The following is a 41,977-nucleotide window of genomic DNA, read 5'->3' as shown; positions in this document are numbered from 1 at the left end:
GGGGGGGGGGGGGCAGCTTTCCCTCGTCGAAGACCCGGGGGCATCCAGGCGCTGCGCCCGTCAGCTCCATGATCAATCGAGCTTGAATCAGATGCGCCACATGGCGGGCGAATGACCCCGCCAATTCGGAACCAACCCTGAGTTGGTGCGTTGACGCACGTTATGAATTCTGATTGGGGAGATCGACATGGCTCTGTCCTCGGCCTTGAGCATGGTGCGCCATGACGATCTCATCCGGGCGTCGCAGGCGGCGGGCCGTGCGTTCTCGCCGATCGACGATGGTCAGGACGAAGGGGTGGTCGCGTCGTCCCGGTTCCTCGCCCTCTCGGCCGTATCCCTGGCGGGATTCATCGCCAGCTTCGGAATTTTCTTCGTCTTCATCTGAGGCAGACTGTCACACCGCATCGGCGCCGAGCGGCGCCGTCTTGGGCAGCCGTTCCGCAATGGCGGCGACCATCGATTCTTCCTCGCTCTCCTGCGGTTCACCCCAGAATTCGGCCACGCTCGGACCGTTCTCGACCAGCGGGTCGCGCAGAAAGTTCCTGATCTCGTAAGGCCATACCCGTCGCCCCATCCGCGTGTACCAGCGCATGGCGTGGCGCAGCCCGGCATCGCGATGGAACAGGACGCGCGCGAGCGCACGCGGGCGAGCCTGGACCGCCACCTCGATGAACTTGAACCACAGCAGCACCCGCCACGGCGCCATGTGACGGGTTGCCAGCACCTGCTGCTTGTAGTCCCAGCGGCGGCGGTCGGTCTGGATCACGCGCCGATCGGCGGCGAGGCTGAAATACGGCGTCCAGCGATGGGGCGTCACGTAGAGCATCTGGATCTGGTCGGGATCGTAGGACAGGAGCTGGCGCAGGCCGCGCCAGTAATCCCGGTCCGTCTCCTCCTCGAACCCGACGACCCAGGTCGCCATGGAGAGGATGCCGTGGCGGCGCAGCAGACGGATCGCCTCGCGGTCCGTGGTGGTGGCGCCGCCCTTCCGGATGCGCGCGAGCGTCGCCTCGTCGGTGCTCTCCAACCCGAGGAGGAAGCGCGTCCAGCCGGCACGCTTGTAGAGATGCAGGATGTCGGCGTCGCGCACGATGTCGTCGGCGCGGGTCGAGCCCACCAGGATGAGGTCCACATCCTCCGCGATCAGCGTTTCGAGGAAGACCTGCCACGCCTTCTTCGACACTGTGGGGTTCTCGTCCGCGAAGTTGATGACCCGCACCCCGTGGTCGCGATGGAGCCGGGCCAGTTCCCTGGCGAACGTCACCGGGTCGCGGTGGCGCCAGCGGGTCCAGAAGCCGCGCTGACCGCAATAATTGCAGAGATGCGGACAGCCGCGTGAGAACTGCACGACGACGGCGCGCAGGCCGCCCCAATAACTGTAGCGAGCATGGTCGATGAGTTCCCAGCCGACGCGGTAGGCGTCGAGGTCGCGGATCACCGGCGCGGCCTGTGTGGCATGGGGGCCGTCGCCGCTGCGAAAGGCGATACCGGGCACGCAGGCCAGGGGCGTTCGGCCCGAGAGGGCGGCCATCAGCCGGCGCGCCGTCTCCTCGCCCTCCCCGCGCACGATGGCGGTGACGTAGGGCTCGTCCTTCAGGATCTCGCGCCAGTGGTAGGTTGGGAACACCCCGCCATAGACGATGGTGAGCCCCGGCCGGGCGCTCGCCAGTCGTGATGCGATGTCGGCGATGACCGGATGGCCCGAGGTCGAGCCGGAATGCCCGAACAGGACGGCATCGGGACGGAAGACCAGAACCTTCGCCACGATGGCGTCCGGGTCCATCGGGCCGAACTCGCCGTCGATCAGGCGAACCTCGTGTCCGTCGTCGATGAGCGGGCCGCCGATGGCGAGAAGCCCCAGGGGTGGGAGATGGTCGTCGGGGATGCGGCTGCCGATGGCCGGGTGGGGCACGTTGACGAGGACGATGCGCATGGCTTTCCCTCTCCGCTGTCTCGATGCTCTCAAGCGGCCACGGAGCCGGTATCCAGCCCGCCGAAGCGGCGGTCGCGGCACCGGTATGCGGCGAGCGCCTCGTCGAGGTCGCCGGCGTCGAAATCCGGCCAGTGGCGGTGCGTGAAGTGGAGTTCGGCGTAGGCGCTCTCCCAGAGCAGGAAATCGGAGAGCCGCTGCTCGCCGCTGGTGCGGATCACGAGATCGACCTCGGGGACGCAGGTATCGCCGGTCACCAGGGCCGAGAAGGCGGCGCGCGTGATGCCGGGATCGCTGGAAAGCGCGGCGGCCAGGATGGCGTCGCGGGCGGAATAATCGACGGCGATCCGCAGATGCAGGGCCTTCCCGGCGAAGGTCGCGGCCTCCGCGCGGCCGATGGCGGCGGCGAGGCCATCCGGCAGACGGTCGCGTCGGCCGATCACGCTGAGCCGCACACCGTTCTCCACCAATCGGGAGACCTCGTTGCGGAGGTAGAGCCGGAGCAGCCCCATCAGGGCGGAGACCTCCGCTTCCGGGCGTCGCCAGTTGTCGCAGGAGAAGGCGTAAAGGGTGAGGGTACCGATTCCGCGCTTGGGCGCTGCCTCGACGATCCGGCGGATCGCCTCGACACCCTCCCTGTGGCCGAGTGCGCGGGGCAGGCCGCGCGACGAGGCCCAGCGCCCGTTGCCGTCCATGATGATCCCGACATGCAGTCCAGGTGTCTGTTCACTTTGCATCACAAAGCTCCTTGGCAAAAAAAGACGGATTTCGGGTGTCAGGCCGGTCGAACGACGAGGGGAAGGCTCGCGGTTTCGGCTGCCTTGGCGGCGTCCCGGACCACTTGTTCCAGGACGGCGAGGTAATCGAGGAAGCGCGTGCGCCCGGCCTGCGTCAGGTGGCAGGTGGTGAGCGGCCGCGTGCCGCCCTGGCCCGTGCCATGACCTTTGCGGATCTCCACAAGGCCGGCCTCCTGCAGCACCTGGAGGTGGCGGCTGAGATTGCCGTCGGTGAGGCCGCAGAGCTGCTTCAGGTCGCCGAAGGCGAGGCCCTTCGGGGCCGCCATCAGCGAGGTGAGGAGGCCGAGCCGGGCCTTCTCGTGAATGACCCGGTCGAGGCCGTCATAAGCGAAGGGGGCCTCAGGCATCGGTCTCCTCCCGGGCACGGTAGAGGATCGCGGCCATGAGGAACTGGCCGATGGCGAAGGGCAGGCCCATGGTCCAGGGCGAGAGGGCGTGGTCGGCGCTTCCCAGCATCAGGACGGCGAGGCCCGCCACCATGTACCAGGCGCCCGGCAGCGCGACGCCCTTCGGCAGGGACCGCACCGAGGCGAAGAGCCCGAGGCTCACCAGCATCTGCCACAGGCCGGGCAGCATCCAGAGGTTCTCCGGAGAGACCCGGACCAGGACCAGGGCGAGCAGGGCGCCCGCCGCGCCCGCAGGCAGGAATTGCTCAACCGCGTTCACGATCGCCGTGTCGGTGAGCCCCGCATGGTCTCGCCGCGAACGGGCTCGCATCTCGGCGCCGATGAGGCCGGCGGAGGCCAGGGCGGCGGCGATCCAGCCGCCGAGGAACAGCAGCGGCTCCCCGGTCGGGTCGTCGAGCCAGACATGCTGTGCCAGGGCGGTGCCGAGAGCGAGGACGCCCGTGGCCGCGATGGCGGAGGGCCCGAACCCGCAGAAGGCGTCGCCGCGGGCGAGCTGCGCGCGGATCGCCACGATATCGGCCAGGGCCTTGTCGAGATCGGACATCCGACGCTCCCGAATCAACTTTGTATCGCAAAGTAAGCCGATCCGGTGTCCGCCCGCAAGTGCCTTCCGGCACGCACGGTCATCGGCTGCGGGTCTCCTTCAGTCCTGCGCCAGCCGCTCGGTCAGGGACGGCGACAGGCCGATGCTCTCGAGGGACGGTGCCGGCTGGCCCGGCGGCAAGCCGCAGATCGCGGCGGCGAGGACCGCGCGGGTGCCCACCTCCACCGAACACAGGACGGGCACCGGCACCTGCGGCTGGATGCGTTCGGCGAGGCCGGCGAGCGCTGCCCCGCCGAGGATCACCACATCCGCCCCGTCCCGGAGGGCGCAGGTCGTGCAGGCGGCGGCCAGATCCGCCAGGGCCGCCTCGGGGTCCCGGGCGATGCGGTCTCCGGTGGGAGCGATGGTGCGGATGGCGGCGAGTTTGTCGGACAGGCCGATCGCCGCCACGAATTCCTCCAGCATCGGCCCCCACAGGGCGCCCCCGGTGACGATGGCAAAGCGCCCTCCCCGCGCGGTGGCGGCAAGGCACGAGGCTTCCGCCATCCCCACCACCGGGAGGGGGGAGATCTCGCGGAGCGCCCCGAGCCCCGGATCGCCGAAACAGGCGAGATAGACCGCGTCGCAGCCCTCCGCATGCTCGGCCAGCGCGTCGAGGGCGGCATGGGCCGCGATCGCGGAAGCCGCACGGCTGGCGATGTAGCGCGCGCCGAAGCGCCCGGTGACCGGCACGAACTCGGCGGAGTCGCCCGCCACCCGCCGTGCGTGCCCGGCCACGAGCTCGGTGACGGAGGCGGTCGTGTTGGGGTTGATGAGGAGGATGCGCAACGGGAATCGATCTCCGGTCAGGCCTTGGCCGCGACCGCCGTCTTACGCATCAGGACGACATAGATCGAGAAGCCCAGGGCCACGCCGATGAACCAGCTGAAATTCGCCAGGCTTCCCAGTGCCGGGATGACGGCGCAGAGCACCGGCACCAGCGCGGAGGGGATGACGCTGAAGATGGCGGCGCGGTTGTAGCCGCCATCGTACCAATACGTGCCCGTCGGGCTCATCGTGTAGAGGTCGTCCACGACCACGTGCTGCTTCCGCACCACGAAGAAGTCGGCGATCAGGATGCCGAAGAGCGGGCCGATGAACGCGCCGAGGATGTCGAGCGTGTAATGGATCACGGCCGGGTTGTTGTAGAGGTTCCACGGGGTGATGAAGATCGAGGCCACGGCGGCGATCATGCCGCCCATGCGCCAGCTGATGTGCTGCGGCGCCACGTTCGAGAAATCGAAGGCCGGCGAGACGAAGTTGGCCACGATGTTGATGCCGATCGTCGCCGTCATGAAGGTGAAGGCGCCGAGCACCACGGCGTAGGTGTTGTCGATTTTGCTCACCGTCTCCACCGGATCGATGATGAGGTGGCCGAAGACCGGGAGCGTCGACGAGGTGGTGATGACGGTGAGCAGCGAGAAGCCGATGAAGTTCACCGGCAGGCCCCAGAAATTGCCGGCCTTCACCGCGGGGAACGAACGTCCGTAGCGTGAGAAGTCGCCGAAATTCAGCATCGGCCCGGAGAAATACGAGACGACCAGGGCGACCGCGTTGATCATCACCGGCAGGGCGTCCCAGCCCTGGTACTTCACCTCGCCCAGGGTGAGGCCGACATTCGAGACGCCGGCCCTGGCCACGAGGTAGACCGCCAGTGAGATCATCACCACGTAGACGGCGGGGCCGGCCCAATCGATGAACTTGCGGATCGCCTCCATGCCGCGCCAGAACACCAGGGCCTGGATCACCCACAGGACCATGAAGGCCGCCCAGCCGAGGCTCGACAGGCCGGCGAAGCCGAACCGGGTCACGTCGGCATAGGGCTTCAACTCCGGGTAGAAGCGCAAGGCGACGATCATGAAGGCGCTGGAGGCGAGGTAAGTCTGGATGCCGTACCAGGCGACCGCGATGAGCCCCCGGATGATGGCCGGGATGTTGGCGCCCTTCACGCCGAAGGAAGCCCGGCAGATCACCGGATAGGGCGTGCCCGTGACCTGGCTCGGCTTGGCCACGAGGTTGCAGAAGAACTGCACGATGAGGATGCCGACGAGGAGCGAGACCAGTACCTGCCAGCTCACCAGTCCGAGGGAGAACAGGCTGCCCGCCGTGATGTAGCCGCCGACACTGTGGACGTCCGACATCCAGAAGGCGAAGAAGTTATAGGTGCCCCAGGTCTGCTTCCTGAGAGGAGCCAGATCCTCGTTGGTGAGACGGTCGTCGTAACCGGGTTTGATCACCACATCCGCATGGGATCCCGGAACGGCGCCTCCGGACGCGGCCGGTTCGGCGATCGACGCGCTGTGTGACATGGGCCCGGTCCTCCTTCATCGAGAGGGCCAAAGTCCCTGTCCGAGGAGCTTCGGCCCAAGCAGGGCATGTGCCAGCGCAGGGGGCACGCACACCCTCGGCCGGTATCCCATCGGGTGCGGTATGCACCGGATAAGCGAAGGTGCTTGGCCCGTGGTCGATTGACAAGACACCTCAAGGCTCTAAGTGTCCCGCAACGCGTGTGCGCGGCTGGTCTAGTGTTCGAGCGATCCTTTTCGAACGGACCTCGAAGCCTGGCTCACGACGATCTTCTCCGCGCGGACCGGTATGAGTTTCCGCGCGCAACGGTTCACATCAGCATATGTCTTTTGCCGACCTCGGATTGAGCGACAAGGTCCTCCAGGCCGTCACGGCCGCGGGCTACACGGACCCGACGCCGATCCAGGCTCAAGCCATCCCGCACGTTCTGGCACGCCGCGACGTCCTCGGCATCGCCCAGACCGGGACCGGCAAGACCGCCGCCTTCACCCTTCCGATGCTCACCCTGCTGGAGAACGGCCGGGCGCGGGCCCGCATGCCGCGCACCCTGATCCTGGAGCCGACCCGCGAACTCGCGGCCCAGGTGGTGGAGAATTTCGACCGCTACGGCCTGAACCACAAGCTCAACGTGGCCCTGATCATCGGCGGCGTCTCCTTCGCCGAGCAGGATGCCAAGCTGATGCGGGGCGCCGACGTGCTGATCGCGACGCCTGGCCGCCTGCTCGACCATTTCGAGCGCGGCAAGCTCCTGCTCACCGGCGTCGAACTCCTGGTCATCGACGAGGCCGACCGGATGCTCGATATGGGCTTCATCCCCGATATCGAGCGCATCGTGAAGATGGTGCCCTTCACCCGTCAGACCCTGTTCTTCTCCGCCACCATGCCGCCGGAGATCGAGCGGCTGGCCGACGTGTTCCTGCACAATCCGCAGCGGATCGAGGTGGCCCGCCCCGCCTCCACCGCGACGACGATCGTGCAGAAGCTCGTGGCCGTGGGATCGGAAGGTCACGAGAAGCGCGACCTCCTGCGCCGGCTCATCCGCGGTGAGGCCGAACTCAACAACGGCATCATCTTCTGCAACCGCAAGCGCGACGTCGCGCTGCTGCAAAAGTCGCTGGCGAGCCACGGCTTCAACGTCGCGGCCCTGCACGGCGACATGGACCAGCGCGCCCGCACGATCGCCCTCGACGGCTTCCGCTCCGGAGAGGTTCCGCTGCTGGTGGCCAGCGACGTGGCGGCCCGTGGCCTCGACATCCCGGCGGTGAGCCACGTCTTCAATTTCGACGTGCCGCATCATCCGGAGGATTACGTCCACCGCATCGGGCGAACCGGCCGCGCCGGCCGCGCCGGCCATGCCTTCACCCTGGTGACGCGTTCCGACGAGCGCTCGGTGACCGCCATCGAGAGCCTGATCGGCCAGCCGATCCCCTGGGCCGAAGGTGATCTCGGCACCGCGGCCGAGCCGTCGGCGGAGGTCGAAGAGGGGGAGACCCGGACCCGCCATCGTGGACGCGGCGGGGATGCCGCACGGCGCTCGCGCGGTGGCGACGGCGGCCGCTCCGAGGCGGCCAAGCCCGAGGGGAGGCGCTCGTCGTCCCGCGAGCGCCCGCCCGCCCGGCATTCCGAGCCGGCACGGGCCGAGGCCGCCGTCGCCGAGCCCGTGGCCCACGAGGAGGCGGCGGAGACGCAGCGTGAGGCCCCGCGTCGGCGCGAGCCGTCGCGTCCCGCGCAGGACCATCGTGGCGCGGAGCAGCGCAAGCCCGCGTCTGACCGTGGCCGCGACGAACGCCGTCCCGCACCCCGCCGCCGGGACGACGAAGACGGAGACACGCCGCTGGGACTGGGCGAGCACGTACCCGCCTTCCTCCTGCGTCCGGCCGTGATCAAGAAGGCGAAGTAACGCGCGGATCCACAATCTGTTCCCGCTCCTTTAACGGCGTATCCATCATCCACCCGCTACCTTGCGCTCCCCGGCGATGGATGCCGGATCAAGGGGCGCGCGGGTTGATGAGTCACGGAAGCTACGGTGACAGGGAGAGAACCTTCGCTCTGGCCGACCGCGCCAACGTCCTGATGCGTGACTACGGCTCCTCGGCGACGCCCCAGGCCTATGCCGTCTGGTACACCTACGTGTCGGGCGCGCAGCCGCTGATGAACGATGCGATCAAGACGTTGACCACCGAGAACGGCAGCCTGTCGGATGCCGATATCGATTCCCTCTACGAGACCTATCTCGACAGCCGCCGCCTCGTCGCCGCCACCGAGCGGATGAACGCGAACATGCTGGCCGAGATCGAGGGCATCATGGAAGTGATGGACCTCTCCCTCGGATCGACGGCGCAGTACGGGGCCTCGCTGCAGGCGCTGTCGCACGACCTCGACATGTCCGACCAGAACCGCGCCCGCGTCCGGGAGATCATCACGACCCTGGTCTCGACCACCCGGGAAATCACCGCCAGCAACCGGACCCTCGAAGCGCGCATGCGGGAAAGCCGCAGCGAGATCGAGACCTTGCGCGAGACCCTGGAAGCGACGCGGCTGGAGAGTCTCACCGATCCCCTCACCGGACTGTCCAACCGCAAGCATTTCGAGGAGAGCCTGCGCAAGATGGTCGACGGCGCCGCCAGCCAGGCGGTTCCGTCCAGCCTGATCGTCATCGACGTCGATTTCTTCAAGCGTTTCAATGACGTCTACGGCCACCTCACGGGCGATCAGGTGCTGCGTCTCGTGGCCATCGTCATGCGCGAGCATCTCAAGGCCCGCGTCACCCTCGCCCGTTTCGGCGGGGAGGAGTTCGGGATCCTCCTGCCCGAGACCCACCGTGCTGCGGCCGTCGCCATCGGCGAGAAGGTTCGTGCGAGCGTGATGGGTCGCGAATTGGTGAAGCGGACCACCGGAGAGTCCCTCGGCAAGGTGACGATCTCCCTCGGTGTCGCCACGTCGCGCCCGGGCGACACCTCCGTGTCGCTCCTCGAGCGCGCCGACCAGTGCATGTTCATGGCCAAGCGCGAGGGCCGCAACCGGACCGTGGACGATTCCCGCGTCGCGTTGGAGGCGCTCACGGCCGTGGCGTGAGCGCCTCGATCAGTCCGAGGCCGCTCCGGCGTCAGGCGGAGGCGCGGAGCGCTTCGGGATTGGCCGGCGTGATCGCGACGGATTCACCGCAGCCGCAGGACGAGGTCTGGTTCGGGTTGTTGAACACGAACTGCGACGACAGCTTCGTCGTCTTGAAATCCATCTCCGTGCCGAGGAGGAACAGGAGCGCCTTCGGGTCGACGAACACCGTCACCCCGCGATCCTCCACCATGTCCTCACCGGGGTTGCGCCCTTCGGCATATTCCATCGTGTAGGACATGCCGGCGCAGCCGCCGTTCTTCACGCCGACCCTCAGGCCGGCAATGGGCTTCTCCGCATCGGCGATGATCGCTTTGATCCGGTCCGCCGCCGCGTCGGTCAGGGACAGGACCTTGAAACTCTTGAGCATGGGTCTCTCCGGCAGCCGGGTTCAAGGCCCGGGCGGTTGAGGATGATGGTACGTCGTTAAGATAAGGATGGCGGAGGCTGCGGTCCACTGTCGTGCGTTGCGCCGAGCCCCGCCTGGCTATGAAATTCTTCGCGCGGCGAGACGAAGGGGGCGATGGCGGACGCAGTGCGCAGGAGCATGACCCCGGAAGAGTTCTTCGATTGGCAGCTCGGCCAGGACGAGCTTTACGAACTCGTCGACGGACATCCGGTGCCCCGCCACCGAATGATGACCGGAGCGAGCAAGCAGCACGACCGAGCGACGGTGAATATCATCGTCCGTCTCGGAAATCAGCTGCGCGCCACGCCATGTCGTCCGATGACGGCCGACATCGCCATCCGGACCAGCATCAAGGGACTGCGCCGTCCCGACGTCATGGTCGAGTGCGCGCCGCTGATTCCCGACACCTATGAAGTTCGGGAGCCGAAGCTGGTGGTGGAGGTTGCTTCCCCTCCACCACGTCGATCGAGCAGACGCGCAAGGTGGAGGAGTACAAGCGCCATCCGACGCTGGCCTACATCCTCCTCGTCGAGACGTTGAAGCCGCAGGCCTTGCTCTACCTGCGAGCCGGTGACGCCTGGGAGATCGAGACCTTCGAAGGCCTTGATGCCGTCGTCACCCTGCCGGCAATCGGTGCCGAACTGGCCATGGCGGACATCTACGACGGACTGACCTTCCCGGTGCGCAGGGATCTCGCGGCCGAAGAACCGAACGCTTAGGTCAATGCGGCTACCACATGTCGAGGGCGACGCGGGCCTCGTCCGACATCCGGCTCTGGTCCCACGGCGGATCGAACACCATCGTGACGCTGCAGGACTGGATGCCCGGCACGGCGGCCACCGCCGTCTCGACCCAGCCCGGCATCTCGCCGGCCACGGGACAGCCCGGCGCCGTCAGCGTCATGTCGATGGCGACCGTGCGGTCGTCGGCGATGTCGACCTTGTAGATCAGGCCGAGCTCATAGATGTCGGCCGGGATCTCGGGATCGTAGACGCTCTTCAGCGCCGCGACGATGGCGTCGGTCAGGCGGTCGAGCTCTTCGGGCGGGATCGCCGAATCGCTGGCGATGGCGGGGGTGTTGGCTCCGCCGGTGATGGTCGAGTCGCTCATGGTGTGATCCTCAGGCGAACATCATCTCGGCCTTGGCCAGTGCCTCGGCGAGGGCGTCCACTTCCGCATGGGTATTATACAGGCCGAACGAGGCGCGACAGGTGGAGGTCGCACCGAATCGTGTGAGCAGCGGCATCGCGCAATGGGTGCCGGCCCGGATCGCGACGCCGTAGCGGTCGATCACGGTGGCGATGTCGTGGGCATGGGCGCCCTTCATCTCGAAGGCGATGACCCCGCCCTTGCCCTTGGCGGTGCCGATCATCCGCACGGAGTTCATGGCCCCGAGCCGCTCCTGCGCATAGGCGAGGAGCGCGGCTTCGTGCGCCGCGATCCTGTCGCGGCCGAGCGTCATCATGAATTCGAGAGCCGCGCCGAGGCCCACGGCCTCGATGATCGCCGGGGTTCCGGCCTCGAACCGGTGCGGCGGGTCGTTGTAGGTGATCGTGTCCTGAGAGACGGTGCGGATCATCTCGCCGCCGCCCTGATAGGGGGGCAGGCGCTCGAGCCATTCCTTCTTGCCGTAGAGCACGCCGATCCCGGTGGGACCGTAGACCTTGTGACCGGTGAAGACGAAGAAGTCGCAATCGAGCGCCTTCACGTCGATGGGCTGGTGGACCGCGCTCTGAGCGCCATCCAGCAGCACCGGCACGCCGTGAGCATGCGCGATGCGGACGATCTCGGCCGCTGGCGTCACCGTGCCGAGCACGTTCGACATGTGGGTGATCGCCACCATCTTGGTGCGGGCTGAGAACAGCTTTTCGTACTCGTCGAGGAGGAAGTTGCCCTCATCGTCCACGGGCGCCCATTTGATCACCGCCCCGCGCCGCTCGCGCAAAAAATGCCAGGGCACGATGTTGGAATGGTGCTCCATGATCGAGAGGATGATCTCGTCCCCCTCCCCGATCTGGCCGAGCAGTCCCATGGACGAGGCCACGAGGTTGTAGGCTTCCGTGGCGTTGCGGGTGAAGATGATCTCGTCGGTGGACGAGGCGTTGAGGAATTGCCGCGTGGTCTCGCGCGCGCCCTCGAACCCTTCGGTCGCCGCATTCGCCATGAAATGCAGGCCGCGATGGACGTTGGCGTAGCCGGTCTCCATGCAGTTCACCATCGCGTCGATCACCGCGCGCGGCTTCTGCGACGAGGCCGCATTGTCGAGATAGACCAGCGGCCGGCCATAGACCGTCTGCGAAAGGATCGGGAACTCGGCCCGGATCGCCTCGACGTCGTAGGGAGTGTTGGGGACGGGTGCGTTCATGTCTCGACTTTCCAAGGAGGAGTCGGGTGACGAACCCACCCAGTTCCTCATCCTGAGGTGCTGCGAAGCAGCCTCGAAGGAGGGCTCCCGTATCCGCCGCGCTCCGGCACCTCGGGATGAGGTCGCGGAGGGATGCGGACACTCGAATATCGGCCTCGTTATCGAGGCCGATATCCAGTTTTCTTATCCCCGTGCCTTGAGCCACGCCTCGATCGTGCCGATCAGCGCCTCGCGGGCGCCCTCGTGGCTCACCGATTCGATGGCGGCACCCAGGAAGGCCTGGACCAGAAGGCTCTCGGCTTCCGGCTTCGGCAGCCCGCGCTGCATCAGGTAGAACAGCAGATCGTCGTCGAGAGCGCCGCAGGTGGCGCCGTGGCCGCAGGCGACGTCGTCGGCGAAGATCTCGAGCTCCGGCTTGTTCATCATCTGCCCCTCGTCGGAGAGGATGAGACAGGCCGACATCATCTTGCCGTCGGTCTGCTGGGCCGCCTGCTGGACGATGATCTTGCCCTGGAACACGCCCGTGGCCTCGCCATCCACCACGGTCTTGAACAGCTCGCGGCTGACGCCGCCCGTGCCGGCATGGTCGGCCAGGAAGGTCGTGTCGGCGAGCTGCCTGCCGTTGAGCATCGCGGCACCGTTGACGATGGCGTTGCCGTCGGCGCCGGCGAAGTTCAGGTAGACCTGATGGCGCGAGAGCACGCCGCCGACGACCACGTTGACGGTCTCCACCGCGGATTTGGCGCCGAGCTTGACCGACAGGGTCGAGAGCGCCACGGCCTCGCGTCCTTCCGCATTCAGGCGCGCGTGGCGGAAGGTGGCGTCGTCGCCCACAACCACGTCCACCGCGTCGTTGGGCTGGTAGGCGATGCCGTCCGGTCCCTCGTGGCTTTCCAGCACGAACGCTTCCGCACCCTCCCCCAGCGTGACGAGCACGCGGGTGGCCGTGGAATAAGCCTCCGATCCGGTGCCGACGAAGCGCAGGTGGAGCGGCATCTCGACCTTGGCGCCGGCCTCTACCGCGATCAGGGCACCATCGGCCAGGAACGCGGTGTTGAGCTGGTAGATCGCGTTCTCGGAGGCCTGACGTACGGGCGTCAACCGATCGAGGAGCGCGTTGCCCTCGGCGAGGGCCTGGGTCAGCGGCGTCACGTTGACGCCGGCCGGGATGCGGCCGAGGTCGGATTCCTCGGCGATGAAGTGGCCGTTGACGAAGGTGAGACGCACGGCCTCGATCCCGGCAAAGCCTTTGGCCTCGGCGGAGGCCGCCTTGGCGGTCTCGGCCGAGGGCATCTCCGCCGGGTGGGCGGCGTCGCGAAACGCCGAGCGCAGGTCGGTGTACTTGAACGCCTCGACGCGGCGGGTCGGCAGGCCCACCGCCTCGAAATAACGGAACGCCTCCTCGCGGGCGATCGACACGCCCGTGGGGTATTTCATCTTCGTGGCTTCGAAGAGCTTCGACAGGCCGGTCTCGGCCGCCGTGCGGAGGGGAGTGACGTCGGCCATGGTCAGGCAGCCTCGCCCGTGCGGTACTCGGCGTAGCCGGAAGCCTCCAGGGCCTTGGCCAGATCCTTGTCGCCCGACTTCACGATGCGCCCCTGCGACATCACGTGGACCACGTCCGGCACGATGTAGTCGAGCAGGCGCTGGTAGTGGGTGATGACGAGGAACGAGCGGCCCTGTGCGCGGAGTGCGTTCACGCCGCCCGAGACGATGCGGAGGGCATCGATGTCGAGGCCCGAATCGGTCTCGTCGAGGACGCAGAATTTCGGCTCCAGCAGCGCCATCTGCAGGATCTCCATGCGCTTCTTCTCGCCGCCGGAGAACCCGACATTGAGAGCGCGCTTGAGCATCTCCTTGTTGATCTCCAGCTTCTCGGCAGCAGCATTCACCTTGCGGATGAAGTCGGGGGTGGAGAGCTCGCCCTCGCCGCGCGCCCGGCGCTGGGCGTTCAGCGTCGCCTTAAGGAAGGTCATGGTGCCCACGCCCGGAATTTCCAGCGGATACTGGAAGGCCAGGAACACGCCGGAGGCCGCGCGCTCGTCGGGGCTCATTTCGAGGATGTTCACGCCGTCGAGTAGGATCTCGCCGTCGGTGACCTCGTAGTCCTCCTTGCCGGCGATGACGTAGGACAGGGTCGACTTGCCCGAGCCGTTCGGCCCCATGATGGCCGCGACCTCGCCGTCGTTCACCGTGAGGTTGAGGCCGTTGAGGATCTGCTTGTCCTCGATGGCGACCGTGAGGTTCTTGATTTCGATCATGTCAGATCAGTCCATTCTTTTCTTCAAGAGGTCACGCGTCGGATGCGATGATTCCTGCTCCGCGCTTCCAAAACTATCGAGTTCGTAAAAACCGCAGCTGCCGATCCAATACGTTCCTTCGTGTGAGTCATCTTTCTCGAGAGCGGCTGTTAAGAGCCTGCTGCCGGAAATCGCTCCGAACAGAGCCGAGGCAAGCCCACAATTCGCACCTTCTTCGCCTCCAAAGGTCACTATCCGGATCGTATCGGATGTTGTGCCTTTGACCTTTTTCCTTACCGAGGCGACACTCGTCGCTATCAGACCATTGCCTGAGTTGACTGCCATGTTGAGGTTCTCAATGCGAACCGTTGCAACGGTCGATGCTTGTCCGAACCTGTAACTCTGACGTTCCTCGTTCGTTTTGAGGCCGATCGGGAATGGGCAGTCGCAGGCGTGTGCAGGACTGCCCAAATTCACGATGACTGCAACGACGCCCAAAGAGCCGCGTAGCATCACCCTGATTTATCCACCGTCGTCACTCCGCAAGTTCAAGCCGTCGTTCGATTTGATCGAGGCGATGCTTGATCGCGGCGATGTCGCCGTGATCGTGATCCTGAAGCGTGACGACCCCGGCAAGATGCTGGCGGATGGCGGTCATTTCAACGCTCAGCGTCTGCATGTAGTCCGTCATCTTGCCCATCTCCCCGCGAATCGCACGAAGATGTTCCAGAACGAGGTTGTCAGGCTCCGCCATTACCCCACGCTCCCTTCGAGGCTGATCGAGATCAGCTTCTGGGCCTCGACGGCGAACTCCATCGGCAGCTGCTGCAGCACATCGCGGACGAAGCCGTTGACGATAAGCGCGGTCGCCTCCTCGTTGGAGAGGCCACGCTGCTGGCAGTAGAACATCTGGTCTTCCGAGATCTTCGAGGTGGTGGCCTCGTGCTCGAACTGGGCGGAGGAATTCTTCGACTCGATGTAGGGCACGGTGTGCGCGCCGCACTGGTCGCCGATGAGCAGCGAATCGCAATTGGTGAAGTTGCGCGCGCCCGTCGCCTTGCGATGCGCGGAGACGAGGCCCCGGTAGGTGTTCTGCGAACGCCCGGCGGAAATCCCCTTCGAGATGATCCGGCTCGTCGTGTTCTTGCCGAGATGGATCATCTTGGTGCCGGAATCGACCTGCTGCATGCCGTTCGACACCGCGATCGAGTAGAACTCGCCCCGGGAATTGTCGCCTCGCAGGATGCAGGACGGGTATTTCCAGGTGATGGCCGAGCCGGTCTCCACCTGCGTCCACGAGATCTTCGAGTTCGCGCCACGGCAATCGCCGCGCTTGGTGACGAAGTTGTAGATGCCGCCCTTGCCCTCGTTGTCGCCGGGGTACCAGTTCTGCACCGTCGAGTACTTGATCTCGGCGTCCTCCAACGCGACGAGCTCGACCACGGCGGCGTGGAGCTGGTTGTCGTCGCGCTTCGGGGCGGTGCAACCCTCGAGATACGAGACGTAGCTCCCCTTGTCGGCGATGATCAGGGTCCGCTCGAACTGGCCGGTGTCGCGCTCGTTGATGCGGAAATAGGTCGACAGCTCCATCGGGCAGCGCACGCCCGGCGGGATGTAGACGAACGAGCCGTCGGAGAAGACCGCCGAGTTGAGCGTCGCGAAGAAGTTGTCCGTCACCGGCACGACCGAGCCGAGGTACTTCCGGACGAGGTCGGGGTACTCGCGGATCGCCTCCGAGATCGGCATGAAGATCACGCCGGCCTTCGACAGTTCCGCCTTGAAGGTGGTGGCCACAGAGACCGAGTCGAACACCGCGTCCACGGCGACCCGGCGCTCGGGGGCGATGCCTTCCAGCACCTCGACCTCGCGCAGGGGAATGCCGAGCTTCTCGTAGGTCTTCAGGATCTCCGGATCGATCTCATCCAGAGACATGGCGGCCGGGCGCTTCGGGGCTGCATAATAGTAGATGTCGCTGTAATCGACCTTGTCGTACTCCACACGGGCCCATTCGGGCTCCTTCATGGTCTGCCAGCGCTTGTAGGCGTCGAGGCGCCAGGCCAGCATCCATTCGGGCTCGTCCTTCTTGGCCGAGATGAAGCGCACGACATCCTCGGAGATGCCCTTTGCGGACTTCTCCATCTCGATCGTGGTCTCGAACCCGTACTTGTACTGGTCGAGGTCGATGGAGCGGACCCGATCGATGGTTTCCTGCACTGCAGGCATTGCACGTCTCCTGACCTACACCGGCGTCAAGGGCCGGGGGTTTTCGCGAGAGGATGGCTTGGGATGGACGGCGCGTCAGGCCGCCTGCCCTCGCCGTTGATATAGGGTCCCCACATGCCGTTCGAAGGCCGTGAGGAAGCGTGAGCGGTCACTTTCCGTGCTGTTCCAGCCGAAACTGACGCGCAGCGCCCCCGCAGCCAGCGCGGGGCTCACGCCCATGGCAGCCAGGACGGTCGAGCGAGCGACTTTGCCCGACGAGCAGGCCGATCCGGACGAGATCGCGACGCCGGCGAGATCCAGCGCCATCAGCGCCGTCGCCGCATCGAGGCCGGGCACTGAAAAGCACAGGGTGCTGGGAAGCCGCGCCACGCCGCTCCCGAAGACGACGGCATCCGGGGCGATCCGAAGCAGGGCGGTTTGCGTGGAATCCCGAAGGCCGGCATCGATACCTGAGAGACCGGCCCGGGCGATCCGCGCCGCCTCGCCCAATCCGACGAGGCCCGGCAGGTTCTCCGTGCCGCAGCGCTGGCGCGACTCCTGGCCGCCGCCGCGCACGAAAGCCTGATCCAACGTGACGTCCTCGGCGAGGACGATCGCCCCGGTCCCCTTCGGCGCGGCGAATTTGTGCCCGGACAGGGTCAGGGCATCGAGGCCGAGGCCTGCGAAATCCAGGGGCATCTTCCCCACCGCCTGCACCGCGTCGCTATGGACGAGGGCGCGGCCATGCGCTTTGGCCAGGGCGACGATCTCGGCGAGGGGCTGGATCACGCCGGTCTCGTTGTTGGCGGCGTGGATGGAGACCAGCACGGCCTCGCCCCCCGCCCGCTCCAGGCTTCGTTCCAGGGCGGCGAGATCGATGAGCCCGGACGGCAGCACCGGAACGACCTCCACCGATTCCGGCGCGAAGCGGTGTCCCGCCGTAACGCAGGGATGCTCGGTGGCGCCGATCAGCAGGCGCGTCGGCATGGGGCGTCCGGCCTTGGTCAGCGCACCCGACAGGACCGCATTGGCCGCCTCGGTGCCGCCGCTGGTGAAAACGACGCGGCCGCGGCCGGCGCCGACCAGGGCGGCGACATGCTCGCGTGCCGCTTCCAGCGCGGCCTTGGCGTTGCGTCCCTCGCGATGGATCGACGAGGGGTTGCCCGGCAGTTCGAGCGCCCGCGCGACCGCCGCCGCCACCTCCGGACGAACCGGCGATGTCGCGTTGTGGTCGAGATAGGCGCGCGAAACACTCATGCGTTGGTCAAGGTCCGAACCGACATTTCCTTGCTTTTGCCCCCCGTCATCATGCTAAGGCGCCGGAACGACACGTCTTCGCCAAGCGCCGAGCTTCTGGAGGCGACCGATCCGAGATCTCTCGAACCGACCTAGTTTAGAATCATTCTAATAACCTAGAATTATTCTAAGAGCGTTTTTAAGAGTGCGGCGCAGCGAGTCAAGGCGCGTTGTCCCACAAGGATGGGTTGCCCTCGCACTGCGGCGCCAGGAGTTTTGGAAAGACCATGCCCGAAGTCATCTTCACCGGACCCGCCGGCCGTCTCGAGGGGCGCTACCAGGCGCCCAAGAAGAAGGGCGCGCCGATCGCGATCGTGCTGCATCCGCACCCCCAGTTCGGGGGCACGATGAACAATCAGATCGTGTACAATCTTTTCTACACCTTCGCCAATCGCGGCTTCGCGGCGCTCCGCTTCAATTTCCGCGGCGTCGGCCGCAGCCAGGGCAATTTCGACCATGGCACCGGCGAGTTGTCCGATGCGGCCTCGGCCCTCGACTGGGTGCAGTCGGTCAACCCCGAAGCGCGGGCGTGCTGGATCGCCGGCGTCTCGTTCGGCTCATGGATCGGCATGCAGCTGCTGATGCGCCGCCCCGAGATCGAGGGCTTCATCTCCATCGCGGCCATGGCCAACCGCTACGACTTCACCTTCCTCGCTCCTTGCCCCTCCTCCGGCCTGTTCGTGCACGGCTCCGAGGACCGGGTGGCCCCGGCCCGCGAGGTCATGCCGGTGATCGAGAAGGTGAAGGTGCAGAAGGGCGTCATCATCGAGCATCAGGTAGTGGACGGCGCCAACCACTTCTTCGACGGCAAGGTCGACGAGCTGACCCAGACGGTCGACACCTATCTCGACAAGCGGCTCGGCCCGAAGGATCAGGTTGGCTGAGACCGGTATCGCCGGGCCGAGCCGATCTCGACGGGCGCCCCGCTGCGCCAGTCGGTGTCACCGAGGCTTGATTGCCGGTTGTCCCGGGTCGCCCCGACCATCGGCAATCAAGCCTCCGGCCACGGATCAACCCAGGGGTTAAGGATCGCGACGCGGGTCTTCCGATAATCCGCAACATCGCGGGTGACGATCGTCAGCCGGTGATGGAGAGCCGTCGCCGCGATGATGAGATCCGGCTGAGGGAACGTGTGTCCCGCCTTTCGGCCCTCCTCCACGAGCAGGCGCCACGTGAACATGACGTCCTCCGTGATCTCCAGCACCCTGTGTGCGAAGAGCGGCCGAACCTCCAGCGCGAGCCACTCGTTTAATTCGGCCCGGCGACTCGCCTCCGCGACCCGTTCGATCCCGAAGCGGATTTCGGCGAGCGTCGCCGTGCTGACGTGGAGACGGTCGAGGGGTTGGCTCGCGACGAAGTCGAGGACGCGGCGTTCCGGCTTGGGACGGCGCAGCTCGGAGAGAATGTTGGTGTCGAGAAGCCAGCCGGTCACAGAGTGACGTCGCGCACCGGCATGACCAGGCGGGCCGGCTCGAGATCGACGTCCACTTGCGGGCTGGATTGCATGACGGCGATCAGGGCCCGGCCGTCACGATCGCCCTTCAGGCGCCTGAACTCCTCGGCCGAGATCACCACCACCTCATCGCGACCCCGAACCGTCACATACTGCGGACCTTCGCTATGGACACGGCGGACGAGTTCGCCGAACCGCGCCTTGGCATCCTGCAGAAGCCAGGGGCCCGGCTGACGCTGCGGCCCGGATTGTTTCGACGACTTGGTCATGCTGACCAAGATACCATGTCCCGGAGAAGGGTCCAGGGAGACGAGGCAACCTACGCCGCGTGCACCACCGGAACCGCCGGCGCGCCCTCCCATTCCGAATGGCTCGGGATCGACTCGCCCTTCATCACGATGGTGAGCGGGCGAAGCCGCGCATAGTCGCCGACCTTGGTGTCGTAGAGGACCGTCGAGAAGGCCCCCACCGACACGCCCTCGCCCACCACCACCCGGCCGACCTTCATGATCCGGTCCTCGTAGAGATGGGTCTGCAGGGCCGAGGTCCGGTTGATCACCGAATAGTCGCCGATGGTGACGCAGTCGAACTCGGTGATATCGGTGGTGAGCATGCAGACACCCTGGCCGACCTTGACCCCGAGGAGGCGCAGCATCCAGGGCAGGAACGGCGTGCCGACCAGATGCTCCAGCAGCACCTTGCCGGCCAGGCCCCAGTACAGCACGGCCACGGCCTCCGTGCGCATGGCCCACCACGACCACATCGGCCGCATGCCGGGCTGGTACACGCCCATCAGCAGCCATTTCACTCCGATCACGGTGAAGGACTGGATGAAGGCGATGGCGACGCTGACGACGACGAAGCTGACGGCGAGGCCGGTCCAGTCCTGCGCCAGGATGGCGGGGTAGAAGTAGAAGTCGATGGCCGAGATCGCCAGCGTGATGAACAGCATCGGCGAGAACGAGGTCGAGAACGCCTCGAAGATGCCGCGCCGGAGCTTGGGGCCCATACCCGGCTCGTAGGTCTGCGCGTTGGAGCCGAGGTCGACCTTCTGGCGCGAGGGCAGCTTGATCGGTGGCGAGCCGAACCACGTATCCCCCGGCGCCATCAGGTCGTTGGCGGGCGGCTTCGACTTGATGCCCACCAGCATGTCGTCGGGGATCACGGCGCCCGGCGGCACCACGGCGTCGTTACCGACGAAAACGCGGGCGCCGGTGCTCACGGGATGCATGTGCATCCAGCCCCGGCGGATCTCCTCCTCGCCGAACACGACTTCGTCCGCGATGAAGTTGCGCGCGCCGATGTCGGCGAGATCGTAGCGGCCGGCGAGGTTGGTGGAGATCTCCGCCCCCTGCCCCATCCGCGCGCCCATCATCCGGTACCAGGCCCGCATGTAGACCGTGGCGAAGAGCGAGGAGAGCGTCTCCAGGGTCACTTCCGCGGCGAGCGCCACCGCCCACTTGCGCAGGTAGAAGCCGCTATGGATCGAGTAGGTGCCCGACGAGACCCGCGGCAGGACGAGCCAGCGGATGCCGGCGATGAGGAGCACCGTGCCCGCCGTCATCAGCATGGCGGTGGGCCAGGTCAGCAGCGGCAGGTACCAGTGGTAGTCGATGTCGGTGATGTCGCTGAGCGAATCGCTGAGCTGGTCGAAGATGTAGAAGGCCGGGAAGATCGGCAGCAGCCCCACGGCCGGGATCGCCGCGAGCAGGAAGGCGTAGACGGCCAGGAACCCCGCGCGCCGGCGGGGCGAGGCCTGGGCGGCCTCGGGCAGGTCGGCGGGGTCGGCCATGCCGACCTTGCGTCCGGGCGAGCCGTCCCATTGCTCGGCGCGTCCCACCACGGTGCCGGTGGGGATGGTGGTGAGGTCGGCGATCTCGGCGAAATCGCCGATCGTGGTCTCGGGGCCGATGACGCAGGAGGTGCCGATGGCCACATCCGCGCCGATGCTGACGGGGCCGATGACGAGTTCGTTGCCGACGATCTCGGCATTGGCGATAACGAGGCGGCCGCCGAGCGAGGCGCCCGCCCCGACGCTGAGGAGGTCGGGGGCGCCGACCTCGATGTCGGAGATGAGGGCGTCCTCGCCGATCTTCGCGCCCAGCAGGCGCAGGTAGATGGCGATGGCCGGCGAGCCCTGGAGCCACTTCACGTGGACGAGGGGGGTCAGCCGCTGTGTCAGCCACCAGCGGTAGTAGTACACGCCCCAGAGCGGATAGCGGCCGGGCTTCGTCCGCCCGAGGATCAGCCACTTGGCGGCCACCGCGATGGAGGCGGTGACGGCGTTGATGCCGATATAGACGAGGAGCAGCACCGCCATCTCGCCGAAGAACCCGAGCGAGCCGCCGGTGAGCAGCAGGTAGGTGACGAAGATGCCGAGCCATTGCGATGTGGCCAGCGCGATGACGAAGGGCAGGGCCGCCGCCTGAGCCGCGCCGCACAGGATCCGGCGCAGGAGCGGCGGGGTCGCGAATCCGAGGTCGCGCACTGCCATCTGCGTGCCGACGCCGCCGGTGCGCTCGATCAGCGCCTCCGACATCGCCCGCAGCGTGCGCCTGGTATAGACGTCCTGCAGGGTGATGGCGGCCAGAGCCGGGGCCTCGCGCACCGCGCCGACGAAGCGGGCGGCCAGCAACGAGTGCCCGCCGAGATCGGTGAAGAAGTCGGCCTCGAACGGGATCGGCTGGTTGCCGAACACCTGCTTGGCCGCGGCCAGCATCGCCGCCTCGGTCTCGTTGTCGGGCAGTTCCTGCTCGCCCGACAGGTCGGCCACGGTCAGCGTCGCGATGCGCAGGGCCTTGCGGTCGACCTTGCCGGAGGTGAGGCGGGGCAGCACCTCCACCACCTCGAAATGCCCCGGCACCATGTAGGGCGGCATCTGTTCGGCGAGGGTGTGGCGCAGGGCGCCCTTGTCGAACTCCGTTCCCCGCTCCGGAATCAGGAAGGCGACGAGCCGGTCGACGCCGTCGTCCTGACGCAGGACCACCGCCGCCTGGTTGATGCCGGCCTGCGCCTGGATGCGGGATTCGATCTCGCCGAGCTCCACCCGGAATCCGCGGATCTTGACCTGGTCGTCGATGCGGCCGTGGAAGACGATCCGCCCCTGCGTATCGAGGGAGACCGCATCGCCCGAGCGGTAGAGAACCGGGTCTGTCCCATCGGAGGAGAACGGGTTGGCGACGAATTTCTCCGCGGTCAGCTCTGGACGCTGGAGATAGCCCTTGGCGACGCCCGGGCCGCCGATGAGGAGTTCCCCCTGCTGGCCCGGCCCGAGCAGCTCCAGGCCCTCGCTGGCGACGTAGACGGAATAGTTCGGGATCGGCCCGCCGATCGTGACGGGCTCGCCCGGCCGCATCTCGGCGGCGGTGGCCACCACCGTGGCCTCGGTCGGACCGTAGGTGTTGAACAGCTTTCGCGATCCCGTGGCCCAGCGGGCCACCAGGGGCTCGGGCAGGGCCTCGCCGCCCAGCAGCACGAGGCGGACGCTCGGCAGCGTCTGGGACAGCATGGCGAGCAGCGTCGGCACCGTGTCGAGCACGGTGACGCGGTTCTGCGTCAGGATGTCGGGCAGTGCCTCGACATCGCCCATCATCGCCGGGCTCGCCACGAACAGCGTCGCTCCGACGAGGTAGGGAACCCAGATCTCCTCCATGGAGAGATCGAACGCCACCGAGGCGCCCTGGAACACCACGTCGTCCGGCCGCATGCCGTAGAGGGCGTTCCCCGAGCGCAGGAAGTGGCAGATGTTGGCGTGGCTGATGACGATGCCCTTGGGCAATCCCGTCGAGCCCGAGGTGTAGATCAGATAGGCCGGATGCGTGGGCGTGAGGCCGGCGCCGCGCGGATCGGGGCGCGGCGCATCCGCCGGCACCTCGGCGAGAAGCGCCTCCGTCGTCAGGGCCGGGGTACCCGTGGGCGCCTGAGGCGCGAGGGCGGGCGAGACAAGGAGGAGCTTGGCTCCCGCATCGTCGAGGCACACCGCCACGCGGTCGGCGGGAGCCTCGGCATCGAAGGGGAGCCATGCCGCTCCCGACATCGTGATGCCGACCTGGGCGATCAGGAGGTCGGGGCCGCGCGCCATCCAGAGGCCGACCACGTCGCCGGGGCCGATGCCGCGATGGGCGAGGCCACGGGCGATGGCGACGGCGCGGGCCTCGACCTCCGCATAGGTGAATTTCGGATGACGACCGGCCGCGTCCCGGCTCGCGCCGTCGATGATGGCCGGATGGTCGGGGCGCAGGCGGGCGCTGTCGGAAAAGATTTCGCCCAGAACCTCGTCCCGGATAAGGTCCGGCCGGCTCTCCCCGCGCAGCACGGCCTTCCGCTCCGGCGCTCCGGCGCCGGACACGGTCTCGTCACCTTCGGCCTTGTCCACACGCGACTCCGCCCGAGGCCGGGTCGTCTCGGCGAGACTGCTCATCCGATGCTCCGCTGCCGGGCCCGCCGCTGCGAGACCGTCCTTTTGGCCGGGTTAGGCGCCCGGATCGTGCCGAAATCGCGGCGCCCCGCTATGGTCGCGCCGTCTAAGCAGGTTTCGCAAAAGTGGTCACCGGTCTTGCGTCCAAAACCCTGCGACACTCCGAAAACCTGAGCGAGGGCAAAACCTAAGCAAAGAAAGCGTCGGCCTGCCGATGCGAGCCCGCTTAGCACGTTTGCCGAGCCGCCTAGAACCGGTCTTCGCGGAGAAAGCGCGTCACGCCCAGCGCCAGCGGGACCGGTCGAGGACGAGGACGCTGCCCTGCCGGATGCCCATCCGCGGGGCCTCGCGGATGCTGGTATAGCCGAGGATCACCAGGATGGCGCGGGCGACCCCGCCATGGGCGACGATGACAGCCGGCCGTCGCAGGTCCGCGATCGCCGGCCTGACCCGTTCCACCAGCATGGCGTAGCTCTCGCCATGCTCGCCGGGCGGCCGGTAGCCCCAGCGGTCCCGGTCGCGCGCCAGGGCGCCGCGGCTGTCGCGCCGGCGGATCTCGGCCCAGGTCGAACCCTCCCAGGTTCCGAAGTTGATCTCCATCAGGCGCGCGTCGACGGCGTAGTCCCGCGGCGCGAGATCGAGGCTGGCCCGGAGCACCTCCATCGTCTGTCGCGTGCGCGTGAGCGGGCTCGCGACGAACGCCGCCTCGGTGAGGCCGGCCCCCGCCACGGCCTTCAGCCGCTCGGCCACGCTTTCGGCCTGGCCCAGGCCCGTGGCATTGAGGGGTACGTCTCGCTGGCCCTGGAGGCGGCCCTCCGCATTCCAGTCCGTCTGGCCGTGCCGGATGAAATAGACCGTCATGGGCGCCGGCCGTTCATGGCGGGGCGCGGCGCTTTTCCGGAACGGCCAAGGCCGCGGGTCGTTGTCGCGCTCAAGGTTGCTCCATGCGTTACGGGCATCGGCACACGGCTTTTCCGGAAAGGCGGTGCGCCGGCGCGGTGCCCGCGGCATCGATTGAATATCGTATAAGGCGGAATGTGATCATGGCGAAGAAGCGCGGCAAGCGGCATTCGGGCCAATCGAACGACGCGAGGACACGCAAGCCCAAACCGCTCAGCCCACGGCCGGACTCGGACAAGCCGCCCTCCTCCGCCGCCTGGGCCCGTTCGGCGATGCGCCATGCCAAGCGCGAAAGCCCGGTCGACACGGCCGCCCTCGCCTCCTGCGCGGCGGCCGGCATCGTCACGGTGCAGCCGGGCGAGGCGTTGGATCTGGCCGCGATCGATGCCGATGCCGATGGCGGGCTCGACAAGGAGGCGTCCAAACAGGCGCTCCTCGTGGAGCATGGCCGCATCCAGACCCTGCAGGAGCGGCTCTATGCCGAGCATCGGCGCAGCCTCCTCGTGGTGCTTCAGGCCATCGATACCGGCGGCAAGGACGGCACCATCCGCTCGGTCTTCGAGGGGGTGAACCCGCAAGGGTGCCGGGTCTGGTCCTTCAAGGTTCCGAGCGCGGAGGAGCGCGACCACGACTTCCTCTGGCGCTACCACGCCAAGGTGCCGGGGCGCGGCATGATCGGCGTGTTCAACCGCAGCCATTACGAGGACGTGCTGGTGGTGCGGGTGAAATCCCTGGAGCCGGAGGGCGTGTGGCGGCCGCGCTACGACCTCATCAACGATTTCGAGCGGATGCTGACCCTGTCGGGCGTCACCGTGCTGAAGTTCTTCCTGCACATCTCGAAGGACGAGCAGAAGGAGCGCCTGGAGGCGCGGATCGCCGATCCCGAGAAACACTGGAAGTTCGATGCGGCCGACCTCGTCGAGCGCCAATCCTGGGACGCCTATCAGGACGCCTTCACCGACGCCCTGAGCCGCTGCTCCACCCCGCACGCCCCCTGGCACGTGGTGCCGGCCAACCGAAAATGGTACCGCAACCTCCTCGTCGCCCGCACCATCGCCAACACCCTGGAGGCGATGGACCCGCGCTATCCGGACGCTCAGCCGGGCATCGCCAAGCTGACGGTACCGGATTGATCTGGTCCAGGACTGCTATCATGGGTCGTGACGCCTGAGCGGCCGGACTCGGACCGTTCAGGGCGTCTGCCGGAGAGTTGAGCATGCTGACCGTCCGCGACGTCGCGGCCTCGGGATACCGCTCCCTGCGGTCCATCCGGTTTCCGGTTGATGCCCTCTCGGTCTTCATCGGTGGCAACGGTGTCGGCAAGACCAACCTCTACCGGGCGCTCGAACGCCTGCAGGCGGCCGCCGCCGGCACGCTGGTACGTGATCTCGCGGCGGAAGGCGGGATGGACTCTGTCATCTGGGCCGGACCCCGCAGCGGCAAGGGGCCGGTGCGGGTGGGATGGTCCGTCGAACTCGGCGACGAAGCCGCGTCCGTCGCTTACCGGTACGAGATCGAGGTCGGCCTTGTCCCCCGGTCGGAGCTGGGCCCCAGCGGAGCCGCCTTCCTGCTCGAACCGCAGATCAAGCGGGAGCGGCTCACCGTCCTGTCGGGCCGGCGGCCGGCGGTCATGCTCGAGCGCGATGGGCCTTCCGGGTTCGTGCGCGGCGAAGACGGCCGCAAGCGCGCCTTCGGCACGAGTCTCCTCGCCACCGAAACCGCGCTCGCGGCACTTCAGGACGCGGTGGCGTTTCCGGAACTGCATCTCGTCCGTCGCACGCTGCTGGATTGGCGCTTCCATCATGACTTCCGCACCGACGCGGCCTCGGCTCTCCGCCGGCCCTGCCTCGCCGTCACCACGCCGACCCTGTCGTCGGACGGATCGGATCTCGCCGCCGTGTTCGCCACCCTCCGGCACATCCGCGAGGACACCGTCGATCTCGACGCGGCGGTGGCCGATGCCTTTCCCGGCGCGCATCTCGTGATCCCGTCGCCGGGCCGCGAGGCGAGCTTCGGGATGGTCTTTCCCGACTATCCCAAGCGCGTGTTCGACGCCGCCGAACTGTCGGACGGCACGCTTCGCTACCTCGCCCTCGCCGGAGCCCTCCTCGCCTACCGGCTCCCGCCCTTCATCGCCCTCAACGAACCGGAGACGAGCCTCCACCCGGACCTGCTCGATCCCCTGGCGCGGATGATCGTCAAGGCCTCGCGGCGGAGCCAGGTCTGGCTGGTGACCCATTCGGAGCGGCTGGCCGACGCGATTGCGGGTCACGGCGGCGTGTCGCCCCGCCGGGTGGTCAAGCGGGAGGGGGCGACCTGGATCGACGGGCTCACGCTGTCGGGAGAGTTCGGGGAGGCCGACGACGCCTGAGGACGGGGTTCATCATGCCCTGTCGGCGTGGTCCGGCCGCATGCGCCGGAGAGATTCCGGCAGCGACCGCATCATCGCCCCGCCGATCCTGTCGGCATGGCGCTGGTAGAGGAGACCGAGGCCGATGAGGGCGAGACCGATGAGCGACAGGGCGAAGGGGAAGAACAGCGAGTCCCTGAAGACCCGGTTCGCCAGATCACCGAGATAGAGCGCCACGCCGATGGCGCCGAACACCGCGTAGATCCGCCGCGAGAGGAAGATGGCGAAGCCGATAAGCGCGACGTTCATCAGGGCATAGAGCGCCTTCGCCATCTCGCTGTCGGACGATTGCCACGTCAGGGCGCCCCAGAAGGTGAGGATGCCGGCGAGATGGAGCCAGAACGCGTAATCCGTCCGGTTCTGGCGCAGGTCCACCGCCCAGGCGAAGGCGATGAGGCCGAGGCCGAACCAGAGCGAGATCGTCCGGCGGGTCTCCCAGTCGAGATACGGGCCCGTGGCCCAGACGCCGATATCCATGGACAGGAACCACAGGGCGACCGCCGCGATCAGGGTGATGAAGCCGAAGCGCGTGGCGCGCAGGGCGATGGCCGAGGCCACGAGGGTCGCCGCTTCCATGGGCACCCACCCGCCCTTGATCCAGGTGAAGACGTCGCGATAGGCGCCCGGCCGGCCCTGCTCGCCCCAGCCCCAGCTCTCCTGCAGGCCGTAGACGGCAAGCGGCGTCATGGCCACGGCGCAGGCGATGAGGAGGCCGCCGGGGACCGGCAGGTCGTGTGCGCGGCGAAGGTGCCGCCCGGCGGCGGCGAAGGCGAACGCGTAGATCAGGGCGGTGGCGGTGAGGGCCGGTCCGCCCATCATCCCGAAGGCGAGGGTCGAGAACAGGCCCATGGCGCCGATGACCACCAGGGCCCCGGCATACCAGAGCACGTGAGCAAGATCGAAATGGGCGAGATCGAAGGCCGCCCCCCGCCCCGGCCGCCCGGCATAGAAGGCGGTCAGCGCGCGTGCCTGTTCGGCGGTGATGATCCCGGCGGCGGCCGCATCATCAAAAGCGGGGCGGATCTTCATGGGGCGGGGCCTCGGCGCGGCGCGGCCCCGGAGCGGGTCGGCCCTTCGCCTTATCGGCCGGGGCCCGCCGGCGCGGCGCGCTGCCGCACGCGGCCCGCCTCACTCCTTGCTGTCGAGCCTGAGATCCGGCGCGTCCGGGTTCTTCATGCCGACCACGTGGTAACCGGCATCCACATGGAGGATTTCGCCGGTCATGCCCCGCGACATGTCGGAGATGAGGTAGGAGGCGGTCTCGCCGACCTCCTCGATGGTCACCGTGCGCCGCAGGGGGGCGTTGTACTCGTTCCACTTGAGGATGTAGCGGAAGTCGCCGATGCCGGAGGCGGCCAGCGTCTTGATCGGGCCGGCCGAGATCGCGTTGACGCGGATCTTCGAGGGTCCGAGATCGGCAGCGAGATAGCGCACGGAGGCTTCCAGCGCCGCCTTGGCGACGCCCATCACGTTGTAATGCGGCATCCACTTCTCGGCGCCGTAATAGGTGAGCGTCAGGAGCGAGCCACCGTTGGGCATCAGCTTCTCGGCCCGCTGAGCCACCGCCGTGAACGAGTAGCACGAGATCATCAGCGACTTGGTGAAGTTCGCCTCCGAGGTCTCGACGTAGCGGCCGGTCAGCTCGTCCTTGTCGGAGAAGGCGATGCAATGGACGACGAAGTCGATCCCCTGCGGGAAGACGCGGCCGGCTTCGGCGAAGACCGCGTCGATGGAGGCGCCGTCGGTGACGTCGCAATGGCCCACCACATGGGCGTCGAGTTCGCGCGCCAGGGGCTCGACCCGCTTCTTCAGGGCATCGCCCTGGTAGCTGAAGGCGAGCTTGGCGCCGTGGGCATGGGCGCTCTTGGCGATGCCCCAGGCGATGGACCGGTTGTTGGCGACACCGAGCACCAGACCGCATTTCCCGGCGAGCAGGCCGCCGACGTGATCGTGTACCGGGTTCGTGTCCGCCATGAGTCACCTGAGCCAGAGGCCGTCGCGCGCCGGAGCGGACCCGTCCGGACCTGGGGGGAAGCGCTCGCGCCGAGGCATCCTTAGCGGAGGTGCGCCGGGGACGGAAGTCCGCGCCTACGCCTGTCCAGAACCGGCGCGCGCCGCCCGGCGCCCGTTGGCATAGGCGAGAAGGGCCTCGTCCTCGCCGGCGGGCAGCGAAATCGCCGTGGTGGCGAACAGGTCGCCGCGGCTGCCGTCCTTCTTCGGCAGGCCCTTGCCCTTGAGGCGGAAGGTCCGGCCCGAACTCGTCATGGGGGGCACGCGCATCTCCACCGGGCCGGTGAGCGTCGGCACCCGGATCGGGCCTCCGAGGATGGCATCCTCGAGGGGGAGGTCCACGGAGGTGCGCAGGTCCGCCCCATCCAGGGTGAAGCGCGGATGCGGCAGGATGCGGATGGTCAGGAGGGCGTCGCCCGGCGAGGAGCGCGGGCCGCCCGGGCTTCCGAGGCCGCGCAGGCGGATGGTCTGCCCGTCCACCACGCCCTTGGGGATCACCACGTCCACGTCGCGCGAGCCGAGCGAGATCCGCAGCTTCTCCTCGCTCGCCACCTGCTCCAGGGTCACGGACAGCTCGGCCGCGAGATCCTCGCCCTTCATCGGCCCCCTGGCGCCCGGACCGGCACCGCCCCGGAACGTGTCGCCGAACAGGTGGGAGAAGATGTCCTCGCCGATCCCGCCGCCGCCCGCCCGATTGCGCGCCGCGCCCTCGAAGTCGAACCCGGCGGAGCGGGCGCCGCCCGGGCCGCCGCCGAAACCGCCGAACCCATCGAAGCCGGCCGGTGCGCGGGGCTTGCCGTCGGCATCGATCTCGCCACGGTCGAACTGGGCGCGCTTGCCCGCATCGCCGAGGATCTCATAGGCGCTGTTGGCCTCCGAGAAACGGTCCTTGGCCTTGGCGTCGTTCTTGTTGGTGTCGGGGTGGTAGGCCTTGGCGAGCTTGCGATAGGCTTTCTTGATGTCGGCCTCGCTGGCGCCCTTGGTCACACCCAGCACGTCGTAGGGATTGCGCATCGTCTGATATCGGTCTCGGTGCCGCACGGGGCCGGGCTCATGCCCGCCCCTGTCGAAGTCTTCTGCTATGTGGAATGGCTGTTGCTTCTCTGCAACGGTCGTCCAGCAGGATTCGACGGTTCGATCCAGGCGTCAACCCGTTGGCCCGCCGGACGATCCCATAGGCGGCACGATCGTGACCTCAGGCCTTCGCCTTGGCCATGCGGATACGGGTCAGTTCCCATTCGCCCCCCGAAGGCTTGCAGCCCGTGCCGCGCACGAAACGACTGCGCGCGGGCGCGATGACGGAAGCGAGGAAATCCCGGCAGATCAGGTCGTTGGCGACATAGGGAAGGCCCGTCGGGCTGATCGATCCGCGCAGGGACGAATCCGGGTTGTCCCATTTCACCGGGCGGCCGTTGCCCTGCGGATCGAGGGCCACCGCCAGGGCCGCGTGCGCCCGGCGCCAATCCTCGTCGGACATCTCGCCGCCGAAGCTCTTCGGACGCTTGTCGATGCTGCCCGTCACCAGGGGCTCGGGGACCGTCACGTCCGGCTCTGCCTTGCCCTCGCTCTGGAAGGTGAGGATCGGAATGCCGCAGCCGGCGAGCGACAAGGCCAGGGCCACGCTGCCCGACGCCAGCACCGCCGCGTACCGGGCGCGGGCGGGACGAGGTGCGACGACGGCACGGCTTGAGACGGGTTGGGCTTTACTCTCGCTCCGACGCATTACACCTGTTCTCACGACGTGACTCGAACGACGACAAATCGTGTCCCACGTCGGTGCCCCCGACCCGGATCTCACTCACAGGATTACGCCTTGGATCGGTTAAGGATCGATGAGCCGGCCCCGTCCGGCGCTGTCTCACCCGCCTCCTCCTCCCTTGGGGCCGGTGGAGACTTCACGCTGTCCACAGACCCCTGGGGGTTGTTCGCCGCCTGGATGGGGGAGGCCGAGCGCGCGGAGCCCGAGGATCCCAACGCCATGGCGCTTGCCACGGCCGGCTCCGACGGCCTGCCCGACGTGCGCATGGTCCTGCTCAAGGGCGCCGACGAGCGCGGCTTCGTCTTCTACACCAATGTCGATTCCGCCAAGGGCGAGGAACTGGCGCAGAACCCGCAGGCGGCCCTCGTCCTGCATTGGAAGAGCCTGCGCCGGCAGGTCCGCGCGCGCGGACCCGTGAGCCACGTGTCGCTCGAGGAGGCGGACGCCTATTTCGCGAGCCGCCGCCGCGAGAGCCGGATCGGCGCCCATGCCAGCCGCCAGTCGCGGCCGCTGGCCGACCGCGCCACCCTGGAAGCGGAGGTCGCCGCCCTGGCGGCCCGCTACGAGGACCAGCCGGTGCCGCGCCCGGAGAACTGGACCGGGTTCCGCATCGCCCCGGTCTCGATCGAGTTCTGGCAGGACGGGCCGTTCCGCCTCCACGACCGCGTCCGCTTCACCAGGGCCGGCGGCGGCTGGAGCGGGGCGAGACTCTATCCGTGACGGAACGGGGCATCGCGCCGAGAAAGCCCGGGGATCCGGCGTCACGGAACGGAGGACGTCACGTCGGCCCCGTGTGTGTCCGCCGGACATGCGGGCGGAACGTCGCCTCGGAGGGTTGAGCGGACCGGCCGACCTCCGCGACGATCGAGGATGGAGGGCCGTTCCGGTTGTGTCACCGCGTTATGTTCGACATGTCCGCACCGAGCGCACGGTGAGCGCCCACGTCAGCAAGGCTGCGGCGCTGAACGTCGCTCCGAGGACCGAGACGCCGGGCCAGCCGGCACGGGCATGGATGGCCGTGGCAGCAGCGGCGCCGAGGGCGCTGCCTACTGAATAGAACACCATGTAGCCGCCGATGAGCCGGCTGCTGGCTTCGGGACGCAGGGCGACGATGAGGCTCTGGTTCGTGACGTGAACGGCCTGCACGGCGAGATCGAGCAGGACGACGCCGAAGAGGAGGCCCGGAATCGACACCGGCAGCAGGGCAATCGGCACCCACGATGCAAGCAGAAGAAGGAGAGACGCTCCCGTCGTCCATTGACCATGACCCCGGTCCGCAAGCCGTCCGGCACCCGTCGCGGCCATCGCCCCCGCCAAGCCGACGAGGCCGAACAGGCCGATCCGGCTATGGGAGTAGGAGAAGGGCGGGGCACTGAGCGGCAGCACCAGCGCGGTCCAGAACGCGCTGAAGGACGCGAAGATCAGCAGCCCGAGGACACCGCGAACCAGCAGGACCGGCTCGCTGAGAAATAGGATGGGGACGGAGCGGAGGGCGGCGGCATAGCTGCCGGTGCCGGCCGGGATCCGGTGCCGCGGCAGGACACGCACGAGCAGGACGACGAGGGCGAGCGACAGGAGTGCGGAGACCAGATAGACCGCTCGCCAGCCACCGACATCGGCCAGTAGCCCGGCCGCGAAGCGCGCCGCGAGGATGCCGATCACGATGCCGCTCGTGACCGTACCCACCACCCGGCCTCGTTCGGCCGGTGCCGCGAGCGTCGCCGCGAACGCGACCAGAACCTGAACCACGACGGCGAGCAGCCCGACCGCCGCCATGCCGGCGAACAGGATCGCTCCGGTTTGGGCCGTGGCCACCGCCACCAGCGCGAGGACCGACAAGATCCCCTGGCCGAGAATGAGGCGACGGCGATCGACGAGATCGCCGAGCGGCACAAGGAAGATCAAGCCCAGCCCGTAGCCGATCTGGGTCAGGGTCACCACGAGCCCGATCGCGGCAGGCGAAATCTCGAACTCCCGCGCCATCGCATCGAGCAGGGGCTGGGCATAGTAGATGTTCGCGACACTCAAGCCGGCGGCGGCTGCGAAAATCAGGATCGTCGTCTTGGGCAGTCGTCCTTCCGGCGCCGGAGCGATCCGTCCATCTTGTCCGTGCGGCATGGCGGTCCCGTCGATGATCGTCGATCTGGTTTCATCTTGAGACCACTTGTGATCGGCGCATTCCAGTTCTAAATTGAGACCAGATTGGAGCGGGAACGTACCTTCGTGGCAAAGCGCGTCAGCCTCTGGAACGCCGGGTGCCCGGTTGCGCGCGCTCTCGATGTCATCGGCGACTGGTGGTCCCTGCTGATCCTCCGCGATGCCTTCGACGGAACGACGCGCTTCAATGAGTTCCAGAGCGGTCTCGGCATCGCCAAGGGGATGCTGGCGTCCCGCCTTCGCCACCTGACCGAACGGGGTATTCTGGAGACGGCGCCCGCCTCGGACGGAACCGCCTACCGGGAATACGTCCTGACGGAGAAGGGGCGCGGCCTGTTCCTCGTCGTCGTCGCGCTCCGACAGTGGGGCGAGGCTCATCTTTATGAACCGAACGATCCCCGGTCCCGCCTGGTCGACCGTGACGCAGGGGCTCCGGTCGCTCGACTCGTCCTGCGATCCGCCGATGATCGTCGTCTCGGCTGGTGTGACACGCGTGTGGAGAAGCCGGACGTCACCTGACGAGTCCGTTGGGTCGGGATCGGGCACCCGAGCGGGCTTGCATGTCGAACGGAGACCCGACCCCGAGGTCTCTGTCCTCGATCGACGGCGGGTGGCGGTTCGCCAGACGAGCGAAGCGAGCCCCCGGCATGCGTGTCCGGGAATTCTCGATCGCGGCCTCCTCTCGAAGAGCGCCAACCGGGACGTGCTGCGACGCGGGATCGACCCTGGATTTCCCGGCCGGCGCGGCTTAGACCTGGGCATGGCACGGCGAGATGATCTCGGCTGTCCACCGCCTCCGGATCCTGAGGAACGGCCTTGGCCACATCGAGCAATGAACGCCGCCGCGTCATGCTGCTGACGGGCGCAAGCCGCGGAATCGGCCACGCCACGGTCAAGCGCTTCTCCGCGGCCGGGTGGCGGGTGATCACCTGTTCCCGCCATGCCTTCCCCGAGAACTGCCCCTGGGAGATGGGTCCGGAGGACCACCTTCAGGTCGATCTCTCGGACCCGGAGGATACGATGCGCGGGGTGGCGGAAGTCGCCGGCCGTCTCGCCGACGAGGGCGGCCTGCTCCATGCGCTGGTCAACAATGCCGGCATCTCGCCCAAGGGCAGCAATGGCGAGCGCCTCGGCGCCATCGCCACGGAATTCGGCGACTGGCGCAAGGTGTTCCAGGTCAATGTCTTCGCGCCGCTCCTGCTGGCGCGCGGCCTGTGCGAGGAACTCACCCGCGCCAAGGGCTCCATCGTCAACGTCACCTCGATCGCGGGGTCCCGCGTGCATCCCTTCGCGGGCGCGGCCTACGGCACGTCGAAGGCGGCGCTTGCCGGCCTCACCCGCGAGATGGCCAGCGATTTCGGCCCCCTCGGGGTGCGGGTGAACGCGATCTCGCCGGGCGAGATCGATACGGCGATCCTCTCGCCCGGCACCGACAAGATCGTGGCCGGCATCCCGCAGCGGCGCCTCGGCACGCCCGACGAGGTGGCCAAGGCGATCTATTTCCTCTGCACCGAGGCCTCCTCCTACGTGAACGGCGCCGAGTTGCACATCAACGGCGGCCAGCATGTCTGACCGAGGTGCGCTCTCGGCGCTCCTCGCGGTCTCCCTCCTCCTCGCCTCGCTCCTGGGCGCGCCGCCCGTCCGGGCCGATCCGGTCGTCACGATCCTCGACCTGCCGTTCAGGGCGCGCGCCATGCGCGGCCCCGGCAGCGACGTGTCCCTGGCGGTGGCGACCTCTGGCCTCCTTCCCCTCGCCCGTCCCAAGGGATTGAAGGGCGAGGTGGTGGAGGACGTGCCCCTGGCCGTCCTATGGGGCGACGAGGGCGGCGCCGCCCTGACCCTTGCCGACGGCAAGATCGCCACCACCCTGCTCGGTGTCGAGGCCATCGACGGGCTCGCGGTCTCCGAGACCCCGCGCGGCGCCGTTCCCGGCACCCGGCGCGCGACCCTCGGTCCGCTCAGCGCCCACCTGTCCGACCCCGTCCGCCCCAATGCCGGCGCGTTCGAGCGCGCGGGGACGCTCACCATCCGCGAGCGCCAGCCGGTGGGGATGAGCGCCGATCCGAAACCCGTGCCCATCGTGACCACCGCCGTCACCGCCGGTCACGGCGCCGCCTTCGCTCTGCGCCGCCCCATCGCGATCCTCATCGACGGCCGGCCGGTCATCGTGGCGGTGACGGCGCAGGATGGCGGATCGTCCCTGGTCGTGGTCGGCAAACCTTCGGTGGAGTCCGCGAAATCCTCGGCGGAGCCCGACAAGGCCTGGACCGTCCTCGCCCGGAGCCCCGTCCAGGCGGGGGGAGCGGGCGGGCAGGCCCTATCCCTCGCGGCGATCGGCGATGTCTCGCAAGCCGGACGGCCCCGGATCGTCGCGGTGGCGGCGCCCGACGGGGCCGGCATCCTCCAGCTCTGGGCCTATGAGGCCGGAGCCCTGCGCCTGATCGGCGAGGCCACCGGCTATACCACCCTGTCCCCGGGCGAGGGCGGGGCCGACCTGTCGGCTCTTCTCGATGCCGACGGGGACGGCGTGGCCGAACTCGCCGTGCCGGTGGCGGACCGGAGCGCCCTGGCCATCCTGTCCCTGAAGGACGGCATCCGCGAGGTGAAGCGCGTCCCCCTGCCCGGCCTTGCCGCCTTCGGCGTCGCCGCCATCGGCCACGGCCCTCGCACGCGCCTGCTCGTCGGCCTCGCCGACGGGCGGGTGGCGCTCATCTCTCCGTAACCGAGACCCGTCGAGCCCATGAGCGAAGCAGCGAGCGAAGACGGCTCCGACGTCCGGCTCTTCCCGGTGCGCCCCTTCCTCGGCGCGTCCATCGCCGTCATCCGCGACGGGCGGGTGCTGCTGGCCGCCAGGGCCAACGAGCCCCTGCGCGGGGTCTGGACGCTCCCCGGCGGGCTGGTGGAGTCCGGCGAGACCCTGGCGCAGGCCGCCTTGCGCGAGCTCAGCGAGGAGGTCGGCGTCTCGGCCGTGGTCGTCCGCTCCCTGACCCCGACGGAGATCATCCTGCGGGCCGAGGACGGCCGCGTGCGCCATCATTACGTCGTCCATCCCCACGCCGCCCTCTGGACCGCCGGCGAGCCGGCCCCCGGCCCCGAGGCTCTTGGCGTGCGCTGGGCACGTCCCGACGAACTCGCCGATCTCGCCACCACGCCGGGATTGCAGGACACGGTGGCCGAGGCCTTCGCGCAGGTCGCGGGGCTCAATGACGATGCCGTATCCCGATGATATCCGCGCGCTCCTCGTCTCGACCGGGAAACGGTGTAAACCTGCCCGATGAGGTTCGCGGCGGCGGAGGACGGGGCGTGGCTGTGTCGTGGGTGAGGCGGCGCGTGTCGCCCGTGCTGCTCCTCGCCGCCCTCGCGGTGGGCCTGCCCGACCTCGCTTCGGCCCAGCAGCGCGCCGCCCCGGCGCGGCCCGCGCCGAAGGCCCCGGAGAAGGACAAGGAGCCCCCCGCTCCCGCCGAGCCGCCGCCCGCGCCCTACGACCGCGACCTGATGCGGCTCTCCGAGATCATCGGCTCCCTCTCCTTCCTGCGCAGCCTCTGCACGGCGCCGGACGCGGCGGAATGGCCGACCCGGATGAAGGCGTTGATGGAGGCCGAGGGGGTGACGCCGGGGCGGCGGGACCGCCTCGCCGGGGCGTATAACCGGGGGTATCGCGGATACGCCCTCACCTACCGGGCCTGCACGCCGTCGGCGACGGAGGCGGCGTCCCGCTATGTCGCCGAGGGGGAGCGGCTGTCCCACGCCCTGGCCAGCCGCTTCGGGGGATGAGGCGGCGATGTGTCTTTCGGGAGACAGGGCACAAGGCTGAAGGAAAATCGTCGTATTCGACCGCCGGCGTTAACCGCTTCGCAATTCTTGGCTTCCCGAGGCGCGGGGCTCGGCATATGTTTCGGTCATCCGCCGAGCCATTCTTCGGCGCAACCGATGTTATCGCCATGCAGATCGACACCGCCCCCGCGCCCTTCGAGGCCGATCTCGACGACAAGCGTGCCGCCCTCGGCTACGTGTCGGAAGCGTTCGCGGAAGGCTGTCTCGACGGGCTCGACGGCGATTGCATGGCCCAGGCGGCCCTGTTCGCCGCCTTCCAGGAACTGGTGATGACCTATGGCGAGGACGCCACGGCGCGCTACGCCGAGGGCTTTCCCGACCGCATCCGCGGCGGCGCCTTCACCACCGCTCCGCAGCATTGAGGCGCGGGACCGGGCCGTACCCGATCCGTCGACCATGCGTGTGTGATCGATCGAGCCGCCCGGACCTGACCGGGCGGCTCGATGCGTTTCGGGGCCGGGATCGGCCCCGGCGGATTCGTTAAGCCGCGGGCAGCGCCTCGTCGAACACCACCGCCTCGCCGCTGGACGGGCCGACGAGGTCGCCCTGCCACATCACGCGCCTGCCGCGCACGATGGTGCCCACGGGCCAGCCGGTGACGGTGACGCCGTCATAGGGGGTCCAGCCGCATCGGGAGGCGATCCAGTCGTTGCGGATGGTCTCGCGGCGGGTCAGGTCCACCACCGTCACGTCGGCGTCGTAGCCCACCGAGAGCCGGCCCTTGCGGCTGATGCCGAACAGGCGCTTCGGCCCGGCGCTGGTCATGTCGACGAAGCGGGCCAGCGACAGCCGTCCGTTGGCGACATGGTCGAGCATGATCGGCACCAGCGTCTGGACGCCGGTCATGCCGGAGGGGGAATCCGGATAGGGCTTGGCCTTCTCCTCAAGCAGGTGCGGCGCGTGGTCCGAGCCGAGGATGTCGGCGACCCCCTGCGTCAGCCCGTGCCAGATCCCGTCGCGATGGGCGGCGTCGCGCACCGGCGGGTTCATCTGAACCAGAGTGCCGAGGCGGGCATAGGCCTCGGTCCCGTCGAGGGTGAGGTGGTGCGGCGTCACCTCGACGCTGGCCACGTCCTTGTGGTCGGCGAGATACGCCATCTCCTCCGCCGTGGAGATGTGCAGGATGTGGATCCGGGCACCCGTCTCCTGCGCGATCCGCACCAGGCGCTGCGTCGCCTTCAGCGCGGCCTCGGGCGAGCGCCAGACCGGGTGCGAGGACGGATCGCCCGGCACCCGCAGGCCCTTGCGCTCGCGCAGCATGGGTTCGTCCTCGGAATGGAAGGCGGCCCGGCGCCGGGTGCGTTTCAGGATCTCGGCGACGCCGGCATCGTCCTCCACGAGAAGCGCGCCGGTGGAGGAGCCGACGAACACCTTGATCCCCGCCGCGCCCGGCAGGCGCTCGAGGGTGGCGACCTCATGGGCGTTCTCGTGGGTGCCGCCGACCCAGAAGGCGAAATCGCAATGCATGCGATGGTGCCCGCGCGCCACCTTGTCGGCCAGGGTCTCGGCGCTGGTAGTGAGCGGGTTGGTGTTGGGCATCTCGAACACGGCGGTCACGCCGCCCATCACCGCCGCGCGGGAGCCCGATTCGAGGTCTTCCTTGTGGTCGAGGCCCGGCTCGCGGAAATGGACCTGGGTGTCGATGACCCCCGGCAGCAGGTGCAGGCCGGTGCAATCCTGGCGCTCGCCCTCGGCGCGCGAGAGATCGCCGATGGCGGCGATGCGCCCGTTCCTGATGCCGAGATCGGCGGCGTGCTCGCCGTCGTGATTGACGATCCTGCCGCCGGTGAGGAGGAGATCGAAGGGCTGGTCCATCGGGGTCGCTCCTGAACGGCGTTGAGACGCGGGTGGCGGCGGCTTATGTCAGCCTCGCGCGGCGTGCAACGCCGTGCCCTGCCGACAGGGCCGCCGGCGCATCGCCACGATGCGCGCCGGAGGGGCTATGCAGGATGACCTTCGAGGAGTTGCCATGCCGATCGCCCTGTTGCCGGACCGCGCCGTCATCGTCATCGCGGGCGAGGAGGCCGCGAGTTTTCTCCAGGGCGTGGTGACCTGCAATATCGAGACCCTCGAACCGGGCGAGGCGCGGCTCGGCGGGCTGCTGACCCCGCAGGGCAAGATCCTGTTCGATTTCCTGATCTGGCGCTCCGGCGAGGGCTTCCGCCTGGATTGCCCGGCCGATCAGGCCCCGGCTCTGGCCAAGCGGCTCACGCTCTATCGCCTGCGCGCCAAGGTGACGATCGCCGTCGACCCGACCCTGGGGCTCGCCGCCGCCTGGGACGGGGCCGAAACCGGTGGGGGCAAAGCCGTTCCGGGGACCGAGCGCCTGCGCGACGGGCGCCTCCCGGCATTGGGCGAGCGCCTCGTCTTCGCCGAGGGGGCGTTCTCGGCCGATGCCACGGAGGCGGATTACCACGCCCACCGCATCGCCCTCGGCATCCCCGAAGGCGGACGCGACTTCGCCTATGGCGATGCCTTCCCGCACGAGGCGCTGATGGACCAGCTCGCCGGCGTCGATTTCAGGAAGGGCTGCTATGTCGGGCAGGAGGTCGTGTCGCGCATGCAGCATCGCGGCACCGCCCGCACCCGCATCGTTCCGGTCGTCTCCCGCGACGGCGAAGCCGTGTCCTCCGGCGCGGAGGTGACCGCCGGTCCGCGCGGGCTCGGCACGGTCGGCAGCGTGGCGGGCGCGCGGGGCCTCGCCATGCTGCGCCTCGACCGCCTCGCCGATGCGGTCGCCGCCGGTGAGCCGGTACGGACCGGCGCGACGATCCTCGGTGTCGAGAAGCCCTCCTTCGCCATCTTCGCCTTCCCGGAGGTGACGCCGGCCGGGTGACCGGGGTGATCGGGGGCGACCCCGACGCTCGGGGAGCGCCCGCCTTTCCCCGTCGGCGGGAAGGGAGCACGCGCACCGCGTCCTACCCGACGACGACCCGGCCTCCTGGTGTTCTCGATCCGTTCCGCTTATTCTCGGTCCCATGTCCGACGATTCCACAGGCCTCATCCATCATCCCGACGGCTGCCCGCGCTGCTGGTGGGCCGGTCTCGACCCGGTCTATGTCGCCTATCACGACACCGAATGGGGCGTGCCCGAGCGAGACGGCCGGGCATTGTACGAAAAACTGATCCTCGACGGGTTCCAGGCCGGCCTGTCGTGGATCACCATCCTGCGGCGGCGCGAGGGGTTCCGCCGGGCCTTCGCCGGGTTCGATCCGGAGGCCATCGCGCGGTTCACGGAGACCGATGTCGAGCGGCTGATGCAGGATACCGGCATCATCCGGAACCGCGCCAAGATCGTCGGGACCATCGCGGGTGCCCGCGCCTTCCTCGCCATCGAGGAGCGCGGCCCCGGATTCTCGCGCTTCCTGTGGGACTTCGTCGAGGGCCAGCCGATCCAGGGCCGGGCGACGGACCGGGCCGGCATCGCCACCGAGACGGAGATCTCGCGGGCCATCTCCCGCGCCCTCAGGACGGAAGGGTTCAGCTTCTGCGGCCCCACCATCGTCCATGCCTTCATGCAGGCGGTGGGCATGGTGAACGACCATCTCGTCGGTTGCCATCGGCATGCCGCCTGCGCCGCCCTGGGAACAAGCCGATGAGCGCCGCCGCCCCCCGCGCCTGGCAGCGGATGTTGTCGGGCCGGCGCCTCGACCTCCTCGACCCCTCGCCGCAGGACATCGAGATCGCCGATATCGCCCACGGTCTCGCCCGCGTCGCCCGCTGGAACGGACAGACCGCCGGGCCGCATGTCTTCTCCGTGGCCCAGCACGCGCTCCTGGTGGAGGCCATCGGCGAAGATCTGGCCCCTGGCCGGACCCGGATGCAGCGCCTCGAACTCCTGCTGCACGACGCGCCGGAATACGTGATCGGCGACATCATCTCGCCCTTCAAGGCCGCGATCGGACCCTCCTACAAAACGGTGGAGCTGCGCCTGATGGCGGCGATCCGCCAGCGCTTCGGCCTGCCGGAGCCCGACGAGGACGAGGTTCGCCTCGTCAAGCGCGCCGACGCGGTGGCGGCCCATCTCGAAGCCACGCGCCTCGCCGGCTTTTCCGAGAACGAGGCCGGCGCGGTCTTCGGGCACCTCCACCCGGCGGCCCCGGAGGCGCTGGCGCTGATCGAGCCCTGGCCGACGGCCGAGGCTCAATCGAGGTTCCTCTCTCGTTTTCAGGTTCTTGCGAGCGATTCCTGATGTCGGATATCCACGTCTGTCCCCTGTCGCAATTGCCCCGGACCCTTGAGCGCACCGGTGCGAGCCACCTGATGACGCTGATGAAGGTCGGCACCGCCATTCCCCGCCCCGATTGCATCGCCGACGGGCGCCATTGCGTGGTCGAAGTCAGCGACATCGTCGCTCCCCTCGACGGGCATGTCCTGCCGGGTGAGGATCATGTGCGCCGCATCCTCGATTTCGCGGCCGGCTGGGATCGGGACCGGCCCCTCCTGATCCATTGCTATGCCGGGATCAGCCGCTCCACGGCGGCGGCCTATATTGCCGCCTGCGCCCTCGATCCGAAGCGGGACGAGGCCGGGATCGCCCTCGCTCTGCGCGCCGCATCGCCGTCGGCGACGCCCAATGCCCTGTTCGTGGAGATCGCCGACCGCCTGCTGGGACGCGGGGGACGGATGTCCGCCGCCATCACCGAAATCGGGCGTGGCGCCGACGCGTTCGAGGGACATCCGTTCGCGCTCGCGCTGGGGTAAGGACAGGCCCCCGGTCCAGCTTGTCATTAGGATGAATTGAGTGTGGCCGAAACGACGCCACCCTTGACGAAGTGCTCGCCGATGAAGCAGCCAACGTCCCCTTGGGCTTGTCGGGCAGGCAGGCGCGGGCTTAGACCGGCACAATGAGGGGTACCCTGGGATGACCGCAGCGCGATCCGCCGTGGCGGCGACAACCGATTCGAAAGCGTCCGACGAGGGACTCGACCTGCCGTTCGAGAAGGCCCTCGAACAGCTCGAGGAGATCGTGCGGCGCCTGGAGAAGGGGGATGTGCCCCTCGACGAATCGGTGGCGATCTACGAGCGCGGCGAGATCCTGAAGCGGCATTGCGAAGGGTTGCTGCGCAAGGCGGAGGCGCGGATCCAGACGATCACGCTGGGGCCCGACGGGCGCGCGGCGGGTGTCGCCCCCCTCGATGTCGGCTAGTCCACGAGGTCGCGATGATCCGTGGGCTTCTAAAAATTATTCATCTGCCGCAACACGTTGCGCGCATGTCTTCCCTCCGGGCGTGAGGTTGATTCGGTGTCACGGATAGAAACCTCGATCCTCGACGGGCTTGACGAGACGTCGGCTCTTCGCGCGCTTCCCGAGAGCCAGCTTCAGGCGGTGGCGGACGCGGTGCGTCAGGAGATGATCGACGCGGTGTCGGTGACGGGCGGTCACC

Annotated in this window: 46 protein-coding genes; 21 read left to right on the top strand and 25 right to left on the bottom strand. The window is 68.2% G+C overall.

Annotation, left to right across the window (positions count from 1 at the left end):
• Positions 1–187: 187 nt before the first annotated feature.
• Positions 188–385, top strand: a complete 198-nt coding sequence (locus tag MKK51_RS04690; protein ID WP_243975292.1) for a hypothetical protein — start codon at positions 188–190, stop codon at positions 383–385.
• 9 nt (positions 386–394) lie between these two features.
• Here the strand turns inward: MKK51_RS04690 and bchE are convergent, their stop codons facing one another.
• The 6 genes from bchE to MKK51_RS04660 form a co-directional block, all read right to left on the bottom strand.
• Positions 395–1,933, bottom strand: a complete 1,539-nt coding sequence (bchE, locus tag MKK51_RS04685; RefSeq protein ID WP_243975291.1) for a magnesium-protoporphyrin IX monomethyl ester anaerobic oxidative cyclase — start codon at positions 1,931–1,933, stop codon at positions 395–397.
• Between the two features lie 29 nt (positions 1,934–1,962).
• The gene (locus tag MKK51_RS04680) at positions 1,963–2,667 is read right to left on the bottom strand and encodes a di-trans,poly-cis-decaprenylcistransferase (RefSeq protein WP_243975290.1); all 705 of its coding nucleotides are present in this window, start codon (positions 2,665–2,667) and stop codon (positions 1,963–1,965) included.
• A gap of 38 nt (positions 2,668–2,705) precedes the next feature.
• On the bottom strand, positions 2,706–3,074 hold the full coding sequence (locus MKK51_RS04675) for a transcriptional regulator (protein WP_243975289.1): 369 nt from the start codon (positions 3,072–3,074) through the stop codon (positions 2,706–2,708).
• Positions 3,067–3,678 (bottom strand): hypothetical protein, encoded by a 612-nt coding sequence (locus MKK51_RS04670; RefSeq protein WP_243975288.1) that lies wholly within the window; start codon positions 3,676–3,678, stop codon positions 3,067–3,069. The genes MKK51_RS04675 and MKK51_RS04670 overlap by 8 nt, the downstream gene beginning before the upstream one ends.
• Positions 3,679–3,777: 99 nt before the next feature.
• On the bottom strand, positions 3,778–4,506 hold the full coding sequence (locus MKK51_RS04665) for an aspartate/glutamate racemase family protein (RefSeq protein ID WP_243975286.1): 729 nt from the start codon (positions 4,504–4,506) through the stop codon (positions 3,778–3,780).
• Positions 4,507–4,523: 17 nt separating this feature from the next.
• Positions 4,524–6,026: an NCS1 family nucleobase:cation symporter-1 gene (locus MKK51_RS04660; RefSeq protein ID WP_243975284.1), complete on the bottom strand. Its 1,503-nt coding sequence runs from the start codon at positions 6,024–6,026 to the stop codon at positions 4,524–4,526.
• Between the two features lie 320 nt (positions 6,027–6,346).
• On the opposite strand from MKK51_RS04660, the gene MKK51_RS04655 reads away from it, so the two are divergent.
• Together MKK51_RS04655 and MKK51_RS04650 are read left to right on the top strand one after the other, a co-directional pair.
• Positions 6,347–7,924 (top strand): DEAD/DEAH box helicase, encoded by a 1,578-nt coding sequence (locus MKK51_RS04655; RefSeq protein WP_243975283.1) that lies wholly within the window; start codon positions 6,347–6,349, stop codon positions 7,922–7,924.
• A gap of 107 nt (positions 7,925–8,031) precedes the next feature.
• Positions 8,032–9,099 carry a GGDEF domain-containing protein gene (locus MKK51_RS04650; protein ID WP_243975282.1) on the top strand — a complete coding sequence of 356 codons (1,068 nt, stop codon included), beginning with the start codon at positions 8,032–8,034 and terminating at the stop codon, positions 9,097–9,099.
• Between the two features lie 31 nt (positions 9,100–9,130).
• Here MKK51_RS04650 and MKK51_RS04645 read toward each other — a convergent pair whose 3' ends face one another.
• The gene (locus MKK51_RS04645) at positions 9,131–9,508 is read right to left on the bottom strand and encodes a HesB/IscA family protein (protein ID WP_018043450.1); all 378 of its coding nucleotides are present in this window, start codon (positions 9,506–9,508) and stop codon (positions 9,131–9,133) included.
• A gap of 153 nt (positions 9,509–9,661) precedes the next feature.
• Here MKK51_RS04645 and MKK51_RS04640 point away from each other — a divergent pair, with 153 nt between their 5' ends.
• Positions 9,662–10,087: a Uma2 family endonuclease gene (locus MKK51_RS04640; RefSeq protein ID WP_313898792.1), complete on the top strand. Its 426-nt coding sequence runs from the start codon at positions 9,662–9,664 to the stop codon at positions 10,085–10,087.
• Positions 10,030–10,266 (top strand): hypothetical protein, encoded by a 237-nt coding sequence (locus MKK51_RS04635; protein WP_243975280.1) that lies wholly within the window; start codon positions 10,030–10,032, stop codon positions 10,264–10,266. Before MKK51_RS04640 ends, MKK51_RS04635 begins: the two co-directional genes overlap by 58 nt.
• A 10-nt stretch (positions 10,267–10,276) precedes the next feature.
• Here MKK51_RS04635 and MKK51_RS04630 read toward each other — a convergent pair whose 3' ends face one another.
• From MKK51_RS04630 to MKK51_RS04595, 8 genes are all read right to left on the bottom strand, one after another.
• Positions 10,277–10,657 carry an SUF system Fe-S cluster assembly protein gene (locus MKK51_RS04630; RefSeq protein WP_018043448.1) on the bottom strand — a complete coding sequence of 127 codons (381 nt, stop codon included), beginning with the start codon at positions 10,655–10,657 and terminating at the stop codon, positions 10,277–10,279.
• A gap of 10 nt (positions 10,658–10,667) precedes the next feature.
• The gene (locus tag MKK51_RS04625; RefSeq protein ID WP_243975279.1) at positions 10,668–11,912 is read right to left on the bottom strand and encodes a cysteine desulfurase; all 1,245 of its coding nucleotides are present in this window, start codon (positions 11,910–11,912) and stop codon (positions 10,668–10,670) included.
• 183 nt (positions 11,913–12,095) lie between these two features.
• Positions 12,096–13,418 carry a Fe-S cluster assembly protein SufD gene (gene sufD / locus MKK51_RS04620; protein ID WP_243975278.1) on the bottom strand — a complete coding sequence of 441 codons (1,323 nt, stop codon included), beginning with the start codon at positions 13,416–13,418 and terminating at the stop codon, positions 12,096–12,098.
• Between the two features lie 2 nt (positions 13,419–13,420).
• Positions 13,421–14,173, bottom strand: coding sequence for a Fe-S cluster assembly ATPase SufC (sufC, locus tag MKK51_RS04615; RefSeq protein WP_243975277.1), 753 nt, complete (start codon positions 14,171–14,173; stop codon positions 13,421–13,423).
• Between the two features lie 6 nt (positions 14,174–14,179).
• Positions 14,180–14,665 carry a hypothetical protein gene (locus MKK51_RS04610; protein WP_243975276.1) on the bottom strand — a complete coding sequence of 162 codons (486 nt, stop codon included), beginning with the start codon at positions 14,663–14,665 and terminating at the stop codon, positions 14,180–14,182.
• Positions 14,666–14,687: 22 nt separating this feature from the next.
• Positions 14,688–14,906, bottom strand: coding sequence for a hypothetical protein (locus MKK51_RS04605; RefSeq protein WP_243975275.1), 219 nt, complete (start codon positions 14,904–14,906; stop codon positions 14,688–14,690).
• Positions 14,906–16,375, bottom strand: a complete 1,470-nt coding sequence (gene sufB / locus MKK51_RS04600) for a Fe-S cluster assembly protein SufB (protein WP_243975274.1) — start codon at positions 16,373–16,375, stop codon at positions 14,906–14,908. Before sufB ends, MKK51_RS04605 begins: the two co-directional genes overlap by 1 nt.
• A gap of 75 nt (positions 16,376–16,450) precedes the next feature.
• Positions 16,451–17,611 carry a cysteine desulfurase family protein gene (locus MKK51_RS04595; protein ID WP_243975273.1) on the bottom strand — a complete coding sequence of 387 codons (1,161 nt, stop codon included), beginning with the start codon at positions 17,609–17,611 and terminating at the stop codon, positions 16,451–16,453.
• A gap of 266 nt (positions 17,612–17,877) precedes the next feature.
• Between MKK51_RS04595 and MKK51_RS04590 the strand changes: the two genes are divergently transcribed.
• The gene (locus MKK51_RS04590) at positions 17,878–18,534 is read left to right on the top strand and encodes an alpha/beta hydrolase (RefSeq protein ID WP_243975272.1); all 657 of its coding nucleotides are present in this window, start codon (positions 17,878–17,880) and stop codon (positions 18,532–18,534) included.
• A gap of 107 nt (positions 18,535–18,641) precedes the next feature.
• Here the strand turns inward: MKK51_RS04590 and MKK51_RS04585 are convergent, their stop codons facing one another.
• From MKK51_RS04585 to MKK51_RS04570, 4 genes are all read right to left on the bottom strand, one after another.
• Positions 18,642–19,082 carry a type II toxin-antitoxin system VapC family toxin gene (locus tag MKK51_RS04585; protein ID WP_243975271.1) on the bottom strand — a complete coding sequence of 147 codons (441 nt, stop codon included), beginning with the start codon at positions 19,080–19,082 and terminating at the stop codon, positions 18,642–18,644.
• Positions 19,079–19,372 carry a type II toxin-antitoxin system Phd/YefM family antitoxin gene (locus MKK51_RS04580; RefSeq protein ID WP_243975295.1) on the bottom strand — a complete coding sequence of 98 codons (294 nt, stop codon included), beginning with the start codon at positions 19,370–19,372 and terminating at the stop codon, positions 19,079–19,081. Before MKK51_RS04580 ends, MKK51_RS04585 begins: the two co-directional genes overlap by 4 nt.
• Positions 19,373–19,422: 50 nt before the next feature.
• Positions 19,423–23,523 (bottom strand): Pls/PosA family non-ribosomal peptide synthetase, encoded by a 4,101-nt coding sequence (locus MKK51_RS04575; RefSeq protein ID WP_243975270.1) that lies wholly within the window; start codon positions 23,521–23,523, stop codon positions 19,423–19,425.
• 273 nt (positions 23,524–23,796) lie between these two features.
• Complete coding sequence (locus MKK51_RS04570) at positions 23,797–24,381, bottom strand: histidine phosphatase family protein (protein WP_243975269.1); 585 nt, start codon at positions 24,379–24,381, stop codon at positions 23,797–23,799.
• 182 nt (positions 24,382–24,563) lie between these two features.
• Here MKK51_RS04570 and MKK51_RS04565 point away from each other — a divergent pair, with 182 nt between their 5' ends.
• Together MKK51_RS04565 and MKK51_RS04560 are read left to right on the top strand one after the other, a co-directional pair.
• Entirely contained in the window at positions 24,564–25,553 is a 990-nt protein-coding gene (locus tag MKK51_RS04565) for a polyphosphate kinase 2 family protein (protein WP_243975268.1), read from the top strand.
• Between the two features lie 83 nt (positions 25,554–25,636).
• Complete coding sequence (locus MKK51_RS04560) at positions 25,637–26,791, top strand: AAA family ATPase (RefSeq protein ID WP_243975267.1); 1,155 nt, start codon at positions 25,637–25,639, stop codon at positions 26,789–26,791.
• Between the two features lie 12 nt (positions 26,792–26,803).
• Here the strand turns inward: MKK51_RS04560 and MKK51_RS04555 are convergent, their stop codons facing one another.
• The 4 genes from MKK51_RS04555 to MKK51_RS04540 form a co-directional block, all read right to left on the bottom strand.
• Positions 26,804–27,859 (bottom strand): hypothetical protein, encoded by a 1,056-nt coding sequence (locus MKK51_RS04555; protein ID WP_243975265.1) that lies wholly within the window; start codon positions 27,857–27,859, stop codon positions 26,804–26,806.
• 99 nt (positions 27,860–27,958) lie between these two features.
• Positions 27,959–28,804, bottom strand: a complete 846-nt coding sequence (fabI, locus tag MKK51_RS04550) for an enoyl-ACP reductase FabI (RefSeq protein WP_018043432.1) — start codon at positions 28,802–28,804, stop codon at positions 27,959–27,961.
• A gap of 114 nt (positions 28,805–28,918) precedes the next feature.
• Entirely contained in the window at positions 28,919–29,854 is a 936-nt protein-coding gene (locus MKK51_RS04545) for a DnaJ C-terminal domain-containing protein (RefSeq protein ID WP_243975263.1), read from the bottom strand.
• 181 nt (positions 29,855–30,035) lie between these two features.
• Entirely contained in the window at positions 30,036–30,563 is a 528-nt protein-coding gene (locus MKK51_RS04540; RefSeq protein ID WP_279600976.1) for an RT0821/Lpp0805 family surface protein, read from the bottom strand.
• A 90-nt stretch (positions 30,564–30,653) separates the two neighbouring features.
• On the opposite strand from MKK51_RS04540, the gene pdxH reads away from it, so the two are divergent.
• Positions 30,654–31,319, top strand: coding sequence for a pyridoxamine 5'-phosphate oxidase (pdxH, locus tag MKK51_RS04535; protein ID WP_409565617.1), 666 nt, complete (start codon positions 30,654–30,656; stop codon positions 31,317–31,319).
• 180 nt (positions 31,320–31,499) lie between these two features.
• On the opposite strand, the gene MKK51_RS04530 is transcribed toward pdxH, so the two are convergent.
• On the bottom strand, positions 31,500–32,717 hold the full coding sequence (locus MKK51_RS04530) for an MFS transporter (protein ID WP_243975260.1): 1,218 nt from the start codon (positions 32,715–32,717) through the stop codon (positions 31,500–31,502).
• Positions 32,718–32,822: 105 nt separating this feature from the next.
• On the opposite strand from MKK51_RS04530, the gene MKK51_RS04525 reads away from it, so the two are divergent.
• The 6 genes from MKK51_RS04525 to MKK51_RS04500 all read left to right on the top strand — a co-directional run bounded on the left by MKK51_RS04525 (position 32,823) and on the right by MKK51_RS04500 (position 36,952).
• Complete coding sequence (locus MKK51_RS04525; RefSeq protein ID WP_243975258.1) at positions 32,823–33,275, top strand: winged helix-turn-helix transcriptional regulator; 453 nt, start codon at positions 32,823–32,825, stop codon at positions 33,273–33,275.
• 330 nt (positions 33,276–33,605) lie between these two features.
• A complete protein-coding gene (locus tag MKK51_RS04520; RefSeq protein WP_056149277.1) occupies positions 33,606–34,328 on the top strand; it encodes an SDR family NAD(P)-dependent oxidoreductase in 723 nt (240 codons plus the stop codon).
• Entirely contained in the window at positions 34,321–35,478 is a 1,158-nt protein-coding gene (locus MKK51_RS04515; RefSeq protein WP_243975256.1) for a hypothetical protein, read from the top strand. Before MKK51_RS04520 ends, MKK51_RS04515 begins: the two co-directional genes overlap by 8 nt.
• Positions 35,479–35,496: 18 nt before the next feature.
• The gene (locus tag MKK51_RS04510; protein ID WP_243975254.1) at positions 35,497–35,982 is read left to right on the top strand and encodes an NUDIX hydrolase; all 486 of its coding nucleotides are present in this window, start codon (positions 35,497–35,499) and stop codon (positions 35,980–35,982) included.
• 77 nt (positions 35,983–36,059) lie between these two features.
• Positions 36,060–36,530: a TIGR02301 family protein gene (locus MKK51_RS04505; RefSeq protein ID WP_409565616.1), complete on the top strand. Its 471-nt coding sequence runs from the start codon at positions 36,060–36,062 to the stop codon at positions 36,528–36,530.
• Between the two features lie 167 nt (positions 36,531–36,697).
• Positions 36,698–36,952 (top strand): hypothetical protein, encoded by a 255-nt coding sequence (locus tag MKK51_RS04500; protein WP_019903771.1) that lies wholly within the window; start codon positions 36,698–36,700, stop codon positions 36,950–36,952.
• Between the two features lie 118 nt (positions 36,953–37,070).
• On the opposite strand, the gene MKK51_RS04495 is transcribed toward MKK51_RS04500, so the two are convergent.
• Positions 37,071–38,405 (bottom strand): dihydroorotase, encoded by a 1,335-nt coding sequence (locus MKK51_RS04495; RefSeq protein ID WP_243975250.1) that lies wholly within the window; start codon positions 38,403–38,405, stop codon positions 37,071–37,073.
• A 154-nt stretch (positions 38,406–38,559) separates the two neighbouring features.
• Between MKK51_RS04495 and MKK51_RS04490 the strand changes: the two genes are divergently transcribed.
• From MKK51_RS04490 to MKK51_RS27120, 6 genes are all read left to right on the top strand, one after another.
• Positions 38,560–39,426 (top strand): YgfZ/GcvT domain-containing protein, encoded by an 867-nt coding sequence (locus tag MKK51_RS04490; protein WP_243975249.1) that lies wholly within the window; start codon positions 38,560–38,562, stop codon positions 39,424–39,426.
• A gap of 142 nt (positions 39,427–39,568) precedes the next feature.
• Positions 39,569–40,189, top strand: coding sequence for a DNA-3-methyladenine glycosylase I (locus MKK51_RS04485; protein WP_243975248.1), 621 nt, complete (start codon positions 39,569–39,571; stop codon positions 40,187–40,189).
• Positions 40,186–40,782, top strand: a complete 597-nt coding sequence (locus MKK51_RS04480) for an HD family hydrolase (protein WP_243975247.1) — start codon at positions 40,186–40,188, stop codon at positions 40,780–40,782. Before MKK51_RS04485 ends, MKK51_RS04480 begins: the two co-directional genes overlap by 4 nt.
• The gene (locus tag MKK51_RS04475; protein WP_243975246.1) at positions 40,782–41,294 is read left to right on the top strand and encodes a tyrosine phosphatase family protein; all 513 of its coding nucleotides are present in this window, start codon (positions 40,782–40,784) and stop codon (positions 41,292–41,294) included. Before MKK51_RS04480 ends, MKK51_RS04475 begins: the two co-directional genes overlap by 1 nt.
• Positions 41,295–41,454: 160 nt before the next feature.
• Positions 41,455–41,739: an exodeoxyribonuclease VII small subunit gene (locus MKK51_RS04470; RefSeq protein ID WP_056159172.1), complete on the top strand. Its 285-nt coding sequence runs from the start codon at positions 41,455–41,457 to the stop codon at positions 41,737–41,739.
• 96 nt (positions 41,740–41,835) lie between these two features.
• On the top strand, positions 41,836–41,977 hold a 142-nt coding region (locus tag MKK51_RS27120; RefSeq protein ID WP_279601248.1), incomplete at its 3' end, for a 1-deoxy-D-xylulose-5-phosphate synthase N-terminal domain-containing protein.

This window comes from Methylobacterium sp. E-045, from assembly GCF_022829685.1.
GTDB lineage: Bacteria > Pseudomonadota > Alphaproteobacteria > Rhizobiales > Beijerinckiaceae > Methylobacterium.
The sequence above is the reverse complement of the archived record's forward strand: the minus strand, read 5'-3'. Positions and strand labels throughout refer to the sequence as shown.

Coding starts and splice junctions, on each gene's coding strand:
- MKK51_RS04690 (WP_243975292.1), top strand. CDS start 188: ATGGCTCTGTCCTCGGCCTTGAGCATGGTGCGCCATGACGATCTCATC.
- bchE (WP_243975291.1), bottom strand. CDS start 1,933: ATGCGCATCGTCCTCGTCAACGTGCCCCACCCGGCCATCGGCAGCCGC.
- MKK51_RS04680 (WP_243975290.1), bottom strand. CDS start 2,667: ATGCAAAGTGAACAGACACCTGGACTGCATGTCGGGATCATCATGGAC.
- MKK51_RS04675 (WP_243975289.1), bottom strand. CDS start 3,074: ATGCCTGAGGCCCCCTTCGCTTATGACGGCCTCGACCGGGTCATTCAC.
- MKK51_RS04670 (WP_243975288.1), bottom strand. CDS start 3,678: ATGTCCGATCTCGACAAGGCCCTGGCCGATATCGTGGCGATCCGCGCG.
- MKK51_RS04660 (WP_243975284.1), bottom strand. CDS start 6,026: ATGTCACACAGCGCGTCGATCGCCGAACCGGCCGCGTCCGGAGGCGCC.
- MKK51_RS04655 (WP_243975283.1), top strand. CDS start 6,347: ATGTCTTTTGCCGACCTCGGATTGAGCGACAAGGTCCTCCAGGCCGTC.
- MKK51_RS04650 (WP_243975282.1), top strand. CDS start 8,032: ATGAGTCACGGAAGCTACGGTGACAGGGAGAGAACCTTCGCTCTGGCC.
- MKK51_RS04645 (WP_018043450.1), bottom strand. CDS start 9,508: ATGCTCAAGAGTTTCAAGGTCCTGTCCCTGACCGACGCGGCGGCGGAC.
- MKK51_RS04640 (WP_313898792.1), top strand. CDS start 9,662: ATGGCGGACGCAGTGCGCAGGAGCATGACCCCGGAAGAGTTCTTCGAT.
- MKK51_RS04630 (WP_018043448.1), bottom strand. CDS start 10,657: ATGAGCGACTCGACCATCACCGGCGGAGCCAACACCCCCGCCATCGCC.
- MKK51_RS04625 (WP_243975279.1), bottom strand. CDS start 11,912: ATGAACGCACCCGTCCCCAACACTCCCTACGACGTCGAGGCGATCCGG.
- sufD (WP_243975278.1), bottom strand. CDS start 13,418: ATGGCCGACGTCACTCCCCTCCGCACGGCGGCCGAGACCGGCCTGTCG.
- sufC (WP_243975277.1), bottom strand. CDS start 14,173: ATGATCGAAATCAAGAACCTCACGGTCGCCATCGAGGACAAGCAGATC.
- MKK51_RS04610 (WP_243975276.1), bottom strand. CDS start 14,665: ATGCTACGCGGCTCTTTGGGCGTCGTTGCAGTCATCGTGAATTTGGGC.
- MKK51_RS04605 (WP_243975275.1), bottom strand. CDS start 14,906: ATGGCGGAGCCTGACAACCTCGTTCTGGAACATCTTCGTGCGATTCGC.
- sufB (WP_243975274.1), bottom strand. CDS start 16,375: ATGCCTGCAGTGCAGGAAACCATCGATCGGGTCCGCTCCATCGACCTC.
- MKK51_RS04595 (WP_243975273.1), bottom strand. CDS start 17,611: ATGAGTGTTTCGCGCGCCTATCTCGACCACAACGCGACATCGCCGGTT.
- MKK51_RS04590 (WP_243975272.1), top strand. CDS start 17,878: ATGCCCGAAGTCATCTTCACCGGACCCGCCGGCCGTCTCGAGGGGCGC.
- MKK51_RS04580 (WP_243975295.1), bottom strand. CDS start 19,372: ATGACCAAGTCGTCGAAACAATCCGGGCCGCAGCGTCAGCCGGGCCCC.
- MKK51_RS04575 (WP_243975270.1), bottom strand. CDS start 23,523: ATGAGCAGTCTCGCCGAGACGACCCGGCCTCGGGCGGAGTCGCGTGTG.
- MKK51_RS04570 (WP_243975269.1), bottom strand. CDS start 24,381: ATGACGGTCTATTTCATCCGGCACGGCCAGACGGACTGGAATGCGGAG.
- MKK51_RS04565 (WP_243975268.1), top strand. CDS start 24,564: ATGGCGAAGAAGCGCGGCAAGCGGCATTCGGGCCAATCGAACGACGCG.
- MKK51_RS04560 (WP_243975267.1), top strand. CDS start 25,637: ATGCTGACCGTCCGCGACGTCGCGGCCTCGGGATACCGCTCCCTGCGG.
- MKK51_RS04555 (WP_243975265.1), bottom strand. CDS start 27,859: ATGAAGATCCGCCCCGCTTTTGATGATGCGGCCGCCGCCGGGATCATC.
- fabI (WP_018043432.1), bottom strand. CDS start 28,804: ATGGCGGACACGAACCCGGTACACGATCACGTCGGCGGCCTGCTCGCC.
- MKK51_RS04545 (WP_243975263.1), bottom strand. CDS start 29,854: ATGCGCAATCCCTACGACGTGCTGGGTGTGACCAAGGGCGCCAGCGAG.
- MKK51_RS04540 (WP_279600976.1), bottom strand. CDS start 30,563: ATGCGTCGGAGCGAGAGTAAAGCCCAACCCGTCTCAAGCCGTGCCGTC.
- MKK51_RS04530 (WP_243975260.1), bottom strand. CDS start 32,717: ATGCCGCACGGACAAGATGGACGGATCGCTCCGGCGCCGGAAGGACGA.
- MKK51_RS04520 (WP_056149277.1), top strand. CDS start 33,606: ATGCTGCTGACGGGCGCAAGCCGCGGAATCGGCCACGCCACGGTCAAG.
- MKK51_RS04515 (WP_243975256.1), top strand. CDS start 34,321: ATGTCTGACCGAGGTGCGCTCTCGGCGCTCCTCGCGGTCTCCCTCCTC.
- MKK51_RS04510 (WP_243975254.1), top strand. CDS start 35,497: ATGAGCGAAGCAGCGAGCGAAGACGGCTCCGACGTCCGGCTCTTCCCG.
- MKK51_RS04500 (WP_019903771.1), top strand. CDS start 36,698: ATGCAGATCGACACCGCCCCCGCGCCCTTCGAGGCCGATCTCGACGAC.
- MKK51_RS04495 (WP_243975250.1), bottom strand. CDS start 38,405: ATGGACCAGCCCTTCGATCTCCTCCTCACCGGCGGCAGGATCGTCAAT.
- MKK51_RS04490 (WP_243975249.1), top strand. CDS start 38,560: ATGCCGATCGCCCTGTTGCCGGACCGCGCCGTCATCGTCATCGCGGGC.
- MKK51_RS04485 (WP_243975248.1), top strand. CDS start 39,569: ATGTCCGACGATTCCACAGGCCTCATCCATCATCCCGACGGCTGCCCG.
- MKK51_RS04480 (WP_243975247.1), top strand. CDS start 40,186: ATGAGCGCCGCCGCCCCCCGCGCCTGGCAGCGGATGTTGTCGGGCCGG.
- MKK51_RS04475 (WP_243975246.1), top strand. CDS start 40,782: ATGTCGGATATCCACGTCTGTCCCCTGTCGCAATTGCCCCGGACCCTT.
- MKK51_RS04470 (WP_056159172.1), top strand. CDS start 41,455: ATGACCGCAGCGCGATCCGCCGTGGCGGCGACAACCGATTCGAAAGCG.